General features: G+C 69.7%; 61 protein-coding genes and 2 pseudogenes (2 of these 63 cut by a window edge). 31 read left to right on the top strand and 32 right to left on the bottom strand.

The features are described from left to right. Together gndA and QMK34_RS08990 are read right to left on the bottom strand one after the other, a co-directional pair. Positions 1–637, bottom strand: partial view of an NADP-dependent phosphogluconate dehydrogenase gene (gene gndA / locus QMK34_RS08995; protein ID WP_326413233.1) — the 5' portion only. Its footprint begins 803 nt before the window's first position; the window shows 637 of its 1,440 coding nt (coding positions 1–637); its start codon is at positions 635–637; the stop codon falls past the left edge of the window. Between the two features lie 94 nt (positions 638–731). Beyond that, the gene (locus tag QMK34_RS08990; protein WP_326413232.1) at positions 732–1,661 is read right to left on the bottom strand and encodes an MBL fold metallo-hydrolase; all 930 of its coding nucleotides are present in this window, start codon (positions 1,659–1,661) and stop codon (positions 732–734) included. Between the two features lie 251 nt (positions 1,662–1,912). Here QMK34_RS08990 and QMK34_RS08985 point away from each other — a divergent pair, with 251 nt between their 5' ends. The 3 genes from QMK34_RS08985 (at position 1,913) to QMK34_RS08975 (ending at position 4,510) form a co-directional block, all read left to right on the top strand. Beyond that, complete coding sequence (locus QMK34_RS08985; protein ID WP_326413231.1) at positions 1,913–2,770, top strand: helix-turn-helix domain-containing protein; 858 nt, start codon at positions 1,913–1,915, stop codon at positions 2,768–2,770. A gap of 61 nt (positions 2,771–2,831) precedes the next feature. Next, entirely contained in the window at positions 2,832–3,665 is an 834-nt protein-coding gene (locus QMK34_RS08980) for an SAM-dependent methyltransferase (RefSeq protein ID WP_326413230.1), read from the top strand. Next, the gene (locus tag QMK34_RS08975) at positions 3,662–4,510 is read left to right on the top strand and encodes an SAM-dependent methyltransferase (RefSeq protein WP_326413229.1); all 849 of its coding nucleotides are present in this window, start codon (positions 3,662–3,664) and stop codon (positions 4,508–4,510) included. The genes QMK34_RS08980 and QMK34_RS08975 overlap by 4 nt, the downstream gene beginning before the upstream one ends. Before the next feature lie 55 nt (positions 4,511–4,565). On the opposite strand, the gene QMK34_RS08970 is transcribed toward QMK34_RS08975, so the two are convergent. Both QMK34_RS08970 and QMK34_RS08965 read right to left on the bottom strand, forming a co-directional pair. Then, positions 4,566–4,838 carry a hypothetical protein gene (locus QMK34_RS08970; RefSeq protein WP_326413228.1) on the bottom strand — a complete coding sequence of 91 codons (273 nt, stop codon included), beginning with the start codon at positions 4,836–4,838 and terminating at the stop codon, positions 4,566–4,568. 4 nt (positions 4,839–4,842) lie between these two features. Next, positions 4,843–5,112, bottom strand: coding sequence for a hypothetical protein (locus QMK34_RS08965; RefSeq protein ID WP_326413227.1), 270 nt, complete (start codon positions 5,110–5,112; stop codon positions 4,843–4,845). 328 nt (positions 5,113–5,440) lie between these two features. On the opposite strand from QMK34_RS08965, the gene QMK34_RS08960 reads away from it, so the two are divergent. Beyond that, the gene (locus tag QMK34_RS08960) at positions 5,441–5,698 is read left to right on the top strand and encodes a DUF397 domain-containing protein (RefSeq protein ID WP_326413226.1); all 258 of its coding nucleotides are present in this window, start codon (positions 5,441–5,443) and stop codon (positions 5,696–5,698) included. 80 nt (positions 5,699–5,778) lie between these two features. On the opposite strand, the gene QMK34_RS08955 is transcribed toward QMK34_RS08960, so the two are convergent. The 5 genes from QMK34_RS08955 to QMK34_RS08935 form a co-directional block, all read right to left on the bottom strand. Continuing rightward, the gene (locus QMK34_RS08955) at positions 5,779–6,321 is read right to left on the bottom strand and encodes a hypothetical protein (protein ID WP_326413225.1); all 543 of its coding nucleotides are present in this window, start codon (positions 6,319–6,321) and stop codon (positions 5,779–5,781) included. Beyond that, entirely contained in the window at positions 6,314–7,453 is a 1,140-nt protein-coding gene (locus QMK34_RS08950) for a hypothetical protein (protein ID WP_326413224.1), read from the bottom strand. The genes QMK34_RS08955 and QMK34_RS08950 overlap by 8 nt, the downstream gene beginning before the upstream one ends. A gap of 20 nt (positions 7,454–7,473) precedes the next feature. Beyond that, positions 7,474–7,914: a FixH family protein gene (locus QMK34_RS08945; RefSeq protein WP_326413223.1), complete on the bottom strand. Its 441-nt coding sequence runs from the start codon at positions 7,912–7,914 to the stop codon at positions 7,474–7,476. Beyond that, positions 7,911–9,317: a hypothetical protein gene (locus QMK34_RS08940; RefSeq protein ID WP_326413282.1), complete on the bottom strand. Its 1,407-nt coding sequence runs from the start codon at positions 9,315–9,317 to the stop codon at positions 7,911–7,913. Before QMK34_RS08940 ends, QMK34_RS08945 begins: the two co-directional genes overlap by 4 nt. A gap of 187 nt (positions 9,318–9,504) precedes the next feature. Beyond that, positions 9,505–10,341 (bottom strand): alpha/beta fold hydrolase, encoded by an 837-nt coding sequence (locus QMK34_RS08935; protein WP_326413222.1) that lies wholly within the window; start codon positions 10,339–10,341, stop codon positions 9,505–9,507. Between the two features lie 80 nt (positions 10,342–10,421). On the opposite strand from QMK34_RS08935, the gene QMK34_RS08930 reads away from it, so the two are divergent. Next, positions 10,422–10,988, top strand: a complete 567-nt coding sequence (locus QMK34_RS08930) for a CGNR zinc finger domain-containing protein (RefSeq protein ID WP_326413221.1) — start codon at positions 10,422–10,424, stop codon at positions 10,986–10,988. Here the strand turns inward: QMK34_RS08930 and QMK34_RS08925 are convergent. The 4 genes from QMK34_RS08925 to QMK34_RS08910 all read right to left on the bottom strand — a co-directional run bounded on the left by QMK34_RS08925 (position 10,964) and on the right by QMK34_RS08910 (position 14,611). Further along, positions 10,964–11,821 carry an oxygenase MpaB family protein gene (locus tag QMK34_RS08925; RefSeq protein ID WP_326413220.1) on the bottom strand — a complete coding sequence of 286 codons (858 nt, stop codon included), beginning with the start codon at positions 11,819–11,821 and terminating at the stop codon, positions 10,964–10,966. The two genes, QMK34_RS08930 and QMK34_RS08925, sit on opposite strands and share 25 nt — an antisense overlap. A 268-nt stretch (positions 11,822–12,089) precedes the next feature. Next, positions 12,090–12,572, bottom strand: a complete 483-nt coding sequence (locus tag QMK34_RS08920; protein ID WP_326413219.1) for a hypothetical protein — start codon at positions 12,570–12,572, stop codon at positions 12,090–12,092. Positions 12,573–12,680: 108 nt separating this feature from the next. Beyond that, positions 12,681–13,229, bottom strand: coding sequence for a TetR/AcrR family transcriptional regulator (locus QMK34_RS08915; protein WP_326413218.1), 549 nt, complete (start codon positions 13,227–13,229; stop codon positions 12,681–12,683). Next, complete coding sequence (locus tag QMK34_RS08910) at positions 13,226–14,611, bottom strand: amidase (RefSeq protein ID WP_326413217.1); 1,386 nt, start codon at positions 14,609–14,611, stop codon at positions 13,226–13,228. The genes QMK34_RS08915 and QMK34_RS08910 overlap by 4 nt, the downstream gene beginning before the upstream one ends. Before the next feature lie 86 nt (positions 14,612–14,697). Here QMK34_RS08910 and QMK34_RS08905 point away from each other — a divergent pair, with 86 nt between their 5' ends. Then, positions 14,698–15,699 (top strand): D-cysteine desulfhydrase family protein, encoded by a 1,002-nt coding sequence (locus QMK34_RS08905; RefSeq protein ID WP_326413216.1) that lies wholly within the window; start codon positions 14,698–14,700, stop codon positions 15,697–15,699. Between the two features lie 45 nt (positions 15,700–15,744). Here the strand turns inward: QMK34_RS08905 and QMK34_RS08900 are convergent. Then, positions 15,745–16,299, bottom strand: a pseudogene (locus QMK34_RS08900) (DUF998 domain-containing protein); the annotation flags it as partial. 94 nt (positions 16,300–16,393) lie between these two features. Further along, a complete protein-coding gene (locus QMK34_RS08895; protein WP_326413215.1) occupies positions 16,394–17,185 on the bottom strand; it encodes a hypothetical protein in 792 nt (263 codons plus the stop codon). A 105-nt stretch (positions 17,186–17,290) separates the two neighbouring features. Between QMK34_RS08895 and QMK34_RS08890 the strand changes: the two genes are divergently transcribed. Further along, positions 17,291–17,500 (top strand): sigma factor-like helix-turn-helix DNA-binding protein, encoded by a 210-nt coding sequence (locus QMK34_RS08890; protein WP_326413214.1) that lies wholly within the window; start codon positions 17,291–17,293, stop codon positions 17,498–17,500. After that, positions 17,500–18,033, top strand: a complete 534-nt coding sequence (locus QMK34_RS08885; protein WP_326413213.1) for a Clp protease N-terminal domain-containing protein — start codon at positions 17,500–17,502, stop codon at positions 18,031–18,033. The genes QMK34_RS08890 and QMK34_RS08885 overlap by 1 nt, the downstream gene beginning before the upstream one ends. Here QMK34_RS08885 and yczE read toward each other — a convergent pair. After that, positions 18,030–18,650, bottom strand: coding sequence for a membrane protein YczE (yczE, locus tag QMK34_RS08880; protein ID WP_326413212.1), 621 nt, complete (start codon positions 18,648–18,650; stop codon positions 18,030–18,032). The two genes, QMK34_RS08885 and yczE, sit on opposite strands and share 4 nt — an antisense overlap. 61 nt (positions 18,651–18,711) lie before the next feature. Here yczE and yczR point away from each other — a divergent pair, with 61 nt between their 5' ends. After that, positions 18,712–20,178 carry a MocR-like transcription factor YczR gene (gene yczR / locus QMK34_RS08875; protein WP_326413211.1) on the top strand — a complete coding sequence of 489 codons (1,467 nt, stop codon included), beginning with the start codon at positions 18,712–18,714 and terminating at the stop codon, positions 20,176–20,178. Between the two features lie 1,027 nt (positions 20,179–21,205). Here yczR and QMK34_RS47755 read toward each other — a convergent pair. Then, the gene (locus tag QMK34_RS47755; protein WP_442785119.1) at positions 21,206–21,829 is read right to left on the bottom strand and encodes a hypothetical protein; all 624 of its coding nucleotides are present in this window, start codon (positions 21,827–21,829) and stop codon (positions 21,206–21,208) included. Here QMK34_RS47755 and QMK34_RS47750 point away from each other — a divergent pair. Continuing rightward, a complete protein-coding gene (locus QMK34_RS47750) occupies positions 21,810–22,301 on the top strand; it encodes a pentapeptide repeat-containing protein (protein WP_442785118.1) in 492 nt (163 codons plus the stop codon). The two genes, QMK34_RS47755 and QMK34_RS47750, sit on opposite strands and share 20 nt — an antisense overlap. Before the next feature lie 633 nt (positions 22,302–22,934). Here QMK34_RS47750 and QMK34_RS08865 read toward each other — a convergent pair. Then, the gene (locus tag QMK34_RS08865; RefSeq protein ID WP_326413209.1) at positions 22,935–24,101 is read right to left on the bottom strand and encodes a pyridoxal phosphate-dependent aminotransferase; all 1,167 of its coding nucleotides are present in this window, start codon (positions 24,099–24,101) and stop codon (positions 22,935–22,937) included. Positions 24,102–24,130: 29 nt separating this feature from the next. On the opposite strand from QMK34_RS08865, the gene QMK34_RS08860 reads away from it, so the two are divergent. Beyond that, positions 24,131–25,429: a DUF445 domain-containing protein gene (locus QMK34_RS08860; protein ID WP_326413208.1), complete on the top strand. Its 1,299-nt coding sequence runs from the start codon at positions 24,131–24,133 to the stop codon at positions 25,427–25,429. Positions 25,430–25,765: 336 nt separating this feature from the next. On the opposite strand, the gene QMK34_RS08855 is transcribed toward QMK34_RS08860, so the two are convergent. Beyond that, entirely contained in the window at positions 25,766–26,236 is a 471-nt protein-coding gene (locus tag QMK34_RS08855; protein WP_326413207.1) for a CGNR zinc finger domain-containing protein, read from the bottom strand. 88 nt (positions 26,237–26,324) lie between these two features. Between QMK34_RS08855 and QMK34_RS08850 the strand changes: the two genes are divergently transcribed. Genes QMK34_RS08850 through QMK34_RS08840 form a run of 3 tightly spaced genes read left to right on the top strand, consistent with a single transcriptional unit; the run spans position 26,325 to position 27,762 of the window. Continuing rightward, positions 26,325–26,690 (top strand): VOC family protein, encoded by a 366-nt coding sequence (locus tag QMK34_RS08850; protein ID WP_326413206.1) that lies wholly within the window; start codon positions 26,325–26,327, stop codon positions 26,688–26,690. A 49-nt stretch (positions 26,691–26,739) separates the two neighbouring features. Next, positions 26,740–27,111, top strand: coding sequence for a zf-TFIIB domain-containing protein (locus QMK34_RS08845; RefSeq protein WP_442785117.1), 372 nt, complete (start codon positions 26,740–26,742; stop codon positions 27,109–27,111). Further along, positions 27,112–27,762: an AAA family ATPase gene (locus QMK34_RS08840; protein ID WP_326413205.1), complete on the top strand. Its 651-nt coding sequence runs from the start codon at positions 27,112–27,114 to the stop codon at positions 27,760–27,762. It abuts the gene before it with no gap. Here QMK34_RS08840 and QMK34_RS08835 read toward each other — a convergent pair. The 3 genes from QMK34_RS08835 to QMK34_RS08825 are packed head-to-tail and all read right to left on the bottom strand — an operon-like array spanning position 27,731 to position 29,975. Continuing rightward, positions 27,731–28,225: an SMI1/KNR4 family protein gene (locus QMK34_RS08835; protein ID WP_326413204.1), complete on the bottom strand. Its 495-nt coding sequence runs from the start codon at positions 28,223–28,225 to the stop codon at positions 27,731–27,733. The two genes, QMK34_RS08840 and QMK34_RS08835, sit on opposite strands and share 32 nt — an antisense overlap. Before the next feature lie 19 nt (positions 28,226–28,244). Continuing rightward, positions 28,245–28,835 carry an SMI1/KNR4 family protein gene (locus QMK34_RS08830; RefSeq protein WP_326413203.1) on the bottom strand — a complete coding sequence of 197 codons (591 nt, stop codon included), beginning with the start codon at positions 28,833–28,835 and terminating at the stop codon, positions 28,245–28,247. A 15-nt stretch (positions 28,836–28,850) separates the two neighbouring features. Next, on the bottom strand, positions 28,851–29,975 hold the full coding sequence (locus tag QMK34_RS08825) for a methyltransferase domain-containing protein (RefSeq protein ID WP_326413202.1): 1,125 nt from the start codon (positions 29,973–29,975) through the stop codon (positions 28,851–28,853). A gap of 198 nt (positions 29,976–30,173) precedes the next feature. Between QMK34_RS08825 and QMK34_RS08820 the strand changes: the two genes are divergently transcribed. From QMK34_RS08820 to QMK34_RS08795, 6 genes are all read left to right on the top strand, one after another. Continuing rightward, positions 30,174–30,590, top strand: coding sequence for a helix-turn-helix domain-containing protein (locus QMK34_RS08820; protein ID WP_326413280.1), 417 nt, complete (start codon positions 30,174–30,176; stop codon positions 30,588–30,590). Next, on the top strand, positions 30,587–31,261 hold the full coding sequence (locus QMK34_RS08815; protein ID WP_326413201.1) for a hypothetical protein: 675 nt from the start codon (positions 30,587–30,589) through the stop codon (positions 31,259–31,261). Before QMK34_RS08820 ends, QMK34_RS08815 begins: the two co-directional genes overlap by 4 nt. Before the next feature lie 83 nt (positions 31,262–31,344). Beyond that, positions 31,345–31,638 (top strand): DUF2516 family protein, encoded by a 294-nt coding sequence (locus QMK34_RS08810; RefSeq protein ID WP_326413200.1) that lies wholly within the window; start codon positions 31,345–31,347, stop codon positions 31,636–31,638. Between the two features lie 13 nt (positions 31,639–31,651). Beyond that, on the top strand, positions 31,652–32,197 hold the full coding sequence (locus tag QMK34_RS08805; RefSeq protein ID WP_326413199.1) for a YbaK/EbsC family protein: 546 nt from the start codon (positions 31,652–31,654) through the stop codon (positions 32,195–32,197). Beyond that, positions 32,194–33,201 carry an ornithine cyclodeaminase family protein gene (locus QMK34_RS08800; protein WP_326413198.1) on the top strand — a complete coding sequence of 336 codons (1,008 nt, stop codon included), beginning with the start codon at positions 32,194–32,196 and terminating at the stop codon, positions 33,199–33,201. Before QMK34_RS08805 ends, QMK34_RS08800 begins: the two co-directional genes overlap by 4 nt. Continuing rightward, positions 33,198–34,658: an aromatic amino acid lyase gene (locus QMK34_RS08795; protein ID WP_326413197.1), complete on the top strand. Its 1,461-nt coding sequence runs from the start codon at positions 33,198–33,200 to the stop codon at positions 34,656–34,658. Before QMK34_RS08800 ends, QMK34_RS08795 begins: the two co-directional genes overlap by 4 nt. A 189-nt stretch (positions 34,659–34,847) precedes the next feature. On the opposite strand, the gene QMK34_RS08790 is transcribed toward QMK34_RS08795, so the two are convergent. Together QMK34_RS08790 and QMK34_RS08785 are read right to left on the bottom strand one after the other, a co-directional pair. Next, positions 34,848–35,564 carry an ABC transporter permease gene (locus QMK34_RS08790; RefSeq protein WP_326413196.1) on the bottom strand — a complete coding sequence of 239 codons (717 nt, stop codon included), beginning with the start codon at positions 35,562–35,564 and terminating at the stop codon, positions 34,848–34,850. Beyond that, complete coding sequence (locus QMK34_RS08785) at positions 35,561–36,265, bottom strand: ABC transporter permease (RefSeq protein ID WP_326413195.1); 705 nt, start codon at positions 36,263–36,265, stop codon at positions 35,561–35,563. The genes QMK34_RS08790 and QMK34_RS08785 overlap by 4 nt, the downstream gene beginning before the upstream one ends. Before the next feature lie 135 nt (positions 36,266–36,400). Here QMK34_RS08785 and QMK34_RS08780 point away from each other — a divergent pair, with 135 nt between their 5' ends. From QMK34_RS08780 to QMK34_RS08770, 3 genes are all read left to right on the top strand, one after another. Then, positions 36,401–37,327: an ABC transporter substrate-binding protein gene (locus QMK34_RS08780; protein WP_326413194.1), complete on the top strand. Its 927-nt coding sequence runs from the start codon at positions 36,401–36,403 to the stop codon at positions 37,325–37,327. Positions 37,328–37,616: 289 nt separating this feature from the next. Further along, positions 37,617–38,051, top strand: coding sequence for an SRPBCC family protein (locus QMK34_RS08775; RefSeq protein ID WP_326413193.1), 435 nt, complete (start codon positions 37,617–37,619; stop codon positions 38,049–38,051). Between the two features lie 125 nt (positions 38,052–38,176). Further along, a complete protein-coding gene (locus QMK34_RS08770; RefSeq protein ID WP_326413279.1) occupies positions 38,177–39,178 on the top strand; it encodes an NADP-dependent oxidoreductase in 1,002 nt (333 codons plus the stop codon). Positions 39,179–39,872: 694 nt separating this feature from the next. Here the strand turns inward: QMK34_RS08770 and QMK34_RS08765 are convergent. After that, positions 39,873–40,472 (bottom strand): TetR/AcrR family transcriptional regulator, encoded by a 600-nt coding sequence (locus QMK34_RS08765; protein ID WP_326413192.1) that lies wholly within the window; start codon positions 40,470–40,472, stop codon positions 39,873–39,875. Positions 40,473–40,593: 121 nt separating this feature from the next. Here QMK34_RS08765 and QMK34_RS08760 point away from each other — a divergent pair, with 121 nt between their 5' ends. Next, complete coding sequence (locus QMK34_RS08760) at positions 40,594–41,640, top strand: NAD(P)-dependent alcohol dehydrogenase (protein ID WP_326413191.1); 1,047 nt, start codon at positions 40,594–40,596, stop codon at positions 41,638–41,640. Positions 41,641–41,642: 2 nt separating this feature from the next. Here the strand turns inward: QMK34_RS08760 and purU are convergent, their stop codons facing one another. From purU to QMK34_RS08735, 5 genes and pseudogenes are all read right to left on the bottom strand, one after another. Then, positions 41,643–42,518 carry a formyltetrahydrofolate deformylase gene (gene purU, locus QMK34_RS08755; RefSeq protein WP_326413190.1) on the bottom strand — a complete coding sequence of 292 codons (876 nt, stop codon included), beginning with the start codon at positions 42,516–42,518 and terminating at the stop codon, positions 41,643–41,645. Positions 42,519–42,541: 23 nt separating this feature from the next. Further along, positions 42,542–43,144, bottom strand: a pseudogene (locus QMK34_RS08750) (maleylpyruvate isomerase family mycothiol-dependent enzyme); the annotation flags it as partial. Then, positions 43,047–43,844, bottom strand: a complete 798-nt coding sequence (locus tag QMK34_RS08745; RefSeq protein WP_326413189.1) for a DedA family protein — start codon at positions 43,842–43,844, stop codon at positions 43,047–43,049. The pseudogene QMK34_RS08750 and the gene QMK34_RS08745, both read right to left, overlap by 98 nt. 234 nt (positions 43,845–44,078) lie before the next feature. Beyond that, positions 44,079–44,888 (bottom strand): class I SAM-dependent methyltransferase, encoded by an 810-nt coding sequence (locus QMK34_RS08740; protein WP_326413188.1) that lies wholly within the window; start codon positions 44,886–44,888, stop codon positions 44,079–44,081. Continuing rightward, positions 44,867–45,367: a DUF2505 domain-containing protein gene (locus QMK34_RS08735; RefSeq protein ID WP_326413187.1), complete on the bottom strand. Its 501-nt coding sequence runs from the start codon at positions 45,365–45,367 to the stop codon at positions 44,867–44,869. The genes QMK34_RS08740 and QMK34_RS08735 overlap by 22 nt, the downstream gene beginning before the upstream one ends. 25 nt (positions 45,368–45,392) lie before the next feature. Between QMK34_RS08735 and QMK34_RS08730 the strand changes: the two genes are divergently transcribed. The 7 genes from QMK34_RS08730 (at position 45,393) to QMK34_RS08700 (ending at position 52,754) form a co-directional block, all read left to right on the top strand. Beyond that, complete coding sequence (locus QMK34_RS08730) at positions 45,393–46,454, top strand: UDP-N-acetylmuramate dehydrogenase (RefSeq protein WP_326413186.1); 1,062 nt, start codon at positions 45,393–45,395, stop codon at positions 46,452–46,454. Between the two features lie 262 nt (positions 46,455–46,716). Next, positions 46,717–47,901, top strand: coding sequence for a L,D-transpeptidase (locus tag QMK34_RS08725; RefSeq protein ID WP_326413185.1), 1,185 nt, complete (start codon positions 46,717–46,719; stop codon positions 47,899–47,901). A gap of 19 nt (positions 47,902–47,920) precedes the next feature. Then, positions 47,921–48,742, top strand: coding sequence for an alpha/beta fold hydrolase (locus QMK34_RS08720; protein ID WP_326413184.1), 822 nt, complete (start codon positions 47,921–47,923; stop codon positions 48,740–48,742). A 73-nt stretch (positions 48,743–48,815) separates the two neighbouring features. Next, positions 48,816–50,069, top strand: a complete 1,254-nt coding sequence (gene mshA, locus QMK34_RS08715; RefSeq protein ID WP_326413278.1) for a D-inositol-3-phosphate glycosyltransferase — start codon at positions 48,816–48,818, stop codon at positions 50,067–50,069. Then, a complete protein-coding gene (locus tag QMK34_RS08710; RefSeq protein ID WP_326413183.1) occupies positions 50,066–50,581 on the top strand; it encodes a YbjN domain-containing protein in 516 nt (171 codons plus the stop codon). Before mshA ends, QMK34_RS08710 begins: the two co-directional genes overlap by 4 nt. Before the next feature lie 65 nt (positions 50,582–50,646). Continuing rightward, positions 50,647–51,576, top strand: a complete 930-nt coding sequence (locus tag QMK34_RS08705; RefSeq protein ID WP_326413182.1) for a DUF4349 domain-containing protein — start codon at positions 50,647–50,649, stop codon at positions 51,574–51,576. A gap of 428 nt (positions 51,577–52,004) precedes the next feature. Further along, positions 52,005–52,754: a phosphoglyceromutase gene (locus QMK34_RS08700; RefSeq protein WP_326413181.1), complete on the top strand. Its 750-nt coding sequence runs from the start codon at positions 52,005–52,007 to the stop codon at positions 52,752–52,754. Between the two features lie 149 nt (positions 52,755–52,903). On the opposite strand, the gene QMK34_RS08695 is transcribed toward QMK34_RS08700, so the two are convergent. Beyond that, positions 52,904–53,932, bottom strand: coding sequence for a hypothetical protein (locus QMK34_RS08695; RefSeq protein ID WP_326413180.1), 1,029 nt, complete (start codon positions 53,930–53,932; stop codon positions 52,904–52,906). After that, positions 53,929–54,279, bottom strand: partial view of a DNA-binding response regulator gene (locus QMK34_RS08690; protein ID WP_326413179.1) — the 3' portion only. 285 nt of this gene lie beyond the right edge of the window; 351 of the gene's 636 nt are visible here — the last part of the coding sequence; the start codon falls outside the window, past its right edge; it ends in the stop codon at positions 53,929–53,931. Before QMK34_RS08690 ends, QMK34_RS08695 begins: the two co-directional genes overlap by 4 nt.

The raw sequence follows: 54,279 nt of genomic DNA, 5'->3' as shown, positions 1-54,279 counted from the left end.
GGGAGTACCCGCCCGCGTGGCGCAGCAGGTCGAACGACTCCGCGATCAGCTGCATGTCGGCGTATTCGATGCCGTTGTGCACCATTTTCACGAAGTGCCCGGCGCCGTCTTCGCCGATGTGCGTGCAGCACGGCTCGCCGTCGACCTTCGCCGAGATGTCCTCGAACAGCGGCCCGAGTGTCTTGTAGGACTCGGCCGACCCGCCGGGCATGATGCTCGGCCCGAGCAGCGCGCCTTCCTCGCCGCCGGACACGCCGGTGCCGACGAAGTGCAGGCCCTTCTCGCGCAGCGCCGCTTCACGACGCCGGGTGTCCGCGAAGTGCGCGTTGCCCGCGTCGACGATCACGTCGCCCTTTTCCAGCAGCGGCGCGAACTCCTCGATCACCGCGTCGGTGGGGGCGCCCGCCTTGACCATGATCACGACCTGGCGGGGCCGCTCCAGCGCGTCGACGAACTCCTGCGCGGAGTAGGCAGGGATGAAGTCACCCTCGTCGCCGAACTGCTCCACCAGGTCCTTCGTCCGCTGGTCGGAGCGGTTGTGCAGGGCCACGGTGTGCCCGTGCCTGGCCAGGTTGCGCGCCAGGTTGCGGCCCATCACCGCAAGTCCGGTGACCCCGATGCTCGCCTTCTTGCTCATCAGCACCCTTCCGCAGACATCTTGATCGACACAGTAGTCCTCAAAGAATTCAGTTGGTGACGCTCTCTTACCGGCCTGGTCCTCGCCACCGGCGTCACGAGAAACAACGGATGGGACCCCCGTTGTAGTTCAACGAGTAGGTGAACGCCACGCTGAGGTCGAGTGGCGCGCCCCACTCCTTGCCCTCCAGTTCCGCGTAGGCACGGTAGATGTTCGCGGGCAGCCGCTCCTGCTCGCTGAGCGCCGCGAACCGGCCGAGGTCGGCGGCCCTGGCGGCTTCCAGGGGGTTCTGGCCCGCCTCGAACCCCCGCTCGGCCACCTCCTGGACGAACGCGAGGTAGTCGTCGACCACGTCGACCACCTCCGGTCCGCACACGGGGCCGTGACCGGCGAGGATGGTCTTCGGGTTCAGCTCGCGGATGATGTTCAGCGCGGCCCGCGAACCCGCCACCGAGCCCATCAGGGCGAACGGGCTGCCGCCGTTGAACACCAGGTCGCCCGCGAACAGGATCCGCTGCCGCGGCAGCCAGACCAGCACGTCGTTGGTGGTGTGCGCGGCGTGGCCGGGGTGGATCAGCTGGATCTCGACGTCGCCCGCGTACAGCGTCAGCCGGTTGTCGAAGACCAGCTCGGGCGGCCGCAGCTCGAGGTGACCCCAGTCGCTGCCGGTGAACAGCGCGTCGTAGTGCTCGATGCCGATGGCGAGCATCGTCTCGCGGGTCTTGCGGTGGCCGATGACGAGTGCGCCCTCGGCCAGGTAGTTGCCGTTGGTGTGGTCACCGTGGTGGTGGGTGTTGAGCACGGTGTCGGGGGTCGCGCCGGTGGTGGCGGTGACGGCGGCGAGCAGGGCGCGGGTCCGGCGTTCGGTCGAGCAGGTGTCGATCAGGATGGTCCGCCCGCCCGCCGAGATGAACCCGCTGTTGTTGATCCACCAGGAGCCGTCGGGCTGGACGTAGCCGTGCACCCCCTCGGCGAGTTGCTGGACCTTGGCCGCGGCGATGGAACGATCGGGTGCGGAAGACACGGTTCCACTATGCCGCACGAGGGAGCCTGGGCCACCCGGGTGAACCTGCCCGAAATGTCCGTAAAAGGCTGGTCCAGGCGAGTGACACCGGGGGTGACTGGCGTTTCGGGCCGTTTCCTGGAACGCTGCCCGATGTCATCATCGAAATCACGCAAGGTGAAAAGCATCAACCTGGGTGATTCGAGAGTTCGCGCGCAGGACGACAGCGGGGGTGCCGTGGTCCTGGTTAGTGTTCCGGGAGAGCAAGGCTGATGGCCAGCACCGTCACCTCGCGCCGCAAGCAGCTCGGGAACGAGCTCCGGCATGCCCGCAGCGCCGCGCGGATGACACAGCAGCAAGTCGCCGAGGTACTCGGCTGCACCCAGGGCAAGGTCAACAAGATCGAGTCCGGTGCCGTCGGGGTCAAGCTCGGGGATGTGCGCTCCATGCTGAACGCGTTCGGGATCAATGGTGACGAAGCCGACACGCTGATGAACCTGGCGCGCGCCGCCGCCGGGCAGCGCGGGCAGTGGTCGGGCTACCGGTCCGTGGTGCCGCACTGGTTCCGCACGTTCACCGACCTCGAACCGGCGGCCGCGGAGATCCTCACCTGGCACGGTGAGCGCATCCCCGGCCCGCTGCAGTCCGAGCACTACATGCTCAAGCAGTTCAGCGAGGCGGGCGCCACGGACGTCACCTCGCTGGTGCGCAACCGGCTCGACCGCAAGGCCGTGTTCGATCAGCAGCAACCGCCGTACTACCGCTTCATCATCAGCGAGGGCGCGTTGCGCCGGGCACCGGGCGGGATCGCCCCCGCGGTCATGCTGGACCAAGTCGAGCACCTGCTCGGGCTCGAGCGCCACCCCCGCGTCTACGTGCACGTGCTGCCGTTCGGCGCCCGGCTGGCCGCGGTGCCCAACGACTTCACCATCATGCGATTCCCGGACCGCACCAGGGATTTCGTCTACATCGAGCACTCCGCCGGCGGGCTGTACCTCGACGACGTGAAGGACTTCAACATCTTCGTGGACTCCTGGGACAGGCTGCGTGGCGCCGCGCTGGAACGGCAGGAGACCCGCCTGTTCCTCAAGGACCTCGCCGAGACCTACCGCGCGCAGATGAAGGCCTGAACCACTGGACGTCCTCTTATAGGGTGACCGACGCCACCGCGGTCGAGAGCGAAGGGACGGCATGGATCCGCAGCAGGTACCCGAAGGCGTCGACCTCGAACGTCCCAACGCCGCCCGCATCTACGACTGGGCGCTCGGCGGCAGCGCGAACTGGGCCATCGATCGCGAGTTCGGCGAGCAGGCGGTCAAGGCGTTCCCGCTGGTGCGCACGCTGGCCAAGGTGAACCGCGACTTCCTGGCGCGCGCCGTCCGCCACTGCGTCGCCAACGGCGTCACCCAGTTCCTCGATCTCGGCTCCGGCGTCCCGACCGTGGGCAACGTCCACGAGGTCGCGGGTGCGGTGGCCGCCGACAGCCGCTGCGTCTACGTGGACAACGAGCCGGTCGCGGTGGCGCATTCGCAGGTCCTGCTGGAGCAGGAGGGCGATCCCCGGCGGCACGCGGTGCTCGGCGCCGATCTCCGGGACGTCGACGAGGTGTGGGACGGCATGATCGACACCGGCGTCATCGACCCGGCCCGCCCGATCGGCCTGCTGACCGTGGCGGTGCTGCACTTCCAGCCGGTCGGCTCGCCGATCCTCGACCGCGTCCGCGAGTACCGCGAACTGCTCGCGCCCGGCTCGTTCTACCTCCTCTCGCACGTGACCGAATCCGGGGTCGATGGCGACGAGCTCGCGCAGATCCGGTCGCTGGTCAAGCAGTACGACCTGTCCAGCACCCCGGCCGGATTCCGTTCGCACGAGCAGATCCTGGAGTTCTTCGGCGACTTCGAGCTGGCCGAGCCGGGGCTCGTCCCGGTCCGCGAGTGGCGTCCGGAGGGCGACTCGACGGCCCCGATCTCCTGTGTACTGGGCGGCGTCGCCCGCAAGCCGCTGAAACCAGAAGGACCACGATGACGATTCAAGACCCCGGAGACCCTGAGGCCCCCGACGGCGTCGACCTGGAGCGCCCGAACGCGGCCCGGATCTACGACTGGTTCCTCGGCGGCACCGCGAACTGGGCGATCGACCGCGAGTTCGGCGCGCGGGCGGTGGAGACGTTCCCGATGATCAAGACCATCGCGCGGGTGGGCCGGGACTTCCTGGGCCGCGGGGTGGGTCACCTGGCCCACAACGGCATCACGCAGTTCCTCGACATCGGCTCCGGTGTGCCGACCGTGGGCAACGTCCACGAGATCGCCGGCGCGATCAACCCCGACATCCGCTGTGTCTACGTCGACAACGAGCCGGTCGCGGTCGCGCATTCGCAGGTCCTGCTGGAGCGCGAGGGCTTCGCCGACCGGCACGCCGTGCTGCAGGGCGACCTGCGCGACCCCGGCGACATCTGGAACCGCGCGCTCGACACCGGCGTGCTGGACCCGAAGCAGCCGATCGGGCTGATCATGGTGGGGGTGCTGTACTTCATCCGCCGCGACGAGCCCGCCAAGCAGCTGGTCGACCAGTATCTTTCGCTGCTGCCGTCCGGTTCCTACCTGCTGTCCTCGCATCTCACCGATGACGGCGCGCCGGACGACGACAACCGCGAAGTGATCCGCGAGCAGTATCAGCAGTCCAGCACGCCGTTCCACCTGCGGAGCCGGGCCGAGTTCACGGCGTTCTTCGACGGGCTGGAACTGGTGGAGCCCGGGGTCGTGTGGCTGCCCGAGTGGCGGCCGGAGGAGGCCGAGTCGCGGGCGACCAGGAAGGTCGCGCACGATCCGTCGTTCAGTGGCGCCCTCGGGGCACTGGGCCGCAAGCTCTGAAAGACGAACAAGCCCGTCGCCGAGGTGGCGACGGGCTTGTTCGCGGAAGTGGCTTTCAGTAGCGAGTGCCGCGAAGCAGCCCCGCCAGCTCGAGCTGGCTTTCGAGGGGCCGCGTGGCGCGGACCAGGTCCGGCTGGCGGAAGCGGCGCTGTTCGGGGACGACCTCGAGATCGGTGTTCCAGGTGCTGGACGTCTTGCGCAGCGGCGCCTGGATCAGGCTGAAGCCGAACCTGTTGCGCAGCTCGTGGCCGATGCCTTGGCGCTTGGCCGGTGCGCCCCCCGCGCGCTCGTCTTCGCGGCGGAAGAGGGTGGTGAGTCGAACGGCCATCGGATCATGCCCCCAGTTCGCGGCGCGGCTGCGCCTGGTCGGTTGCGCCGGTGAGGCCAAGACAGCGTTCGCAGGGCATGCCCGAGCCGAGCGGCAGCCATTCGATGTCGGTCAGCTGGAGCACCGCTCCACAGCGGGCGCGCAGCTTCTCCGGCCGGATCCCCCCGGCCTCGACGTCGAACAGATGCGCTGAGCGGCGGCTCTCCCCGGCGATGCCGGGAACGAGCCTGCCCACCGCGAGTACCTTCGCGGGCATGCTGTCTTGAATGATCACCCTGATCCTCCCCCAAGAGGCCGGCGATGTGGTGGTCGGCGACCGCGGGCCGGCCGTTACAGGCGGCCAGTGGCTCCTGCGGTCCGCCGGGCTCTGCTCCCCGGACCACTCGTGCCTGAGGCATTCGAGCCCCGACCGCTAAGATTAATCTTACTCCTGGAATAATCTTCATGTCGAGGGCGGGCTCAGTTGATCACCCGCTTGGCCGTACGGCATAGTCCGTTGAGGCAGGAGCAAGCCGGAGATATGAGTCTGTGACGTGGAATAGGACAGGTAAAAGCGTGCAGCTCGAGGCCGCGCCCCCCACCGATGCCCGGAGGTACGACCCATGACGGATTATCTGTCGGCAGCGGATTACGATCCGAACACGGCTGGGTCGCTGTTCGGCGACGCCGAGTGGGCGAAATCTTTCGCCAGCGAGCCCAACGGCGGCAACTGTGTCGAGGTCAACCTGGCCCGTCGCGGCCTGGTCGGCGTGCGCGACACCAAGCTGGAGTCGAGTCCCGTCTTCGTCTTCGATGCTGGTGAGTGGGCCGCCTTCCTGGTAGCCGTCAAGGCGGGGCAGTTCGATTTACCAGAGTCGTGAACGGCACTTTCCCTACGTTCGACGCCACGAAGGAGACCTTCCTCACATCTTGAGGTGAGAAAGGCCCCCTCCGAGACGGATCAGGCCGGGAGACCGCCACCGCGAAGCCGGGCGCGGGTCCTGCGCCAGGCGAAGAAGATCAGCACCGCCAGGCCGATCAGCGGGATCGTGCTGATCGCCCAGCTCAGTCCCATCGGCGGGCCGGGCTGTTCGAGCACCGCGAGGTTCCGCAGCTGACCGGTACCCGGACCGGCCGGGCCGGCGAGGTCGAACTTGAACGTCCAGTCGCCCGAGGTCTTGAGCGACTTGATGTCCAGCCCCCAGACCTCCCGCTTGCGCGGGTGGCGCGCCAGCGGCTGGGGACGGCCGAACTTCGCGTTCTCCGGGCCCATGGTGGTCAGCGTCCCGGTCTTACCGTCGAGTCCGCCGTCCGGGATGAAGGTGAAGTCGAGCGATTGCATGGCTCGCAGTGGCCATGTGCTGAACCCGACCGTGATCCCGTACGGGCCCGCCTGCACGTGTTCGGTGTGCACGATGTTGACCGGCTCGTAGGCGCTCGCGGGCAACGCCGTCGCCAGCAGCAGCCCGGCCGTCGCGAGAAACGCCAGCAGTGTCTTACGCATCAGTCCTGACCTTCCCGTCTGTCGCGGGGGCCAGCAGCCGCAGCATCCCCCCGAACCGCCACCCGGCGAACCCGCCGAGCAGTCCGAACACCCCGCCCGCGACCGCCGTGGCGGCGAGCGCGGCGGCGTCGACCCCGACGCCGTACATCAGCGAGGTCTGCAGCGGCATACTCGCGGCGACCAGCAGGCCGCCGACCCCGCCCGCCACGACCGACACCCGTCCGGGGTGCCAGCCACGGCGCCGCGACATGAGCAGCAGCGCCTCGAGCACCAGTGCGACCGGCAGCAACGCCATCGGCATCAGCGAAGGCATCTCCGGGACGCCGTTGACGTAGTCACGCACCGGAAGCCCGACCAGGTCGGCGTAGGCATGCGCGGCCCATGGCGAGAACCACCAGAACACCGCCTGGAGCACCGCCAGCACCGCGGCCACCCCGGCCGCGCCACCCGGACGCCGCAGGAACGCCGCGCCCGCCGTCGCCAGCAGCACCGAAAGCAGCGCCGTGGCGACCGTGATCGGTTCGACGGGACCGGCGTCGACCTGCTGGAGGCCGAGCACGGTGATCGAGCTGAACGCGATCAGGACGCCCAGCGAGAACACCACGCCGTAGCGGCCCCAGCGGTGCCGTCGCGCGGCGGCGAACACCATGGTCGTGCCGATGATGCTCAGCGTGATCGACAGCAGCAGCCCGATGTGCGGCGGCGAATCGATCACCGCGTCGAACCCGTAGAGGCCGTGCCACCACTGGTCCCACAGGCCGTAGAGCAGGAACGCCGCCGCGCCGATCCCGGACACCAGGTAGCCGGCCGGCGCGGCGAAGGTCCTGCCGAACACCGCGATCGCGCGGCCGCCGACGCTGCTGTCCACCGGACGCCCGGCGCGCTGCGCCGCCGTGGTCAGCAGCACCACCACGAGGCTGGCGAGCCCCACGATCGCGCTGCCGGAGTACAGGAACAGGTGTGGTAGCGTGAAAAACGTGTCCGGGCCGACGTCGCTGTGCCACTGCACGTCCCAGGTGAGCCCGACCAGCGAGATCACCGAACCCCCGAGCACCGTGCAAGCGGCGGGTAACCCCGCGCTCGCGTGTTTCGTCCGGGTGGCCACTCTGACCCCCGACGCGGTGAGATCCATTTCCCCCGACCCTCTCTCTTTTACTTGACCAGCAACGGAAGTACGACCTGCGCGGCACCGGCGGGCCCGCGCAGCGAAACGGTGAGCTCCCACTGCCCGGACATCGGCAGCACGGTGTCCGCCGCGAGGTAGCGGCCGGGCGCGTCGGACGTGGCCTTCACCGGCGTCAGCGCGTGACCCATCTGCGGCATCACGGGTTCGACCGTGACCTCGTCCAGCCGGACGGGCTTGCCGCCGGAGTCGGCGACGTCGACGGCGAGCGTGTTGGTGCCCAGTTTCGGTGCGTCCACGGACAACTGGACCGTGTACGCCCCGGCGACGGTCTTCGTCACGGTCGGTCCGCTCGTGCCGCCGGGCCACCGGAGCCAGGCCAGCGCGGCCGCGACGAGCAGCGCGGCGACGACGATCGGGACCAGCGGGCGCCGCCGCACCGGCGTGGCGTCTGTCTCTGTGACGGTCATCGGCCTGCCACCTCCGTAGCTGGGATGTCTAGCACCGCGGGGACTGTCATGACCGAGTAGTTCCGCTCGGCCTGCAGCCAGATCCGGTAGCGGCCGGGCGCCGCGAACGTGTAGGTGAAGGAGACGTCGGGGCCGAACGCGGCCACCGTCTCGTCGGGTTTGCCGACCATGCCCGGGACGACCGGGGTCATCGCGTGGACATGGGCCCAGGTCGGCGACACGGCGGCCTCGGCGCCGACCTTCGCGGGGTCGGTGCCGGGGCCCGCCACGATCAGATGGCCGAGCATGCCGAGCCAGGGCTGGAGATCCGCGGCGGGGAAGTGCGCGGTGATCGTCGTCGGCGACCCGGCCGCGGCGGTTTTCACCGTGAGGTCGACCTGGGAGCCGTCGATCCGCCGCGGTCCGGGCCCGGGTGGCACCGCGGCAGCGGGCGCCTCCTTGCCAGCGCCGACTTGCAAGGTCGACCTGAGCAGTTGCACGCCGCCGCCGCGCCGGGCGAGCTCGGCGGAAACCGCGTAGGTGCCGGATTCCGGCGGGGTCAGCTGGACGCGGTAAGCACCGGGGCCGACGCGCACCGGATGCAGGTGCCACAGCCGTCCGGACGGGGAAACCACGACCAGGTGGACCAGCGCGTTGTCGTGCACGAGCAGGTCGTCGGCCGGGCGGCCGGTGGCACCGTCGGCCAGCGCGAGCCGGATTTCCCCCGCCTGCCCCGCCCGCGCGTCGGCGTCGTGCACGGCCAGGTTCAGCGGTGGCCGCGAGTAGTCGGTGATCGGCAGCTGGGCATTGGCGTACGGGTCGGTGACGTTGTCGATCGTCGGGTCCAGCTGGCTCCCGGCCGCGGGTGGCGGTGGCGTGCCCGACGACAGCAGCGCGCCGGTGACGGCCACGGCCAGCGCCGCGACCATGCCGCCCGCGGGCAGCAGCGCGAGTGACCCGCGCCGCGACCGCAGCGCGACCGCCAGCGCGAGCATCAGGAAGACCCCGGCCGCGACGAACCCGCCGTAGGTCGCTTTTTCCCACGGGGGAACAACTCTGGCGGGGACGAGGAACGGGATCGTGCCCACGTGGGCGCCGTCGTCGAGCGCGAGTTCCCACGGTCCTGGCCGGTCGACGCGCAGCGTGCCGCTGTACAGCCCTGGCCGCGCGCCGAGCGGGACCGTCGTTTCGGACACCACCGAACCGGCGGCGGACGCGCGCACCGTGAGCGGGCCGGCCGCGCTTCCGGCGTGTGTCACGACGTCCACCCGCAGCGGTCCCGGTGTGGTGTCGACGCGGCGGACGATGACCGTCAGATCCCGCGCGCCCAGCGTCTGCGCGACCTGGATGTCGGTGCCCGACGGCGCGCCGTCGGCGTGCGCCGGGGCGCCGCCGAGCAACACCGTCCCCAGTGCGCTCAGCATGATCAGCGACGCCGCGCGACGCCCTCTCTTCGAAGTTCCCACTGAAGTTCCCACTGAAGTCCCCATTGCCGGGGAACGCTAGCCATGGCGGCGGCGGAAATCGTCACAGTGAGGGGTGATCCCGGGTCCCCCGAACAGGGGATCTTCACCCTTACGCCCTTCGTGTTCGCGCGGCTGGGCCTCAGGGTCATTCCCCGAGGAACGTCCGCAGCTGTTCCAGGACGAGCTCGGGCTGTTCCTCGGGCAGGAAGTGGCCGCACTCCGGGATCGCCTGCCCGGTAACGTTTTTCGCGTACTCGCGCCAGATATCGAGCGTCGGCAGCTTGCCCAGCAGGCCGTTGGCGCCCCACAGGGCCAGCACCGGCATCTCTAGTCGTTTGCCCGCCGCGAAATCCGCGTCGTCGTCGGCCGCGTCGTCGGGGAAGGACGCCCGGTAGTCGTCGAACCCGGCCCGCAGCGCGCCCGGCGCGGAGAACGCGCGGACGTATTCGGCGACGGATTCGGGGCTCAAGCCCTGACGCTGGTAGGTCCACCGCTCGTAGAAGTAGCCGAGGTACGCGGCGATGTTCTGCCCGGCGAGCAGCTCGGGCAGGTCGGGCTGGAGGTGGAACAGCCAGTGCCAGTACGCCTGGCCGACCTCGGTGTCGAGCCGTTTCCACATCTCCCTGGTCGGCGCGATGTCCAGCACGGCGAGCCGCTCGACCTGCGCCGGCCGGTCGAGCGCCCAGCGGTGGCCGACCCGGCCGCCGCGGTCGTGCCCGATCACCGAGACCCGGTCGAAGCCGAGCTGATCGGCCAGTGCGGCGACGTCCGCGGCCATCGTGCGCTTGGCGTAACCGCCCCTCGGTTTGTCGGTGAGCCCGTAGCCGCGCAGGTCGGGCGCCAGCACGGTGTGGGTCGCGGCGAGTCCGCCGAGCACCCGGTGCCAGCAGTGGGAGGTCTGCGGCCAGCCGTGCAGCAGGACCACGGGCGGGCCCTCCCCGGCGCGGCGGTAGTGCATCCGGAGACCGTTCACTTCGGTCATGACGCTCGTACCTTCTAACCGGTTCATAGGGTTAGAAGGTACCGTCGTTCCTCACCGGTGGCAAGGGTTAGAATGGCCCCATGGACGGCGATTGGGTGTTCGACGCCGGGCGGCCCTGCCTGGATCTGGTCAACACCGTGCGCTCGCGGCACGCTCAGCCCGTCGAGCTGCTCACCGGGCCCGGCAAGCTTGCCGAGTGGCTCGGCCTCGCCGGGTTCACCCTGGATCAGACGTCACTGACCGGCGGAAACCTCATCGCGGCGAAGGCGCTGCGTGAGGCCGTCGACAGGCTCGTCGTGGCCTGCGCCGACGGCTTGGCCCCGCGGACGGCCGACGTCCAGCTGCTCAACGAAGCCGCCGTCGCGGCCCCGGCCCCCGTTCCGGAGCTGTGGATCGATGACGACGGCGGCCCCCATCGCCGGCCGCGGCCGGTGTCGGATCCCGTCGCCGCGGCCTTCGCGACACTGGCCGTCGACGCCATCGACCTGGTGACCGGTGAGGTGGCTGTCCGGATCTGCGCCGCGGACGACTGCGGTCTCCGGTTCTGCGACGCCTCGCCGCGGCGCACCCGCCAGTGGTGCTCGATGGCCCGCTGCGGGAACCGCGCGAAGGCGCGTGCGCACTACGCGCGGATCAAGAGCCGCTGAGCCTTCGGGTGTGCGCGCAACCAGACGTTGACCCTGCCGACCGAGCGGACATAGGTGGACCGGAACGGCACTGGCACCAGCCCGGCGCCGAAGCGCACGACCCGGCGGAACCGGTCGAACCGGCGCTGCTGCCGGACCGTCCACTGTAGACCCAGCCGGTCTCGGAAAGCGGGCGGCAGCGTGCCGCGGATGACGAACAGCTGCGCGGTGTGCTGCCACCGCCGCAGCGGCCGCCACCAGCGATCCGGCAACAGGTCGATCGGCTTCTTGACCGTGCGGATGGTGTCGAACAGGGTCTCGATGGTCTCGTTCATGTCGAAGCCGTCGATCATGGCGTCGTAGTACCGCTCGAACGCGGCCCAGTCCGGCGGCAGATCGCGTTCCCGCAGGCCGAGCATGAGCCCGACCTCGCACATCTGCGCGTAGTACTCGCCGAGTTCCGCGTTGCTCAGCGGGTGTCCGAAAAACCGTTGTGTGTCAACGGGAACCATCACGAGCGTCGCGTGGACCCAGGCGTAGGCATGCGGGTTCAACGCACTGTAGCGATGTCCGTCGGCGTCGACACCCTTGAACGCCTTGTGCATTTCCCGCAACCGGTCGGCCTCGAACTGGGCACCTTCCGGACCGCCGTAGATGTAGATCGACAGCGACGCGGCCGTCCGCATCAGGCGCGTCCACGGGTCCTCGGCGTAGTTCGAGTGGTCTCGCACCCCGGCGGCGACCACCGGATGCGCGACCTGCAGGAGCAGCACCTGCCCGGCGAGCAGTCCGGCGCGGAAGTCACCGAAGTACTTCCACGCCGCGGTTCCCTTGACGATCGGCGGTGCGACCACCCCTCCGACCCTAGCTGAAGGAGACCTTCGGGTCGCCCGGACGCAGCTCGGGCTCTTCGCGGTACAATTCGCTCTATTAGGACAAAAAGACCAAGTACCTGCTGTCGTCCGCTGAGCCCCGCACCATCCGAGCGGAGGACACGATCATGAGCCTGTTCGACATCATCAAGGACCGGTATCGACCTGCCCGTCGCCGACACCGCGTAGAGCGCCGTCACCGAGGCCACGGACAAGCTCAAGGGCAACTGAGCCCGCCTACGCAAGCCAACTAGTGGCTTGCGTAGGCGGGAAAGCGCCGCAGAGTGGCTTCCACCAGCTTGGCGTCGTCCGTCCGGACGGCGATTTCCACCTGCTTCGTCCCACGCTGGATCAGGAACGCCGAGTCGCCTTCGGTCTGCTCGAGTTCCGGGAGTTCCACCCGCCTACGGCTGAGGCAGACGGTCGTCGCCGGGGCGAACCGGATGGGCCGCTTCATGTCGAGCGTGTGGTACCAGGTGACGCCCGCCTCGGTCAGCTCCAACCGGCCCCGCGTCCACAGGGTGGAGACGGACAGGGGCCGGAGCGAGCACGGCAGCGAGACGGTCTTGCCCTTCGCGAAGTCCTTCCGCCGCCGGTTCGCCTGCCATCGTTTCCACGAAAACCGGACTCCGTGGGCGATCGCTCCGCAGGCTTTCGGGAGTAGGCCCTCGAACAGCCACATCATCAGGAAAAATCCCGGAATCCCGATCAGCACGAGAAGCACAATCGTCATCGCCGTCCCCCTTCACCACAGGTTCCCTGTAGTGAAGTTAGGCCGGTGGAGCCGTCAAGTCTGCGTCATCTGACGCACAGGCGGGAGGTCAAGACGCTACCTCCCACCTCAGCTCGCGCCGCGGATGAGCATCATCAACGACTCCGCGGCGGACACGCCCGCGCCACCGGTCGCGAGGCGGCGGAGCTGCAGCCCGGCGATCAGCGCGACGACCGGCCCGGCCAGCCGCTCCGGCGACGGGACGCCGAGCGCGTTCAGGATCGTCACGGCCAGCTCGTCGTACGCCGCGAAGCACCGCTCGGACGCCTCGCGCAGGCCCGGGTCCCGGGCAGCCTGCAGGTAGAGCTCGTGCGGGGCGAGTTCGTCGGTGCCGAACGGCAGCTGCTCGATGACGTGCTCGACCACGACCGCGGCCTGCTCGATGCTCAGCCCCTGCTCGCGGTAGGCGTCGGCGAAACCGGCCAGCTTCGCCGTTTCCTCCTCGACGAACAGCAGCATCGCCTCGCGCAGCAACGCCGTCTGGCTGGAAAAGTGGTATGTCAGGGTGCCCAGCGAGACCCCGGCCGCGGTGCCGATCCGGCGGTTGGTCAGGCCGCCGACCCCGTGCTCGCCGACGACCTTGAGTGCCGCGCGAAGGATGGTTTCGCGAGTGGTCACCAAGCGTTCGCCGGGCGCCGTTCCTGCCACCGCTGCGCCTCTTCCAGTTGGGCGGCGAGGGAAAGCAGCCGCTCTTCGGCGTGGGACGGGCCGAGCAGCTGGGCGCCCAGTGGCAGCCCGTCCGCGGTCGGCCCGGCCGGGACGTTGACCCCGGGCCAGCCGAGCACGTTCCACGGCCAAGCGTAGGGGCACGCCGCGATCATCGCCTGGTCGGTCTGCCAGCCGCTCAGCGCGTCGAAGGTGCCGACGGGCGGCGGCGGGGTGGCGGTCGTCGGCGTGAGCAGCACGTCCACCCGGCCGAACACCGAACCGATCTGGCGCTGCAGCAACGGTTCCGCCGCGCGGGCCAGCCGCAGCGCCGGACCGGCGAGCAGCGCACCCTGTCGTGCGTTGGCCCTGGTCCGCGGGTCGAGCTGGGTCAGGTCCGGGACACGACGGGTCCAGTCGCGCACGCCGGTGAGCGAGCGCGGCAGGAACGTCAGGCCGATCAGCCGGTAGTCCGGCTCCAGCTCGACGATCTCGTGCCCGAGCCCGGCGAGCTGCTCGGCCAGCCGGACCACAGCTGCCTTGACGACCGGGTCGAGCCGGGTCTTCGTTGCGGTGAAAGGAATCCTGGTGGACAGGCCGATTCTGAGCCGTCCCGGTTCGCGGGCGGCGGACTGCTGGAACCGGGTGCCCGAGTCGCTCACGACGTCGAGCAGCAGTGAGGCGTCGGCCACGGTCCTGGCCAGCGGGCCGAGCACGGTCAGCCCGTGGAACAGCTCGCCGCCGGTGTCGACGCGGCCGCGCTGGGGCTTGATGCCGACCAGGTTGTTCCACGCCGCCGGGATGCGCACCGAGCCCGCGCCGTCCGAACCGAGCGCGGCCGGGACCACCCCCGCCGCGACGGCCGCGGCCGAACCGCCGGACGAGCCACCGGGGGTGTGCGCGGGATTCCACGGGTTGCGGGTGGCACCGAACGCGGGCCCTTCGGTGAACGGCCACTGCCCGAGCTCGGGGGTGTTCGTCTTGCCGATGATCACCGCGCCCGCCGCCTTGAGCAGGCGCACCGCCGGGGAGTCCGCGGTGGCGGCCGGGAAGTCGCCGGGGCAGCCGAACGAGGTCGGCAGGCCGGTGATGTCGATGTCGTCCTTGATCGCGATCGGGACGCCCAGCAGCGGAGCGCGCTCACCCGCTTCGAGCCTGCGGTCGGCTTCGGCTGCTTCGCGCAGCGCCTCCTCCTCGCGCAGGTAGCGGAAGGCGTTGAGCGTCGGCTGGCTCGCCTTGGCTCGCCGCAGCGCGGCGGCGGTCAGCTCGGCGGACGACGCCGAGCCGCTCGCGAGCAGCCGGACCTGCCCGGCCAGGCCTGCTTGGTCGACCTCGGCGTGCGGGATGGCTGTCATGACTGGTCCCCCTCTCGTTCGTTCGAACGAACAGTACCACTGGCAGGTACGGTGGCGAGGCAGTCACGGACATCGATGGAGGCAACATGACGCTCGACCTGGGCCGCTTTCCCCGCGTCGACCTGGGCGGTTTCCCGACCCCGCTGCAGCCCGCACCCCGGCTGGGCGAGGCCATCGGAGTACCGAACCTGCTGCTCAAGCGGGACGACGTGCACCCGCTCGGGCAGGGTGGCAACAAGCTGCGCAAGCTCGAGTTCCTGCTCGGCGCCGCGCTCGCCGACGGCGCCGACACGGTGGTGACGTTCGGCGCGCTCCAGACCAACCACGGCAGGCAGACCGCGGCAGCCTGCGCGAAACTCGGCCTCCGTTGCGAGCTCGTCCTCACCGCCAAGGTCCCCCGCGACGGCGACGCGTACGAACGGTCCGGAAACGTCCTGCTCGACCACATCTTCGGCGCGAACGTCCACTTCTGCGCCGACGGCGAGGAGACCGGCCGCACCTACGACCGGCTGCTCGCCGAGGCCGCCGCCGAGGGCCGCAAGGTCGCCACCTTCCCGGTCGGCGGCTCGAACGCGGTCGGCGCGCTCGGGTACGTCGCGGCCACGGCTGAGCTCGCCGGGCAGCTGGCCGAGCGCGGGATCACCCGGGCGCGGATCGTCGCCCCGCACGCCAGCGGCGGCACGGTGGCCGGACTCGCGCTGGGCACCGGCCTGCTGGACGAATCGCTCGCGCTGGACGTCGCCTGCGTCAGCCATCCGGCTGAGGAGGCACTCGAAAGCATGTCCCAGTTGGTGGCGGAGACGGCGAAGCTGATGGACGTCGGCGTCCCGTCGCTCGACCACGTGCACGTCGACGACCGCACGATGGGCGAGGCGTACGGCATTCCGCGTGAGGACACCTGGGCGGCCCTACGGCTTTTCGGGCGTACGGAAGGAGTGGTGCTGGACCCGGTCTACAGCGGCAAGGCAGGCGCCGCCCTGGTCGACTGGGCCGCTCATGGCCGGTTCGCCGAGGACGAACCTGTCGTTTTCCTGCATACGGGCGGTTCTCCCGGTCTCTACGGTTACGCGCCCGAGTTCCCCGGTTGAGGTCCGCGCGGCGATCTTCATCAGCCCGCACAGCAGGAGGACGTCCACCACGAGCGACAACCGCTGCGTGACGCCGACCGCCACCACGTCCGAGAGCCCGTGGATCGCCGGGTTCGCCGGGAATTTCGTGAGCACGTAACTGCAAGCGAACAGCACCAGCCCGGCGAGGCCGACCAGGGTGAGCCTGCCGATCAGGGCTCGCGCGGCCGCGTACTCCGGCAGGCCGCGGAGCCGGTCCCGCATCGACACCCCGATGCCGACCAGGCTCAGAAACGCGACCACGCAGGAATACTGGTGGATCTCGCCGCTGACCGGCGCCGGGTTCTCGGGGTAGCTCGCCGGGAACAGCGCCGCCGCCGAAAGCCCGAGCGACCAGCTGCCGAACAGGATTTTGGTGGTGCGGCTCAACGGCACGCTCGCGGCGTGCAGCGCGCCCAGCAGCGCCAGCGAGCCGATGGCGAGGGAAAGCAGGCTGGCGCCGAGCAGGCCGGTGCCGCGATCGGTGAAGGCGTAGCTCGAAAGGGTGTCGTACACCGGGTCGTGCGAGCTGATCAGATGCAGCACGGTGATCGTGAACATCGCCCAGCCGATCGCCAGCATGGACGCGATCAGCCACGGGCGGGCGCGGGCGGCCTGGTCGTGCGGTTGTGCTCTCCCCATGCGTACAGGGTGCCGGGCGAACGCGCCCGCGTGATCAGGGAAGACCCTGAGACGACCCGGAATCGCGGGTGAAGTCGACGTGCACCAGCGCCTGGTCGTCGTGGCGCTTGGCGCGGGGCCAGCGTGCGCCGTCGGGGTCCTGTTTCTCGGCCGTGCGGACGGATTCGAGCACCGCGTCGGCACCCAGCTTCCGGGTGAGGGCCAGGACTTCCGGCCACTCGAACAGGTGGTAGTCGTCGACGCCGATCGACACGCCGTCGCTGGCCAGCAGCAAGGCGTCGACCTCCGCCCGCGGCCAGCTCCGGCGGACGGCCTGGCTCGCGGCCGCCGGATCCGCCTCGGCGACCCAGAATCCGTCCGGCGCGTTGCGGCGCGCCAGGACGTCGGCCCCGGTTCGGAGCTTTCCCTTGTCCCGCAAGGAAACCAGCCGATCGTCGGCGAGCACGTCCGCGCCGGAGCCGCCGAACGCGACGAGCGGGCTGTCCGCGAGAACGAGCCCGTCGATGCGGTCCTCGGTCCACCGCGCGATGGTGACCGTGCTGGACGGCGCGTGCCCCGGGGTCAGGCCGTGGCCGCGGGCGACCTCGGCGATGCCCTCGGCGACCACCTCGCCGAGGTCGGCTTCCGGCCGCGTCAGCAGCGCCGCGGCGAGGCTCCGGATGAGCAGGCCCGCGTACCAGCCGCCGGGCGGGAGGTCGGGATGCGGCGAGGTCGCGCCGTCGAGCAGGAGGACGGCGTTGCCGAGGACGGCGACATGGTCCTCGGTGGGGCGGGCCAAGCCGTCCGCGCCCACGCCGTCCCGCTCGGCCACCTCGATCACCGGCATGTCCCGACCCTAACCCGCGGGTGCCGGTGCCCGCAGGCGGCGGGGAACCGGCCGTGTTCGTCAACTTTGGTTGACAAGGCGAGCGTGTCAACGTAGGTTGACGTCATGACTGAAGCAACGGATTTGGCCGCGAAGGCGGGTGATCACGACCCCCGGGTGGGATTGCATGCCGTCGCCGCCCTGCGCCGCCTCATGGAGCAACTCGAAGCCGTGCAAGTGCGCAGTGCGCGTGTGCACGGCTGGTCCTGGCAGGAGATCGCCGAGGAGCTGGGCGTCAGCAAGCAGGCGGTTCACAAGAAGTACGGGAGGCACTGATGTTCGAGCGATTCACGCGGGACGCGCGGGCCATCGTGGTCGACGCGCAGGCCAGGGCGGCCGAGATCGGCTCGGCCCGTATCGACCCGCTGCACCTGCTGGCCGGGTTCGGCCGGAAGCAGGGCGGAGGTCTGCTGGCGGGGCTGGGGGTGTCGCCGTCGGACGTCACCGCCGAGATCGAGCGGGTGCGCAGGCGCGGCGGGATGAGCGATTCCGACGTCGAGGCGCTCGCCGGGTTCGGCATCGACGTCGGGCAGATCGTCGAGCGGGTCGAGCAGGCTCACGGTCCCTGGGCGCTCGCCGGTGGAGGCGGGTCCGGCAAGCGTGGGCACATCCCGTTCACCGCGGAGGCGAAGAAGACGCTGGAGACGAGCCTGGGCGAGGCACTGGACATCGGCGACAAATTCATCGGCGAAGAGCACCTCCTGCTGGCGCTCGCCGCGCTGCCAGGCCCGGCCGCGGACGTGCTGGCCCAGCTCGACATCGACCACCCGGCCGTCCGCCGAGCCGTCCAGACCCGCAAGGCCGGTTAGGGCTCGCGGTAGGTCACCAGGGGTAGCAAGGCCTGGGTGAGCGGTCCGATCGTGAGGGCGTAGAGCACCGTGCCCACGCCGACCGAGCCGCCGAGCAGCCAGCCGGCGGCCAGCACGGTCACCTCGATCCCGGTCCGGACCAGCCGCACCGACCAGCCGGTGCGGCCCGACAACCCGGTCATCAGCCCGTCGCGCGGGCCAGGGCCCAGCCGGGCGCCGACGTAGGTGGCGGTGGCCACGGCGTTCAGCGCGACGCCGCCCACCAGCAGCACGATCTGCCAGGCGAGCACGTGCTGCTCGGGCAGCACCGCCCGCACGAGGTCGACGACGACCGAGATGATCACGATGTTGGCCAGGGTGCCGATCCCGGGTCGTTGCCGCAGGGGGATCCACAGCAGGAGCACGACGACCGAGATGGCGCCGCTGATCGTGCCGAAGCTCAGGCCGGTGAGCTTGGTGACGCCGTCGTTCAGCACGTCCCACGGGTCGAGCCCGAGTGTTGCCCTGGTCAGCATCGCCATGCTGGTGCCGTAGAGGGCGAGTCCGCCGACGAGCTGGGCGGAGCGCCTGGCCGGGGCGCGGGAGAGGCCGACTGGTCGAAGATCTACGGAAGCCACGGGTCCACTATCGGGTGTGATTGGCTATCTTCACCATAGCCAATCTGCAAGAATTGGCCTTATGGAACCGCGCATACCCCAGGGCGGTCGCGTCTCCGGGACCAGATTGGCCCTTTTGCTGGGCTCGTGGCGGCACGGTGGTTCGCGACAGGGTGGTTCGCGACACGGCGCCGCCGACCTGGCCGCTGCCGTCGAGCTGCTGGTGCTCGACGGTCAGCTCCCGCTCGGCACCCGGTTGCCCGCCGAGCGAGAGCTCGTGGACGCGCTGGGGGTCAGCCGGACCCTGATCGGCGCCGCACTGGACCGGTTGCGCGCGGACGGGCTGGTCGCGAGCAAGCGGGGGGCGGGTTCCTGGATCGCGTCGCCGGGAACCCGTGGCCGGGAGCCGTACCTCCCCGACGGCGGCGAGCTCATCGACTTCGTGCACGCCGCGCCCGCGGCCGTCCCTGGGCTGCTTACCGCCGTCGACGCCGCGCGCCGCAAACTGGCCGGCCATCTCGGCGAGCACGGCTACGAGGTGCGTGGTCTGCTCGAACTGCGGGAACGCATCGCCCGGCGCTACGCCGAGCGGGGCTTGCCCACCAGTCCGAACCAGATCATGATCACCAACGGCGCTCATCACGCGTTCATGCTGTGCCTGCGGCTGCTCGCGGGCCCTGGCGATCGCGTGCTCGTCGAGCAGCCGACATATCCCAACGCGCTGGAGGCCATCCGCGCGGCGCACGGGATCCCGATCCCGGTGGCCCTCGATCCGGCGGCGGACCGGGGCTGGGACCTGGTCGGCATCGAGGCGGCGCTGCGCCAGGCGTCACCCCGGCTGGCCTACCTGGTGGTCGATTTCCAGAACCCCACCGGCCTACGGCTCGACGCTGCGGGCCGTGAACGCCTCAGCGCGGCGTTCACCCGGGCGCGAACCCCGGTAGTGGTCGACGAGACGCTGGTCGAGGTGGATCTCGAAGGTGACCCGCTGGACGGCCCGCCACCGCTGGCCGCGTCCGCGGGGGAGCTCGGGATCACGCTCGGGTCGGCCTCGAAATCGCTCTGGGGCGGCTTGCGGCTCGGCTGGATCCGCGCGTCGGAGGACCTGCTTGGCAGGCTGATCGGCGCCCGTTACGCGTTCGACCTGGGCTCGCCGCTGTTCGAGCAGCTCGTGCTGGCCGAACTACTGGACGACGACGGCTCGATCCTCGCCCGCCGCCGCGAGGAGTTCCTCGCCTGCCGCGACGCCCTGACCGGAGCCCTGACCTGGTACTGCCCGGACTGGACGTTCACCATCCCGGCAGGCGGTCTCTCCCTCTGGTGCAAGCTCCCGGAACCGATGAGCACGCGCCTGGCCGTCGCGGCGGCGAACCACGGCGTCCAGCTGGCTCCCGGCGCCCGTTTCGGAGTCAACGGAGGAATGGAAACCCGCCTCCGCCTCCCCTTCGCCCTACCCCCCGACAAGCTCGTCGAAGCAGTCCGCCGCCTCAGCGCCGCAGCCGCCTCACTCCACGGCCCCCCACCCCCCACAAACTCCCCCATCACCTAACCCCAAGACCCCTCCGACCCCCAAGCGGCACACCTGGCAAAGGGAACATTTGTGGCACCCAGGTCCCTCATGGTGGCCTTCAGAGACAATCAAAAGCCGCAGAGACTCCCACACCGCTCACCAATCCCCAAGACTCCACCGCGCCGGTCACCGGGATTCCAAGACTTCGGTACGCCGGTCACCGGACTCCAAGACTTCACGGTGTGCGGAACCGCCAAGACTTAGCCGCGCCGGTCGCGGTTCATCCAGACTCGCCCCCGACACGCACCACCAAAACCCAACCCCCGCTATCCGGGACCACAGCGTCTCCGCGAGCCCTGCGAGGGGAGACTTCACCGCCGCGCGCACTCTTTCAGGCCCGCCAGGGCCTCCCAACTCGCGACGGCAGGTCGCCCCCCTTAAAGACAAACCCGCACTTACGTACATGGTCGGGGCGGCCTGGCGGCGCGAGTTTGTGAGCGCGCTGGCCAAAAAACACAGGCTTCTAGCCGCACCTCAGGACGCGACCAAAAACCCGCACCGCCGCTGAGCATCAGTAACGACCCAGCGGCGCACGCAAGCGCGCTGGCCAAGACAAAAAACAGCCGGTGCGCTGGATGGGGGTCCGTCGCTCCAGGGAGGGCGATGGGTATGTGCATCCAGCGCACCGGCTGTCGTGGTCGCGGCTGCTTTCCCGGCACAGCCCCTCGACGTGCCGGGAAAGCGCCTGCGACCTCAGGCGTACTTCGGGAAGTGGAGATGGTTCCTGTTCGGCGCGGTGATCAGGAACCGCCGGAGTACGCCTTTTTTGCGGGTCCCGGCGTCACGGGGGCAGCGCGACGCCGGGACCGGAACCCGACCCGGCCAGGCGCGGTTGGCCGATCGGGAAGGCTGTGGGTGGAACGCATGGAAGGCCCCTGAGAAATGAGCGAAGGAACTAGTGAGCGCGTTCGGACCACTGTCGAACCAGGGGAGTCGTGCTCGGAAGACGCTGGAAACCGAAGTTGATCTTGGTTTGGACGTAGCTCTCCCCGGCTGCCCGGTCGGGTCAGTCGGGGGAGGTGGTGGGCAGGGCTGCTTCCCTGCCCACGCCGTCGACCTCGTGGTCGCGGCTGACGCCGATCAGCTTGAGCTGCGTCGTGTTCGACGTCGAGCCCAGCACGGCGAACGGCTGGCGGGCGCCGCCGGAGCCGTCGTGTCCCGCGTTGGCGGTCGTCGTGGGTCCGGCGGGCGCTGATGGTGCGCTCGGCAGGCCGCCGCCACCACCGGAACCGCCGCCGTTGTTGTCGCTGTTGTTCGCGTGCGTGGCCGAGTTCTGCGGCCTGTCCTGCTTGACCGGCTGCCGCACCGGACGCGTGACGGCGGCGGGCGCTCGCACGGTCTGGATCTCGGCGACCACGGACGCGGGTGCCGCCGGTGCGGCGGGCGGGGGTGCGTCGGCGATCACCGGGGCGAGCGCGGTGACGGCAACGGGGGTGCGGCCCTCAAGGCCGGGCACGGTGACGGTGACCGTGCCGCCGCCCGAGATCCCGCCGCCGGACGAGCCGTCGAAGACCGGGTCGAGCACGTCGCCGAGGAGCGGCAGGATGGTCGGCTGGGGCACGTAGTCTTCGGGCGCGGGGACAGGCGCGGGAAGAATCGTCTGGCCGACGGTGTTCACCACGCCGGTCACGGTTTCGACGACGCCGCCGACGACGTTGAGCACGCCGCCGAGAAGTCCGCCGAGCAGGCCACCACCGCTCTGGTTCACCGGAGCGGTCTGGTGGTGCCGCTTCGGCGCCACCGGGGGCTGCGGCTCTTCGGTGCTCGTCGTGGCGAGCTGCTCGGGCTCGGCCGCGGGGGTTTCGGCAGCGGTCTCGGGGGCCGGAGGCTTGGTGGCCTCGACGGACCCGGAACTGTCCGGTGCCTGCGTTTCGGGAGTCACGGGCTTCGGTGTCGTAGGGACTGAGCTGTCCGGGACTGAGCTGTCCGGGACTGAGCTGTCCGGGACTGAGCTGTCCGGGACTGAGCTGTCCGGGACTGAGCTGTCCGGGACTGAGCTGTCCGGGACTGAGCTGTCCGGGACTGAGCTGTCCGGGACCGAGCTGTCCGGGACCGAGCTGTCCGGGACCGAGCCGTCGGCCGCGGGCTTTTCAGGCTTGTGATGCTTCGCAGGTGAGGCATTGCCGTGCGGTGCCGGGGCGGTGACGACCGTGTCGGTGCCGGGCAGCTCGTCGGCCGAAGCGCTCGTGCCGGTCAGCACGGCTCCGAGGACCCAGCCCGCCAGCGCGAGACCGCCCACGAGCGCGATCTTCGGCAGCTGAAGGCCGCAGCGGTGGACGTCCGCCTCGCCAGTCAACGCCACCACCACCGTCCGCGCCTCGGCTCATGCGATCAACGCTCGAGTCTGATCTTGCTGGGGTCTCTTCCGGCCAGGTCGCAGTTCCCCGGGGGCTGCCCTATTTCTAGCATCGACGGCGAGTGTTTCACCTCTGTCGCGTTCGATCCACCCCGTTAGGCGGAACGGCCCTACCGGCACCGGTGGCGAGAAGCCCGAAGTTGATCACTCTCAGTACCCCGGGGACTTCGCTCGGCGGCCATCAGAGTTCCCCCGCGTGAGGCCGCATCGCCGGTTGACCTGATGTTTTGAAGATCATAAACGCGTTGAGTGACGTCCGAGTCGCTTTGGGTGCCCGGTCTCACCGCCCGTGATGACCTCAGTGCAGGCGGTCCCCGCTCCGGGATAACGACTTGGCCTTCGGGGCCCGCCGGCGGCCATCGGACCATCCGGGGGACGCTCAGCCGAGTTTGCGCAACCGGGTGACGGCCTCGTCGATGACGTCGTTCCGCTTGCAGAAGGCGAACCGCAGGAGATGTTTCCACTCATCCGGGTGATCGGTAAATACCTTGATGGGGACTGCCGCGACCCCCACCCGTTCCGGTAGCTCCCAGGCGAGCTCCGCCGCGTCGGTGAAGCCGAGTGGCCGGACGTCGGCGCAGACGAAGTACGTCCCGGCTGTCGGGCGCACGGCGAACCCGGCCTCGGCGAGACCTTCGGCGAGCCGGTCGCGCTTGCTCTGGAGACTGGTGCGCAGGTTCTCGGCCCAGCCCATTTCCTCGTTCAGCGCGTAGGCCACCGCGGGCTGAAGCGGGCCGCCGGACACGAAGGTGATGAACTGCTTCGCCGCCTTCACCGCCGAGACGAGCTCCGGCGTGGAGCACACCCAGCCGATCTTCCAGCCGGTGCAGTTGAACGTCTTGCCCGCGCTGGAGATGCTGACCGTCCGCTCGCGCATACCGGGCAGGGTGGCCAGCGGGATGTGCCGGGCGTCGTCGAAGACCAGGTGCTCGTAGACCTCGTCGGTGATGGCGATGAGGTCGTGCTCGACGCAAAGCGCCGCGACGGCGGCCAGCTCGGCCTGGGTGAACACCGTGCCGGTGGGGTTGTGCGGCGAGTTGAGCAGGATCGCCCTCGTCCGCGGGGTGACCGCAGCGCGCAGGCCGTCGAGGTCCAGCGCGAAGCGGCCGTCGGCGCCCTCGACCAGGCCGACCACGCTGCGCGAGGCGCCCGCCATCGCGACCGCCGCGGCGTAGGAGTCGTAGTACGGCTCGATGACGATGACCTCGTCACCCGCTTCGGTCAGCGCGATCAGTGTCGCCGCGATGGCCTCGGTGGCACCCGCGGTGACCAGGATCTCCGTGTCCGGGTCGTACTCGGTGCCGTAGCGCAGCCGGTGCTTCGCGATCGCCGCGCGCAGCTCGGGACGGCCGGGGCCGGGCGGGTACTGGTTCGCTCCGCCGAACAGGGCGTTCTTGGCCGCTTCGAGCATCCCGGCGGGCCCGTCGGTGTCGGGAAAACCCTGGCCGAGGTTGACGGCGTCGTGCCGCACGGCCAGCGCGGTCATCTCGGCGAAGATGGTCGAAGTGAACGGCTGGAGGCGAGGGACTAAGGCAGGTACGCGCACGATCAGCCATCCTCGCGGACAATGGGCTGGTGGAGCAACTGACGTCAGCCAAGGTGACCCCCGCCGACCCGCCGGGCGGCGCTGCCGCCGAGGAGGAGAAGCGCCTCGGTCTGCGCAAGATGAAACTGGTCGCGCTGTCCTTCCTGATCGGCGCGACGATCGTGTTCCTGCTGACCAGCTGGGGTGTCGCCCACGGCTGGGGGGCCTGGGCGGGCTACGTGCGAGCCGCGGCCGAAGCGGGCATGGTCGGCGCGCTGGCCGACTGGTTCGCGGTGACCGCGCTGTTCCGGCATCCGCTCGGGATCAAGATCCCGCACACCGCGATCATCCCGAACAAGAAGGACGCGCTGGGCGACAGCCTCGGTGACTTCGTCGGCTCGAACTTCCTGTCCGAGAGCGTCGTGCGCGACAAGGTGCGCCGTGTGGAGCTCTCCAAGCGGCTCGGCGGCTGGCTTTCGCAGCCCGAAAACGCCGAGCGTGTGACGTCCGAGCTGGCCACTGTCGTGCGCGGAGCGATGAAGGTGCTTCGCGACGATGACGTCCAGGCGATCCTCGAGCAGGCCGTCGTCAAGCGGATCGTGGACAAGCCGTGGGGCCCGCCGCTGGGCAAGATCCTGGCCGGGGTGTTCACCGACGGCGCGCACCACAAGCTGGTCGACCTGATGTGCGACCGCGGCTACGAGTGGGTCCGAGACAACCACGCCACGATGCTCCGCGTGGTTTCCGACCGCGCGCCGAGCTGGTCGCCGAAGTTCGTCGACGAGATGCTCGCGGACAAGGTGTACGGCGAGGTGCTGGCGTTCACCTGGGCGGTCAAGACCGACATCAACCACCCGATGCGCCTCGCGCTGGACAAGTTCCTCGGCGAGTTCGCACAGGACCTGCAGACCGACGCCGACACGATGGCGCGCGCCGAGCAGGTCAAGTCGCAGATCCTGGACCACGCCGAGGTGCAGAAGCTGATCGGTTCGGCGTGGTCGACCGCGAAGGACATGCTCATCAGCGCCGCCGAGGACCCGTCGAGCGAGCTGCGCCGCCGCGTGCGCGAGGGTCTGCTCTCGCTCGGGCAGCGGCTGGTCTCCGACGACGAGCTGCGGTCCAAGGTGGACGGCTGGGTGGAGGGCGCCGCGGGGTACGTGGTCGCCAACTACTCGAAGGAGATCACCGGCATCATCACCGACACCGTCCAGCGATGGGACGCCGAGGAGACCTCGCGCAAGATCGAGCTCCAAGTGGGCAGGGACCTGCAGTTCATCCGGATCAACGGCACGGTGGTCGGCGCGCTCGCCGGACTCGTCATCTACGCCGTCGCGGAGCTGCTTTTCTGAGCTTTCCCGCTATACCACACGCGAAGGACCTCCTGAGGAGTTGTCCACAGGAAGTTGAGTTATCAACGGGGTTGTCCACAGGTTTTCACGGTAATGGCCTAACACCTGTCCACAACCCCTGGGCACTGTCCACTGCCCCTGTGGACTATGTAGTGCTCGCTCGCGGCACGGCCAAAAGGTGTTCACCCGGTGTCACGCCGGTTACGAACAGGTGTCCCCCCGATTGGGTGACCTCACTCGGGTGTCACCCCGCTCAAGGTCCCTGAAGGCCACCATGACGGCGTTTAACGCCGTCATGGTGGCCTTCAGGGACCACTAGCCGGGCGGGGCGGTGGGTCAGGCGTCGACGGGGGTGGTGGTGCGCTCGCGCCAGACGCGGGCCTTCTCGCGGTTGCCGCAGACGCGCATCGAGCACCAGGTTCGCGAGCGGTTGCGGGACAGGTCGTGGAACGCGTAAAGGCAGTCGTCGGCCGGGCAGATCTTGATCCGCTCCCAGTCGCCGGACACCACGAGCCGGGTCGCGGCGGCGAGGGCCGCGCCGGTCACGTCCTCGGCGACCAGCGCCGGGCCGTCGTCCGTCAGCGAGATGGTGGCCGCGGCGCGCAACGGCGTTCGCGGGAGTCGTGGATCGCCGATCGCGGCTCGCAGCGCGTCCCGGGTTTCGCGGGCTTCGGCGGCCGCACCCGGCCGCAGGCCTCGCTCGGCGGCCCAGCGCCGCCAAGTGTCCGGCTCGTTCAGAACGTCGGTGGCCTTCTCGACATTGACCGTGTTGAGGAACTCGACCACCAGCAAAGCGTCTGGGTGCACCCGGCCAGTGTACGACCTTGACCCGGCGCGACCGGCGCGCGTAACTTGCGTAGTGGTTTCACCGGTTATCCAACCTGGGAGGTTTTCGATGGGTGCGGTTCCGACCTTCGGCGGTGTGGCGCTGGACTGTCCCGATCCGGTCGCGCTGGCCGCGTTCTACCGCGAACTGCTCGGCTGGGCGGAGCCCGAGCGGTCGGCGGACGGGCACTGGGTCACCCTGGTCAACCCGGCTGGCGGGGCGCGGCTGGAGTTCCAGCGCGTCGAGGACTACCGCGCGCCGGAGTGGCCCTCGGCCGAGCGGCCGCAGCAGGCGCACCTGGATCTCGACGTCGCCGACATGGACGCCGCGCACGAACGCGCGCTCGGCATCGGCGCGAAACTGCTCGACGACTCGCGTTCGGGGTTCCGGGTCTACGCCGATCCGGCCGGTCACCCGTTCTGCCTGGTCGGCTGACGACCGCGGCTGATGACACCGGCGCCGGAAAATGCGTAGTCTGTAATATGTGATTTGTCCGAAGTGTCAGAACGTCATGACGACCGTCGAAAAGAACGGCGTCCGCATCGACCAGTGCGAGGGCTGCCGCGGCATCTTCCTCGACCGCGGTGAGCTGGAACAGATCGCGGGCGCCGAAAGCTCGTACTACGGCGGGCAGCCGCCGCAGTACCGGCCCGAAGCGCCGCGCTACGGCAAGCCCGACTCGCCCCGCCCGTACCGCGGCGGCCACGCGGACTCACCGAAGCCGTACCGCGGCCACGCCGATTCGCCCAAGCCGTATCGGGGCGGGCACGGCTACTCGGACTCCCCTCGGCCGTACGGCCAGGGCAGCCACAGCGGTCACCGCAAGCGCGGTTTCCTCGAGAACCTGTTCGACTGAGTGGTCCTCGATCCGCAGATCTGCCCGTCCTGCGGCGACCGTGCCGAGCGCCCGTCCGTCGCGGACGGACTTCTCGCGTGCGGCCGCTGCGGGCATCGGTGGCCGTTCAAGCGCCTGCCGCTCTTCGCGCTGACCGGTCCCAGCGGCGCGGGTAAGTCCACGGTCGGCCCGCTGCTGGCCCAGCGGCTCGGCGAGCGTGTCGTCGTGCTGGAGCAGGACGTGCTGTGGACCGGCGCGCTGCGCGACGACGTGCCGGGCCACCCGGCGTTTCGCTCGGCGTGGCTGCGGCTGGCGGCGATGATCGGGCAGGGCGGCCGCCCGGTCGTGCTGTGCGGCACGGTCGCGCCGCCGGAGTTCGAGTCGCTGCCCGAACGGGTGTTCTTCGCGGACATCCACTACCTGGCGCTGGTCGGTGAGCCGTCCGCGCTGCGCGAACGCCTGCGGGCGCGGCCCGCGTGGCGCGAGTGGGACGAGCCGCGCATCGACGAGATGCTGGAGTTCAACGCCTGGCTGCGCGCCGACGCGGCGAAGCTGTCCCCGCCCGTCGCGTTGTTCGACACCACCCACGTCACCGTCGAAGCCGCCGCCGATCACGCCGAGGCGTGGGCCCGATCCCTGCTCAAGCCCCCGTCCTGGCCAGCGAGCGGGTGAGCCACTCGTCGTACCAGGCGTCGAAGGTCTGCTGCCGTGGCCGCCAGGCGTCGTCCTCGACGTCCCAGACCGTCCCGGCCAGTGGGCCCGTGGTCACCAGCGCCGCGTGCCGCTCGTGCCCCCGCTCGCCGATGATGACGCAGCCCGGCGACCGCGGATCCGCCTGACCGCCGCTCCCGGTGAACGGGAACTCGCCCGCCGGATCGCGACGCCCGCCCGCCGACGCGAGCGCGCCCGGGTCGAGGAGCCCATAGCCGGGGCCCGCGCCGTACCCGACGTGCGCGAGAAACTCCCGGTACGCCCGCGGCAACTCGACTCCCAGGCTCTTCTCGACGTCGTCGAGCACTTCCGGGGACACCGGATGGCTGAGGTAGTCATGGTCTTCGGCGCCGAAGACCCGCAGGTTCTCGTCGGCGTCGGTCAGCAGCTTCAGCTTCGCTGCCAGCTCGGCGGTGGTCGGCATGGGGACAGTCTGCCGCCGGTCAGGATTTCCTGGCCAACTCGGCCAGCGATCGGTCGAGCCATGAGCTGTACCAGGAGTCGAAACTCCAGGTCCGGCCCACTTCCCAGGCGGGCCGCCACGCGTTCCACCGCTCCGACACCTCCCAGACCGAACCCGTCAGCTCGCCGGTGGTCACCAGCGCGGTGGACGCCCGTTTCGGCTGTACGCCGATGAGCACGCAGCCCGGGGCGTCGTAGCCGAACGGCGGGTCCTTCCGGAGGTGGTGGAACGTCTGGTCCCCGGCCTTCAGCCGCCATTCGGCGCGGGCGCCGTCCATCGTGTCGAGCCGGTACGGGAACGGCAGGGCGGGGGCGCGGCTCCAGCTGTTGCGGATCACCTCTTCGGGGGTCCAGAGCCCGTCGAACGGCCCCGCGCGATAGCCCACGAACTCGAGGAACTCGTGATACTCGTCGGGCAGTTTGACGCCAAGCGCGGCTTCGAACGCGTCGAGCCGCGCCGCGGTGACCCGGACGCTCTTGTACCGGTGCACCCGGGAGCCGGGGAGCTGGAACTGTCCGTCGGCGGCACGCAGTCGCTGGAGTTTTTCGGCCAGGGCCACGGTCGTCGGCATGCTTCCAGTGTGCCGTCAGCCGCCCAGCGGCCACTGGCGACCGTCCGGCGAGTCCAGCCAAAACACCTGATCCGGTCCCCCGATCGTGAGCCCGAATCGTTCACGCCCCGGCTTGCCGAGCGAGGTCCACTCCAGGTACGCGCGCTCGGCGACGTCCCACAGCCGTCGCGGCCCGCCCTGAGCCACTTCGCCGGTCTGGTGCCTCGTCCAAGAGCCGTCAGGGTGCGTGAGCATGAGCGCACCCTCGTGCCTCAGCGGCGCCACACCGGGCAAGGCGAGGCCCGCGAAGAACTCGAAGGTGCTTCGTGGCTCTACCACCACGTTGAGGGGAAGACTCGTAGACCGCCACTCGGCTTCGCCCGCTTCGGGCGCGACGGGCGGCGTCGCCCGGTGAGCGCGTAGCGGCATGAAGCGCCCGTCGTGCGGGAGGACGCGACCCTGCCCGCTCGCGCCTTCGCCCGCCACGATGCGTATCAGCCCCGCACCGAGCGGGCGGTTCAACGTCGTCACGATCAGCCCGCCGGGCAGCGTCTGCTCCAGCCACGCCGTCGGCACGACCGACACCGAGCACGTGCAGAGCACCCGGTCGTACAGGACACCGGCCGGGAACCCCTCCGCGCCGTCACCCACCGCGCAGGACGGGGCGTAACCGCTCGCGGAGAGACGGCGTTTCGCCGACTCCGCCAGCACCGGATCGATGTCCACTGTGGACACCAAGCCGCTGCCGAGCCGGTGGCAGAGCAGGGCGGCGTTGTAGCCGGTCCCGGTGCCGATCTCGAGCACGCGGTGCCCGTCGGCCACGCGCAGCTGTTCGAGCATGGTCGCCATGATCGACGGCATGCTCGAGGACGACGTCGGCGTCCCTGGCACCGGCCCCTCGCGCCGCGCGAGCTCCCACCGGCCGGGGTCGTCGTCGAGCTGGGTGACCAGCACGGCGGTCGAACAGGCCTGCTCCAGCCAGCCTTCGTCGCCCTGCTCGACCGCCGTCCAGCGATCACCGGTCACCGCGAGGAAGAAACGGGGGAGGAAAAGGTGGCGCGGAACCGCTCTGAACGCGTCGATCCAGTGCGGGTCATGGAGCACGTCCCCGTCGATCAGCTCGTGGACGAGCCTCGCCCGCAGCCGCGCCGCTTTGGTCATTCGTCCAGGTTAACCGGCGTGAGCGGCAGCACACCCGATCGTTGCAAGCACTCTGCTTGCAATAGCTAGCACTGGCGCGTAGCGTCGTTGGTGTCGCGAGGAGGTGACCGAATGGCCGAAACCGGTGGGACCCCGAAGGGGATTACCCCGAAGGGGATTACCTCGAAGGGGATCACACAGCCTTCGACGGGCAGCCCGATGGAGAAGGTCGCGGACATCGCTTCCGACATCGGCGAGTACATCCGCCAGCAGCGCAGCACGGCGAAGATCTCCTTGCGGCAGCTGTCGAAACTCGCCGGCGTGTCCAATCCGTACCTCAGTCAGATCGAGCGCGGGGTCCGCAAACCCAGCGCGGAGATCCTGCAGCAGATCGCCAAGGGCCTGCGTATCTCGGCCGAGGCGCTCTACGTGCAGGCGGGAATTCTCGATCTGCCGACGGGCGGGCCGGTGGGCGACTCGATCAGGGCCGACGCGGTGCTCACCGAGCGTCAGAAACAGGTCCTGCTCGACGTCTACGAATCGTTCCGCCGCGAGAACCAGGCGGCGAAGCCGGAAACAGCGGCCGCCGCCGCCGAACCACCCGCAGCCACCCCATCCGAGGAGCAAACATCATGACCACGCCCAAGACCGAGGACGTTCGCAAGGCCGTCAGCACCGCCATCGACCAGGTCCGCACCCCGCTGCTCGCCGCCCTCGGCGCCGGCAACCTGGCCAGCCAGGCCGTCGTCGACGCCGTCGCCAAGGCGAAGGAGAAGGTGACCGAGAGCAGCGAGACCGCTCGCAAGAACCTCGAGGAACTCCCCACCGACGTCGACAGCCTCCGCGAGAAGCTGGACCCGGCCGAGCTGCGCAAGGTCATCGACGAGTACACCGAGGCCGCGCTCAAGCTGTACAACAAGCTGGCCGAGTCCGGCGAGCAGGCCTGGGACAAGATCGTCGCGCAGCCGCAGGTCAAGAAGGCCATCGAGCAGCTCGAGGACGCACTGTCCACCGCGCAGGACCGCGTCGAGGTCGTCACCGAGGAGACCCGCGAGCGGGTCGACGGGGTGCTCGCCAAGGTCACCAAGCGCACCCGCTCCACCGGTGAGAAGGCCGCCCGCAAGGTCCAGGCCGTCGCCGGCGAAGCCGCCGAGAAGGTCGAGGAGCTCGGCGACGAGCTCGCCCACGAGACCCGCTCGGTGAGCCGCAAGGCAGCGAACAAGACCGCGCCGCGCGCCGCCAGCACCACCCGGCGCACGACCGTGCCCGCCGTCAAGAAGCCGGCCGAGTCGAAGACCGAGAAGTAAACGTCGCGTGAACCCGGGCCCCGGTACCAGTTCGCTGGTGCCGGGGCCCGTGCCGTTCATCCGGTTTGCCGTAAGCTGACCAGGTGCTTGTGGCCGCTTGGATTTTCTTCGCCATCCACTGGGTTAGTGCGGTGGCCGGTGTGTTCGCGTTCGTGCACGCCGTTTCGCAGAAGGCCGAGGCCTATTCGGCCGCCGACCGCCGGACCAAGCCGATCTGGATGCTGATCACCGGGGTCGCCACGCTCGCCATGGCGCTGATCCCGTTCGGCTTCGGCACGATCATCATCTGGGTGCCCGCCGCGACCGCGGTGATGGTCTACCTGGTGGACGTCCGGCCCAAGCTCATCGAGGTCCAGCGCGGCGGCAGCAGCTGGTAGCTACGCTGGCGGCGTGACCACCTGGACCATCGCCGGAAGCCTGGACGTCGTCCCGGCCCCCACCCGCACCGACCTGCTCGCCGATCCCGTCGTGAAGGCGCTCGCCGCGCTCGCCGACCCGGACGCCGTTGGCGTCGCGGAGATCGATCCCGACCTGGCCGACACCGCCGCGTTCTGTGAGGCATACGGCTCCCCGCTCACGGCGTCCGCGAACTGCGTGATCGTCGCGGGCAAGCGCGCGGGCGAGGTCCGCTTCGCCGCCGCGCTCGTGCTCGCGACCACTCGCGCCGACGTCAACGGGCTCATCAAGCGCCGTCTCGACGTCCGCAAGGCGTCGTTCGCGCCGATGGACGAGGCCGTCGAAATCACCGGAATGGCCTACGGCGGCATCACCCCGGTGGGGCTGCCCGCCGACTGGCCGATCCTGATCGACCAGGCCGTCGCCGACGCTCCCGAGCTGGTCATCGGCAGCGGCGTCCGCGGCAGCAAGCTGCTGATCTCCGGCGCCGCCCTCGCCTCGCTGCCTGGCGCCGAGGTCATCGAAGGTCTCGGAAAGTGACCTCCGTCTGGCTGCGCTACCTGACCGGCGCCGACATCGACACGCTCGGCGTCACCCACGCCGACATCGTCGGCGCGGTCGAGGACGTGCTCGTCGACCACGGTCATGGGCGGGTGGTGTTCGAGCCGCGCACGCACCTGGTGCCGGACAACGGCGGCAAGGGGCACTTCAACATCCTGCGCGGGCACCTGTCGGCCAAGCAGGTCAGCGGGGTCAAGGTCGTCGGTGACTTCGTCGGCAACTTCGAGCGCGGGCTGCCCAGCGAGATGGCGCTCATCCTGCTGTTCGACCCAGAGACCGGGATGCCGCGCGCGATCGTCGACGGCACCATGATCACCGAGGCGCGCACCGGCGCGATGACCGCTGTCGGCGCGAAGTACCTGGCGCGCAAGGATTCCCGGGTGCTCGGCCACATCGGCGCGCGGGGCACGGCGTGGTGGAACGTCGTCCTGCTCGACTCGCTGTTCGACTTCGCCGAGATCCGCGTGACCAGCAAACGGCCGGAGTCGCGTGAGGGGTTCGGGCAGCGGTTGTCCGAAGAGCTCGGCAAGCCCGTGCGGGTCTGTGAAAGCGCCGAGGAGACTCTCGACGGCGCCGACATCATGGTCGAGGCGTCCCGGCTGATCGAGCCAGAACCCTTGGTGCGCAAGGATTTCCTGCGTCCCGGGACGTTCTTGGTGCCGTACGGGACGATCAGCGCGCTGGAGCTGAACCTGCTCGACGCCGTCGACAAGGTCGTGGTGGACAACTGGCGCGAGTCGCAGTCGGGCAACCCGCGGTTCGGCGCGCTGCGGCCGCAGCTCAACGCCGGGCTGCTGACCGAACAGCGCGTGCACGCCGAGATCGGCGACGTCGTCGCGGGCAAGAAACCCGGGCGCGAGAACGACGAAGAGCGAATCCTGTTCTGGCATCGCGGACTGTCCACAACGGACCTAGCGGTCGCGCACATGATCCTGGCGCGCGCCGAGGCCGCCGGCGCGGGCACGATGCTGCCGTACCGATGATCATCACCGGCCCCGGGTTCTCCCTGGATTCGCTCGCCGACGGCGAGGTACTGGAGCTCGGCGACGAGCTCCTCGCGACGCTGGTGGCGAACCGTGCCCGGATGCTCGCCGCGCTCGACGCGCCGGAGCCGGTCTACGGCGTCAACACCGGCATGGGCCGCCTTTCCGGCGTCCGGCTGGACGCCCGTCAGCAGGCAGAACACCAGCGGAACCTGCTGGTCGGCAGGGCTGTCGGCGGGCCACCGTGGCTGTCGGCCGACGAGGTCCGGACGCTGCTACTGGTCCGGCTGCGCGATCTGATGCGGCCTGAGGTCGCCGCCGGTCCCGAGCTGGCGCGGTTCCTCGTCGACCGCCTCAACGACGGGTTCGTCCCGGCGGTGCCGCGCACCGGACTGGGCAGCGCGGGGGAGATCATCCCGCTGTCCCACGCGTTTCAGACCTTCCTCGGCATCGGCACTGTGCTGGAGAACGGCGTCGAGACCCCGGCCGCGGAGGCGCTCGCGCGGCGTGGCGCCGAGCCGTATGTGCTGGGGCCCAAGGAAGGCGCGTCGCTGATCCAGGGATCGCCGCTCGCGCAGATGTACGCGATCAGAGGCTGGCGGCTCACGCGCCGGCTGCTCGACCTGCAGACGCTGGCGGCGGGGATCGCGATCGACGTCCTCGGCGCGCCGACGACGGTCGATGCGGTGGGGCACGCGGACGACCACCTGACCACTCTGCTGGCCGAGATCAATGCTCTGACCTGCGGTTCGGTCGCACGACCCGGCGTGCTGCAGGCACCGGTCTCCGTCCGGGTCGGCCCGCGGGCGCTCGCGCACGCGGACCGGGTCAACGGCGAGCTGCTGGCCGAGCTCCACCGCTGGGACCGGACCCCGACGGACTCGCCCGCGTTCGACGGCACCGCCTTCGTGCCGACGACGGGGTTCCACGCGATCGAACTCGGCCTCCGGATGGACGCGGTGACGGCGGCGCTGGTGCACCTCGGCGAGATCAGCGTCCAGCGGACCCACCGCCTACTGGACGAGCGGTTCAGCGGCCTCCCGGCCCAGCTCGCCGTGGACCCGGGGCCGCAAGCCGGTCTGGTGCCCTTGCACAAGCGCGCGGTCGGGGAGTTGCACGCCTTGCGACGCCTGGCGACCCCGGCGACCCTCGGCTCGATCGACACCTCGGGCGGCCAGGAGGACGTACAAGCCTTCGCGTCCGCAGCGGGAGTGCAGGTGCACGCCGCCGCCGCGCACCTGTTCGCCATCACGGCGTGCGAGTTCATCACCGGTTCCCAGGCCCGGCACCTCGCACCCGGCGACGGCGCCCCCGGCCTGCGCGCGACCTACGCCTGGATCGCCGAGACCGTCCCGCCCGTCCTGGTCGACCGCCCGCTCGGCCCCGAGGTCGAAGCCCTGGTCGCCCGCTTCCGCTCCCGACCGCAACTGCCCCTGAAGGCCACCTTCACCGCGTAAAACGCCGTGATGGTGGCCTTCAGGGACTCGAGCGAAGGGCCACCAGGTGCATCCTCCGTCCACAAGGGACGAAGCTGCCACACTATAGTCCGTTTGATCCCGACTTGCCCGATTACAGAAGCCTCTGAAGGCCACCATGAGGGACTTAGACGCCCTCATGGTGGCCTTCAGGGACTTCTCGGCGTCAGGTCAGGCGTCGGCGCGAGCGGCCGTTTCGAGCGCGACGCCGCGGGGAGTGGCCCAGCGCGTGAGGAGCGAGAAGGCGCCTTCGCACAGCAAGGCGAGCACGATCACCACGACGGCGCCGCCGAGGATTTCGCCGTTGCCCGCGACGCCCTGGGCGAAGCCGTCGACGATGTAGCGGCCGAGGCCACCGCCGTCGTTGACCACCGCGCCGATGCCGACCGTCGCGACCAGCTGGAGGAACGCCACGCGCGCGCCGGCCAGGATCACCGGCAGTGCCAGCGGCAGCTCGATGCGCAGCATGATCTGCCACTCGCGGTAGCCCGTGCCACGGGCGGCGTCCACTGTGTCCTGTTTCGTCGACACCACGCCCGCGTAGGTGTTCGAGAACAGTGGCGGCAGTCCGAGCGCGACCAGCGCCGCCAGCAACGGCCAGAAGTCCGTGTTCAGGCCCCAGCGGCTGGCCAGGAACCAGAACAGGATGATCAGCCCGAAGCTCGGGATCGCGCGCCCGATGTTCACCGTGCTCGTGGCGAGCAGCGGCGCCCGCCGGTAGTGCGCGAGCCAGAGCGCGAGCGGGATGGTCAGCACCGCGGCGACGGCCAGTGACAGCAGGGAGAACGTCAGGTGCTCGACCGTCCGGTACGGGATCCCGGCGTGGTCGGTCCAGCTCCAGCGGTTCGGCTCGGCGAACCAGTCGCCCGCCTGGTCGAAGATGCTCATCGGACCGCCGCCTTCCGCGCCCAGGGCGCGAGTACGCGTTCACTGAGCCACAGCACCAGGTCCACGGCCACCGCGAGCACCACCGAAAGCACGATCCCCGCGATGATCGGGGACGGGTAGGGGATCGGCGCCTGGATGCCGATGAGGATGAAGTAGCCGAGCCCGCCCTTGCCCAGCAGCGAGGTCACGGTCACCAGCCCGATCGTGGTCACCGCGGCGACCCGCAGCCCGGCGATCACCACCGGCAGCGCGAGCGGCAGCTCGACCTGCCACAGCAGCTTCGACCGGGTGAAGCCCATGCCGATCGCCGCTTCGCGGACGTCGCGCGGCACCTGGTCCACACCGGTCACGATGTTGCGGACGAGGATCAGCAGGGTGTACGTCGCCAGCGGGATCACCGCGGACAGGAACGAGCCCACCCCGAAGAACGGCACCAGCAGCGCGAACGCGGCCAGGCTCGGGATGACGTAGAGCGCGCCCGTGGTGCCGATCGTCACCGCGTAGAACCTGCGGTGCCGCAGCGAGACGATGGCGAGCCCGATCGACACGACCAGGCCGATGGCGAGTGCCGTGGCGGTGAGTGCGAGATGCTCGCCGAGCCGCTGCGCGATGGCGTCGGAGTTGCGCTCGACCCAGCGCCATTCGAAGAGTGGCCTGTCGCCACCCTGGGTGACGAACGGTGTGGCGAAGGACGCTTGCACCGAACGACCGTACCCCTTTGACGGCTTTCAGTTCCGTCAGTTGGAACCAAGAGGGGTCTTCGTCCCAATACGTGGATTCTGTCGTTACCCGGAGATACTGTTCATTCCTCTGTTCGAGCTAAGAGGAGTGTGCACGTGCGCTGGACACGGAATGTTCGAGTGGTCGCGGTGCTCGCCGCCGCCGCGCTCGGTTTGACCGCCTGCGGAGGTGGCAGCAGCGATCAGCCGGCCGCGCAGAGCAAGGGCGGCGCGCCGATCGTCGTCGCCTCCTTCAACTTCACCGACAGCCAGATCCTCGCCGAGGTGTACGCCCACGCGCTGGAGGCCAAGGGCTACCCGGTGACCCGCAAGCTGAACCTGGGTTCCCGCGAGCTGATCTACCCCGCGCTCAAGTCGGGCGAGCTCCAGTTCGTCCCCGAGTACCAGGGCGCGGCCATCACCACCGGCTTCGGCAAGGACGCGGGCAAGGACGCGGGCAAGGACGCCGCCGCCGAGCACGAGCAGCTGGCGAAGCTGTTCGAGCCGTCCGGCGTCGGCCTGCTGAACTACGCGCCCGCGGAGGACAAGAACACCTACATCGTCAAGGCCGACCTGGCGAAGGAGAAGGGCCTGACCTCGATCAGCGACCTCAAGAAGCTGGACAAGGTCATCGTCGCCGGTCCGCCGGAGTGCGAGAAGCGGCTTCCCTGCTTCCTCGGCTTCAAGGACGTCTACAAGCTGAACGCGACGTTCCAGGCCGTCCAGGCGGCGGGTCCGCGCGTCGAGCAGCTCAAGTCCGGCGCCGTCACGGTGATCCCGGTCGACTCGGTGAGCCCGCTCGTCGGCGACCCCGGTTACGTCGCACTGAAGGACGACCTGGCCATCGTGCCCACGGAGAACGTCGTGCCCGCGGTCAACAAGAAGGTCCTCGACGAGCGCGGCGCGGACTTCGCCGCCGCGATCAACGCGGTCAGCGCGAAGCTCACCACCGAGGTCATGCGCGACCTGAACAAGCGCGTCGACGCCGACGGTGAGCCCGCCGCCGACGTGGCGAAGGACTGGCTGTCGAAGCAGGGCCTCTAGGGCGTGTCTGGCAAGTCAAGTTCGCGGTCTTCGCGCCCAGGCGGCCCCTGGCGGCACGGGGCGCACGACCCGAGTACGACCCGGTACGAGGGTCGGCGCCCCGCACCGCCAGGAACCACCTGAATCACGAAGCCCATCGAACAGAATTACCAAACACGCCCTAGTCCCGTCCCGAGTGACATGAACGGACCGTCTATGGCGAAAAACGCCATGAACGGTCCGTTCATGGCGTTGGTGACCAGGTGTGCAAGGGTGACCAGGACGGACACCCGGCGACACGAGGAGTGAGATGGCGAAGGTCACCGCCACGGCGGAACGGACGATCGAGGCGCCTGCCGAGAAGGTGCGCGCGCTCGTCGCGGACTACGCCGAAACCCGGCCCAAGCTGCTCACCGAGCACTACCGCGACTACGAGGTCACCGCCGGGGGCGTCGGCGCGGGCACCAAGGCGGGCTGGAAGCTGCAGGCCACGTCCAAGCGGGTGCGCGACGTCGCCGCGACGGTCACCGAGCCCCGGCCGGGCACCGTCGTCGAGACCGATGCGAACTCCAGCATGGTGACGACCTGGACGGTCACCGAAGCCGGGGAGCGCAGTGTCGTGCGCATCGAGACCAGCTGGGACGGCGCGGGCGGCGTCGGCGGCTTCTTCGAAAAGACCTTCGCGCCGGGTGGGCTCAAGAAGATCTACGACGGTGTCCTTGGCAAGCTCGCGGAGATCGTGTAGCACTCGCCACATCCGCGATCAATCGGAATGCGCGCCCCGGTTAGCTGGTTGGATCGGGAGGATGCGGGGCGATCGCCCCGCTTGAGTACCGCCACACAGACTGGAGTTCAACGGTGAACGCACCGATTCAGGCGACTGAGATCCGGCTCGCCTCACGCCCGGACGGCTTCCCCACGATGGCCGACTTCGCCGTCGTGGACACCGAGGTCCCGGCCCCGGCCGAGGGCCAGATCCTGGTGCGCAACCTGGTGATGAGCGTCGACCCGGCCATGCGCGGCCGCATGCGCGACACCAAGTCCTACGCGCCGCCCTTCGCGGTCGGTGAGGTCATGTCCGGCGGTGCCGTCGGCGAGGTCGTCGAGTCCACTGTGGACGCCTTCAAGCCCGGCGACCACGTGCTGCACCAGCTCGGCTGGCGCACCCACGCCGTCGTCGACGCGAAGCACGCCGTCAAGGTGGACGCGAACGCCGCCCCGCTGACCACGTACCTCGGCGTGCTCGGCATGCCCGGCCTCACCGCCTACTCCGGTCTCCTCGAGACCGCGGAGTTCAAGGAGGGCGACACGGTCTTCGTGTCCGGCGCGGCCGGCGCGGTGGGCTCGGTCGTCGGCCAGCTCGCGAAGCTCAAGGGCGCCAAGCGCGTCATCGGCAGCGCGGGCTCCGCGGAGAAGGTCCGCCACCTCGTGGAGGACCTCGGCTTCGACGCCGCGTTCAACTACAAGGACGGCCCGGTCGCCGAGCAGCTGCGCGCCGCCGCGCCCGAGGGTATCGACGTCTACTTCGACAACGTCGGCGGCGAGCACCTCGAAGCGGCCATCGACTCCATCAACCTGCACGGCCGGATGGCGATCTGCGGGATGATCTCGCAGTACAACGCCACCGAGCCGACCCCGGCCCCGCGCAACCTCGTGCAGATCATCGCGAAGCGGTTCACCATGCGCGGCGTGCTCGTGCTCGACCACTTCGGCCTGCAGAAGCAGTTCGTGGCCGAGGTCGCCCCGCTGGTCGCCTCCGGTCAACTCAAGTACGAAGAGACGATAGTCGAGGGCATCCGCAACGCCCCCGAGGCATTCCTCGGCCTCCTCAACGGCGCCAACACCGGCAAAATGCTGGTCCGCATCACCTGATTTGATCATCTTGCGCCCCAACCACAGCCCCAACGCTTGAGACCCAGCAGCAGCGTCTCCGCGAGCTCCGCGAGCGGAGACTTCACCGCCGCGCGCCCTCTTTCACGGCCGCCAGGCCGTCCAGAATCGCGACGGCACCCCGGCCCCGTATTCGAGAACCGCACTTACGCTGGAACCAGGGCCGGGGTGGCGGCGCGATTATGTGAGCGCGCTGGCCAATAAACACAGGCTTCTAGGAGACCGCTGAATAAGTCGATCTGAAGATCAATTGAAGTCGCCTGACCAGCGCTTTCATATTTGATCAATCATCCGAACGCTGTTATTCAGCAGTCTCCTAGCCGCACCTTTGGACGCGACCAAAGTCGGTGACGTACCCCCAAAACGTCGGTCACGTCCTGAGACACGGTTAGAAGCCTGTGTTTTTGGCCAGCGCGCTCACAAACTCGCGCCGCCAGGCCGCCCCGACTCCCAGCGTAAGTGCGACTTTGCGTGAAAGGGGGGCGACCTACCGTCGCGAGTTGGGAGGGCCTGGCGGCCCTGAAAGAGGGCGCGCGGCGGTGAAGTCTCCGCTCGCGGAGCTCGCGGAGACGCTGTGGCTGGGCCTCAAGCGTTGGGGCTGGGGTTGGGAGCTGGGTGTAAGGGGTGAGTTGGGTGGGGGTGGTTCAGGCAGCGTTGCCCTGTGGATAAGGTAACCCTAAGGTCCGCTTGGGGCGAGGTGTCCGCGAATGACGATCCTGGCCGACTCGACGGACTTCCGCACCACCAGTTCGGTGCTGTACCCGTGCTGGGCGAACACGCCGTCCAGCTGGAACGTCGCATAGCCGTGTGCCTGCGCGAGGAGCTGTTCCATCAGTTCCAGCGCGGTCTGCGGGTCGGGCGCGACGGCGAACGCGAGCACCAGGAAGTGGTCCATCAGCTTCCGGCTGTGTTCGTGCAGCTCGACGTACTTCGGGTTGTCGAGCCCCGCGGCGAAGACCACGTGCAGCCCGGCGCGACGGTCCATCACATACGCCGTATAGGCACCGGCGGCCGCGGCCAGCTTGCCCGCCGGGTCGTCCTGGGCCGCGGTCGAGGCCTCGACGTGCTCCGCGAGCTGCAGCGCGACCCGGCAGGCGACCGCGGCCAGCAGGCTCTCGCGGTCGGGGAAGTGCCGGTACGGCGCGGCCGGGCTGACCGCCGCCCGCCTGGCCACCTCGGCGACCGAGAACCCCTTGAGGCCCTGCTCGGCGATGAGGTCCAGCGAGGTGGACACCAGCACGGTCCGCAGCTCGCCGTGGTGGTACTTGCTGGGCATAAGTCAAATCACACCCGCTCGGTTTGCGTCAATGTAAGACCCCTCTTACTGTAGCTGGTGCATGCGGAAACAGCGATGTATGAGCGTCCCGGCAGGGGTCGGGACGTCAATGGAGGATTTCATGACCAAGACCCACGCGATCGCCGCACCCAGTCCGGGAGCTCCGCTGGAGCGGACCACTATCGACCGTCGTGAGCTCCGCGGCGACGACGTCCGGATCGACATCGCGTTCGCCGGGATCTGCCACAGCGACCTCCACCAGGCCAAAGAGGACTGGGGCAGCGCCATCTTCCCGATGGTCCCCGGTCACGAGATCGCTGGCGTGGTTTCCGCGGTCGGCGACGGGGTGACGAAGTACCAGGTCGGCGACCGGGTCGGCGTCGGCTGCATGGTCGACTCCTGCGGCGAGTGCGAATACTGCGAGGCCGGTACCGAGCAGTTCTGTGTCAAGGGCAACGTCCAGACCTACAACGGCGTCGGCTTCGACGGCGAGAACACCTACGGTGGCTATAGCCAGCAGGTCGTCGTCAAGGACGCGTTCGTCTGCAAGATCCCGGAAGGGATCGGCCTCGACGTCGCCGCGCCGCTGCTGTGCGCGGGCATCACCACCTACTCGCCGCTGCACCACTGGGGCGCCGGTCCCGGCAAGAAGGTCGCGGTGGTCGGCCTCGGTGGCCTCGGCCACCTGGCCGTCAAGATCGCGGCCGCGATGGGCGCGGAAGTGACCGTGCTGAGCCAGAGCCTCAAGAAGCAGGAAGACGGCCTGCGTCTCGGTGCGAAGCACTACTACGCGACGAGCGACGAAAACACTTTCAAGGAGCTTCGCGCCACGTTCGACGTGATCCTCAACACCGTGTCGGCCAAGCTCCCGATCGACTCGTACCTGTCGATGCTGCGCGTCGGCGGCGCGATGGTGAACGTCGGCGCGCCCGGGGAACCGCTGGCCTACAACGCGTTCTCGCTCATCGGCGGCAACAAGGTGCTGGCGGGCTCCTCGATCGGCGGGATCGCGGAGACCCAGGAGATGCTGGCCTTCTGCGCCGAGCACAAGATCGGCGCCGAGATCGAGGTCATTCCCGCGGACAAGGTGAACGAGGCGTACGACCGCGTCGAGAACAGCGACGTGCGCTACCGGTTCGTCATCGACACCGCGACCATCGGCCAGTAGTCCTAGAAGACGACCGTGCGGTTCCCGTGCACGAGGACGCGGCTTTCGAGATGCCAGCGCAGGCCCTTGGCCAGCGTCACCTTCTCGATGTCGCGTCCTTTGCGGACCATGTCCTCGACGGAGTCGCCGTGGTCGACGCGGATGACGTCCTGCTCGATGATCGGGCCCGCGTCGAGGTCCGCGGTCACGTAGTGGCAGGTCGCGCCGACGAGCTTCACCCCGCGGGCGTGCGCCTGGTGGTACGGCCTCGCGCCGACGAACGAGGGCAGGAAGCTGTGGTGGATGTTGATCGCCCGGCCCGCCCAGTCTCGGCAGAGGTCCGCGGGTAGCACCTGCATGAACCTGGCCAGCACCACCGCGTGCGGGCCGTGCTCCTCGACCAGTTTCCGTACCTGCGCAAACGCTTGCGCCTTGCCATCGGCGTCGCCCGCCGGGAACGGCACGTGGTGGAACGGGATGCCGTGCGCGCGGGTGATGTCGCCCAGCGACGCGTGGTTCCCGATCACCGCCGACACGTCGACGTCCAGCTCCCCGGCGGCCACCCGCCCGAGGAGGTCGTACAGGCAGTGCCCGGCCTTCGACACCAGGATCACCACCCGGTCGCGTTCGCCGCTGTCGCCGACCCGCCAGTTCGACTCGGCCGACAACGACTTCGCGACTTCGCCGAATCGCTCGCGGAGCTCGTCGGTGCCGAAGGGCAGCGAGTCCGCGCGGACGACCTGGCGGGTGAAGAACCAGCCGGTGTCCGGATCTGTGTGGTAGGCCGCTTCGACGATCCAGCCGCCGTGCTCGGCGAGGAACCCGGAGATCCGGGCGATGATGCCGGTGCGGTCGGGGCAGCCGAAGGTGATCGTGTAGCGACGTTCAGGCGTGGGCACCCGGTTATTCTCTCCGGTGCTGGTCACGGCGCGGAGAGGGGCTCCAGGAGCGCGCGGTCGCCGGTGACCTCGGCGTCGTTCGGACGGCCCCAGAGCGCGCGATAGACGTCGTTCGCCGAGCCGGTCAGTGTCACCTGCGGGACGCCTTCGTGTGCCTGGATGCCCTCGCTTGAGCAGCGAAGCGTCCAGTCGTGGCCGGTGTCGATGGTCCGGACCTGGATCGTGGCGGGCGCCGCGGTCCAGGTGGTCCTGGCCGGGACCAGCGTGCCGAGGTACTCGTCCGCGCCGTCTGCGGCGAACTCCGGCGAGAAGACCGTCTCGTCGTGGCCCAGCGCGGATTCGGCGTCGAGCCGGTGGATCGCGGTCTCGTGCGCCATCCGGCGGGCCCACGTGCCGAGGGTCGCGCCGGCCGCGAACGGGAACCACGCTGGTGTCTCCGGTGGCCGGTTCAGCGTCTCACGCAGGGCCATCCGCTGGCCGTCCAACCACCCGAGCAGATCCGCCCAGTCCGCGGGACCGGGCTGCGGGTCACGCGCCGGATCGGCAATCTTGGTCACCGCGAACGACAGCACCATCGCCAGGTGTGCCACCAGCTCCTTCACCGTCCATTTCGGACAGTTCGGTACCGGTGCGGCCGGGCCCGCTCGCAGCACCGACGCTTTCAGCCGGTCGGCGTGGCTGTCGATCGCCTCGACGAACAGTGCGTGTTCCACCGCTCGACCGTAGCGTCCGCGCCCGCAGACGTCTGCCGAACTCGATGAAACCGACGAGCCCCAGCCCCAGCGCGAGAGACAGCAGTAGCCCCTTCTCCGGCTCGTCGGCGAAGGTCGCTCCACCCGTGAAGCCGATCAGGACGCTGTAGACGGCCCACAGCGTGGCGCCCGCGGCGTCGAGTGGAGCGAACCGGCGGAACGGATACCCAAGGCTGCCGTTGGCGAGCGCGCTGGCCACCCGTCCACCCGGCAGATAACGCGCGGCGATGATCAGCAGTCCGGCGTGCCGCTGCACTTGCGTGTGTGCCCACGCGTGCTGCTTACGACCGCTCGGTCCCCGCCGCAACCAGGCAAGGGCCCGGCCACCGGCCGCGTGCCCGACCGCGTAGCCCAGGCAGTCGCCCGCCCACGCGCCCGTCGCCGCGACCAGCGCGAGCAGGCCGAGCCGCGCCGGGTCGGCGCCGAACAGGACGGCCACCAGGATCACGGTGGTCTCGCTGGGCATGAACGGAAGCAGCGCGTCCAGCCCGGAGACGGCGAAGACGATCACCCACAGCCAGGGTGAGTCCAGCGAGCCGCGAAGCAGCTCGGTGACGTGTGCCAGCAGTTCCACCCGCCTATCGTGATCACCCCAGGTCGCCACCAGGTGACGCATCGGCGTTGCCCCGGTGAACACCTCACGCCCGGCACGGCCTCCGACGCGCAACTCGGGCCCGCGAATGTGGAACTCGGCGTACCCAGTGTGGGACTCGCCGGGCGGTTCGCGCGCCCGTCTGCGAGTCCCACACTCAGGCGCGCGAGTCCCACACTCAGGTGGCTGAGTTCCACACTCGCACGCGAACGGTAGTCAGTTCGGGGCGACGCTGGACCAGGGGACCGTGAGTTCGCCGAGGCGCCAGCGGGCGGGGCGGTTGAGCACCGGCCAGGCGCGGCCGGTCAGCAGGTGCACGGCGTGCACCCAGCGGGCTCGCGGGCCGAATGCCTGGTGCGGGGCCGCCGTCGCCCAGCAGGTGTCCAAAAGGGACAGTAGTTCGTGGACGCGTTCGCCGGGAATGTTGCGGTGGATGAGGATCTTGGGTAGGCGTTCGGCCACAGTGGACGGTCGTTCGAGGGTTGACAGCTTGCACGACAGCGTCAGTGAGCGGGGTCCGTCCGCGTCGACGTCGACCCAGGTGCACAGCCTGCCGATCTCGTCGCAGGTGCCTTCCACGAGCAGGCCGCCCGGCGCCATCCGGTCGAGCATGAGCTCCCAGGCTCCGGCGACCTCGCTCTCGTCGTACTGCCGCAGCACGTTGAACGCGCGGACCAGCACCGGCCGGGTCCCGGCGAGCTCGAATCCGCCCCGGCGGAAGTCCAGCCACGGCGGGTCGGCCGCGGCGCGCGCCACGGCCACGCGGTCGGCGTCGAGTTCCAGGCCCAGCACGCGGACGTCGGGCCGGACGGCGCGAAGCCGTCGCGCCAGCTCCACCGTCGTCACCGGCGAAGCGCCGTAGCCGAGGTCGACGACGAGAGGGTCGTCAGCACGGCGTAGCAGCGAAGACGGCTCGGGCGCGCTCGCCAGCCAGCGGTCGACGCGGCGCAGGCGGTTCGGGTTCGTGGTGCCCCGGGTCGGGGCGCCGACGAGCGCGCCCGGTCTCAGGCGTGCTCGGCCAGCCACTTCGCGGTGAATTCGGCTTCGCGCTCCAGCAGTTTCGTCACCTGTTCGGCGATCACGCTCTCCAGTTTCGCGCCGAACAGCGGGATCCGCACCTTCACCTCGCCGCTGGTGCGCAGCACGGTCTGGCCGCCCTCTTCGCTCAGCTTCGTCTTCGAGGTGATCTCGCCGGGGACGCCGTTGACCACGGCCGTCGCGACACCGATGTACTCCGTGCCGGACGCCTTCCAGATCTGCTCGCGCTCCACGATCAGGTCACCCTTGTGGAGGGTGCGCACCGCCTGCGGCAGCCTGTCCGCGCTGATGCCCTGCTGCAGCTTGTACTGCACGCCGTCGTCGGCGGGAACGTGTTCGAGCAGCTTGGCGGCGTGCCCGCCGAGCTGCTCCAGACGAGCACGCAACGCCGTCTCGCCGGACACGGCCGCCAGTACGGTGGCGACGTCGGCGGAGAACTCAGCGCGGTGCTCGATACGGGATGCCATGGCCCGGACAGTACCGTTCGCAGGCGTGAGCACAGCCGAAACTCCCACCCAGCTCCGCATCGCCGCGCACACCACGCTGCGGCTCGGCGGCCCGGCCCGCCGGTTCGTCACCGCCACGACCAGCGACGACCTGGTGTCCGCGGTCCGTGCGGCCGACGACGCGGGCGAGCCGGTGCTCCTGCTCGGCGGCGGGTCGAACCTCGTCGTCGCCGACGCGGGCTTCGACGGCACCCTGGTCAAGATCGCGAACACCGGCTGGACGGGCACCGGCGGGCAGGTCGACGTCGCCGCCGGGCAGCACTGGGACGAGTTCGTCGCGGGCCTGGTCGAAGCGGGCGTCGGCGGGCTCGAATGCCTGTCCGGCATCCCCGGCTCGGTCGGCGCGACGCCGATCCAGAACGTCGGCGCGTACGGCTGTGAGGTGGCCGAGTCGCTCGTGTCGGTCGAGCTCTACGACCGGGCCGCTCGTGAGGTCCGCACCCTCACCGCCGCCGAACTCGGCTTCGCCTACCGCACGAGCGTGCTCAAAGGCACTGAGACGGGTGTCGTGCTCTCGGTGCGTTTCGCGCTGACCGAGGACGGCCTGTCCACTCCCATCCGCTACGCCGAACTCGCCCGTGTTCTCGACGTCGAAATCGGCGCGAGGGTCCCCGCCGCCGACGCGCGCGCGGCGGTGCTCGGGCTGCGGCGGGGTAAGGGCATGGTGCTCGACGCCGCCGACCACGACACCTGGAGCGCGGGTTCCTTCTTCACCAACCCGATCGTCCCCTCGGCGGAGTTCGAGGCGGCGCTGGCCGTGCTCACCGAGGTCGTCGGCCCGGACGTCCGCGTGCCGCGGTACCCGGCCGACGGCGGCGTCAAGCTGTCCGCTGCCTGGCTGATCGAGCGCGCCGGGTTCGCGAAGGGGCACGCGGGCCCTGGCGGGCGCGTGTCGCTGTCGACCAAGCACACGCTCGCGCTCACCAACCGCGGCGAAGCGTCGACAGAAGACCTGCTCACGCTGGCTCGCGAGGTCCGCGACGGCGTTCGTGCGCGCTTCGGCGTCACCTTGCTGCCCGAGCCGCTCCTGATCAACTGCGCGCTGTGAGCTTCCGAGTGTCATGAAAGGGTCTTTCAGGACAGAAATTGCCCTGAAAGACCCTTTCATGACACTCGCCCACCTCCTGTGACCTAGCCCACTGGCAAGGGGTTGCCCGGGACAAAACCGGCATCGAGAGCAACCGGGGAGGGTCCGGGGCGTCTTACGGGAGTGGGGACCCGGACGAAGATCCGGGTCGGAGGTAACGTCAAGGCGTTCGCCGGTACTGCGTGGGGTAGACGCCGGCGAGGGGGCTACGGGAGGTTTTACGGTGATCGAACGGCGCATGGTTTTCAAGGCCGCGCTGGCCGCAGGGGCAGTCATGGTCGTCGCCGCTTGTTCGAGCGACGGGCCGGCGCCTCCCAAGGGGGGCTCCGGCGACAACGGCGGCCAGGGCACGCCAGAACAGCCGCCGCTCGCCAAGATCACCGCCGAACCCGCGGTCGACGCCAAGGACGCCGCCGTTTCGGCGCCGGTCGTGGTCAAGGTCGCGGAGGGCAAGCTGACCGAGGTCAAGGTCACCGGTGAGGGCGACAAGGAGGTCAAGGGGGACCTGGCCGCCGACGGCCTCACCTGGACCAGCTCCGAGGTGCTCGGCTATGGCAAGACGTACACCTACGCGGCCAAGGCCACCGGCGCCGACAACAAGGTCGCCGAGCTCAAGGGCACCTTCACCACGATCAACCCGGCCAAGCAGGTCCGGGCGACGCTGAACCCGGCCGACAACGCCCAGGTCGGCGTCGCGATGCCGATCAGCGTCAAGTTCGCGTCCGCGGTCAAGGACCGCGCCACCGTCGAGAAGGCGCTGAAGGTCAAGACCGACAAGGACGTCGAGGGCGCCTGGGGCTGGCTCTCCGACACCCAGGTCGACTGGCGGCCCAAGGAGTACTGGCCAGCCAACATCACGGTCAGCGTCGAAGCGAAGCTGTACGGCGTCGACCTCGGCGGCGGCGTGTACGGCAAGGCCGACGTCACCACGAAGTTCAAGATCGGCCGTAACCAGGTCGTCAAGATCAACACCCCGGACCACACGATGAAGGTCTACCGCGGTGGCGCCGAGGCCAAGAGCTACCCGTGCAGCAACGGCCTCGACTCGGTGACCGACCGCAACACCCCGAACGGCACCTTCATCGTGATGAGCAAGGAAGCCACCGCCCGGTTCGACAACGCGCGCTACGGCTACACCAACGTCAACAAGAAGTGGGCCTGCCGGATCTCCAACAACGGCGAGTTCATCCACGAGAACCAGGACAACGCCGCCGCGATCGGCAAGACGAACAACTCGCACGGCTGCGTCAACCTGCTCGAGTCCGACGCGAAGAGCTACTACGACTCGGCGCTGGTCGGCGACCCCGTCGAGATCACCGGTTCCAACCTGCCCGGCCCGATCAAGTCGGACGTCAAGGACTGGCTCTACGACTGGAAGACCTGGAAGACCCTGTCCGCCGCCAAATAGGGCCTGTTAAATAGGGCCGGTGAATACTGAAATCGTCGGCGTCGGCGGCGTCCGGATCGGCCTGCGGGTCGAGGGCGCCGAGAACTCGCGCCCGATCGTGTTCGTGCACGGCTGGGCGCAGTCCTCGCAGGTCTGGGCGGCGCAGTTCGCCGACCCCGCGCTGACCGAGCGGTTCCGCCTGGTCGCGATGGACCTGCGCGGGCACGGCGCGTCGGACGTCCCGGCCGAGGGGTACGACGACCCCGTCGCCTGGGCGGACGACCTCGCCGCGGTGCTCGACTTCGCCGGTCCGGACGCGATCGTCGTCGGCTGGTCCTACGGCGGCCTGGTGATCACCGATCTACTACGTTCGCACGGTTCCGCACGCCTCGGCGGGATCGTGCTCGTCGGCGCGATCACCGAGATCGGCCGCCACCACCCCGGCGGGCGGGTGGGCTCCGCGATGCGCGCGGCGATGCCCGCCGTGCTGTCCGACGATCCGCAGGTCGCGATACCCGCGCTGATCGAGTTCAGTGCCGCGATGGCCACCGGCCCGGTGCCCGGCGCGCTCGCCCAGGCCCTGCTCGGCGCGAGCCTCACCGTGCCGCCCGCGGTCCGATCCGCCCTGTTCAGGCGGGACTTCGGCAGCGCGGAGGTGCTCGAAGCCATCGACATACCGACCCTGGTCCTGCACGGTGCCGAGGACCGGGTGGTCGAGCCGAGTGCCGGAGAATACGCGGCCGGGAAGATTCCGGGGGCGGTTCTGCGTTGGTTCCCAGCAGTGGGGCATCTGCCGTTCGTCGAGGCCGCGCGGGAGTTCAACGCCGCGCTCCGGCAGTTCGCCGAGGACCAGCGCAAGTAGGACCGTAGGAGTAGTGACCAGCTTGACCAGCTCCCTGTTCGGGATCAGCCCTGTGCCACGCCGGGTGGCCGTCATGTCCGTGCACACCTCCCCGTTGGAGCAGCCGGGCACCGGCGACGCGGGCGGCATGAACGTCTACGTCAGCCAGACGGCGATGGAGATGGCGCGAAGGGGGGTTGAGGTCGAGGTCTTCACCAGGGCCACCTCGTCCGACCAGCCGCCGATCGCCGAGCTCGCGCCCGGCGTGCTCGTCCGGCACATCCCGGCAGGCCCGTTCGAGCCGCTGGGGCGCGACGAGCTGCCCGCCCAGCTGTGCGCGTTCACCTCCGGGGTGCTGCGGGCCGAGGCGTTCCACGAGCCCGGCTACTACGACCTCATCCATTCGCACTACTGGCTGTCCGGCCAGGTCGGCTGGCTGGCCCGCGACCGCTGGGGAGTGCCGCTGGTGCACACCGCGCACACGCTGGCCAAGGTCAAGAACGCCGCGCTCGCCGATGGCGACACCCCGGAGCCGCGGACGCGGGTGATCGGCGAGGAGCAGGTGGTCGCCGAGGCCGACTGCCTGGTCGCGAACACCGCCGTCGAGGCCCGCGAGCTCATCGAGCTCTACGACGCCGAGCCGCACGCCGTGCACGCCGTCCCGCCGGGCGTCGACCTCGCCCGGTTCACCCCTGGCTCGCAGCCGCGCGCCCGCGAAGCGCTCGGCCTGCCCGCGAACGCGCTCGTGTTGGCCTTCGCCGGGCGGATCCAGCCGCTGAAAGCCCCGGACGTGCTTCTGCACGCCGCCGCCGCGATCCTGCGCAAACGCCCGGAACTGCGGGAGCGCCTGGTCGTGATGATCGTCGGCGGGCCGTCGGGCAGCGGTCTTGACCAGCCGCAGGCGCTGCGGGAGCTGGCCGTCTCACTCGGCGTCCATGGCCAGACCCGCTTCCTGCCGCCGCAGCCGGGGCAGGCGCTGGTCGACGTCTACCGCGCCGCCGACGTGGTCGCGGTGCCCAGTTACAACGAGTCGTTCGGCCTGGTCGCCCTGGAGGCGCAGGCCTGCGGGACGCCGGTGGTCGCGGCCGAGGTCGGCGGGCTGCCGGTGGCCGTCCCGCACGGGGTGTCCGGGCTGCTGGTGCCCAACCACGAGGCGGACGAGTGGGCGGACGCGCTGTGCAGCATCGCGCTGCGCCCGGAGCGCCGTGCGGAGCTCTCGGCCAACGCCGTGCTGCACGCCCAGCGGTTCTCCTGGCGCCGGACCACCGACCTGCTGCTCGACACGTACGCTCAGGCGACGAGCGCGTTCCGGCGTGCTCTCGAACTGCGCTCGGAGGTAGCGGTGTGACGGTCGACGAGACCATCAAGTCCACTTTGGACAACGCGGAACTCAAGTACGAAAGGAAAGGCGAGGGCAAGTACTTCGTCACCCTGCCGGGAACCAAGAAGCTGCAGACGAACTGCTGGCTCGTCGTCGGCGACCACGCCTTCGTGGTGGAGGCGTTCGTCTGCCGCCGCCCGGACGAAGCCCACGAGGACGTCTACCGTTTTCTCTTGCGCCGCAACGCGAAGCTGTACGGTGTCCACTACACAGTGGACACCGTCGGTGATATCTACCTCGTCGGCCGGTTCGGCCTCGGGACGGTTTCCGAGACCGAGCTGGACAAGATCCTCGGGCAGGTCCTGGAAGCCGCGGACGGGGATTTCAACACCCTGCTGGAGATCGGGTTCGCGAGCTCCATCAAGCGCGAGTGGGACTGGCGCGTCTCCCGCGGCGAGTCGCTGGCGAACCTGGAGGCGTTCAAGCACCTCGTCGCCCCCGAGCACGCGCACGAGCCCGGAGCCTTGACCGACTCGTGACCCGCCTGTTGCAACCCGGGTGAGTTCCCGTCCGTCTTCCCGCCATGACTGGGAGGAGACGGACGATGACAAGAGTGAGAAGACCGCTGGCGCTGGCCGGGGTGGCCGCGGTGCTGGTGCTGGCGGGGTGTTCCGGCAACCAGGGCGCGCCGTCGGCGAGCTCGGAGGGCTACGCGGGCCAGGCCGTGCCCGCGCAGCAGCCGAACGCGGGCAAGACCGCGCAGGGGCCCGCTCAGGGACAGGGGCAGACCGGGAAGCCCGCGGACGCCAACGCCGGTGTCCCGGCCGCGCAGCCGGGCGTGACCGACCGCAAGCTGGCCCGCAGCGCGCGGCTGGACCTGACGGCACCGGACGTGAGCGGCGCGGTCTCGCGGGCGCACGACATCGCCGTCGGCGTCGGTGGCTACACCGGGCAGGAGCACGTCGTGCCCGCCACGGCGACCATCAGCCTGACCGTGCCCGCCGAGCGGCTGGACTCCGCGCTGGATCAGCTGGCCAAGCTCGGCACCCCCACCACTCGTGAGCTGACCACACAGGACGTCACCGAGCAGGTCGTCGACGTCGACTCCCGGCTCGCCACCCAGCGCGCCAGCGTCGAGCGGATGCGGGCGTTGCTGGCGAAGGCGAACTCGGTGTCCGAGGTCGCGTCGGTCGAGAGCGAGCTGACCACGCGGGAAGCCGATCTCGAGTCGTTGCAGAGCCGCCGGAACGCGCTCGCCGGCTCGGTCTCGATGGCGACCATCGCGATGACGGTGACCGCGCCCCCCGCCACTCCGGCGCCGCCCGAGGTTTCCGGCGGCGGCTTCTTCGGTGGGCTGGGCAACGGCTGGGCCGCTTTCCTGGCCTTCGGCGGCGGCCTGCTGACCGTGCTCGGCGCGGTGTTGCCGTTCGCGGCGCTCTTCGGCGTGCCCGCCTACGCGGTGTGGTGGGCGTTGCGGCGGCGCAGGCAGCTCGCGCCCGCGGTGCCGGAAGGCCCGGAAGCGGTGGTGGAGTGAACCAGCCGTTATAGGCGGGACGGCTCGAGGGAGGGGGGAGTCGCGATCTCGAGCCGCCCCGCTGAAGTTCCCGCCGATATGGACCCGGTGACGAGGGGGATGTCAACGGGGCCGGCGGGTCCGCGGCTCGGCAGGGGGGAGACGAGCCGCGGCAGTGTCCGCTGCAGCCGGGGAGTGCGTGGAATCCAGCTGCGCGGGACTAAGCCAACCTGTCAGATACCCACCTGTAATCACAAGACTACTCGTTACCCCATTCGAGTGAAATTTTGCAACGAGTATGACAGAGCGGAGTCCGGGGCCTGGATATTTGGCCTTATTGGCGACCTGTCTCCAATTCGAGTGAAGGTGTTACTCGTAAGTAACACACTCTGGGTAGAGCAGCTGGAGCCTGTTTCAGGGGCCGCGGGCCGTTCTGGCAGGCTTGGGGCATGGCCGAACTTGGGACGTTGGTGCTGCTGCGTCACGGGCAGAGCACGTGGAACGCGGAAAACCTGTTCACCGGCTGGGTGGACGTGCCACTTTCCGCTCAGGGCGAGGGCGAAGCGCGCAAGGGCGGGCAGTTGCTGTCCGACGCCGGGCTGCTGCCGGACGTCGTGCACACGTCGTTGCTGCGCCGCGCGATCTCGACCGCGAATCTGGCGCTGGACGCCGCCGACCGGCACTGGATCCCGGTCAAGCGCGACTGGCGGCTCAACGAGCGGCACTATGGCGCGCTACAGGGCAAGGACAAGAAGCAGACCCTCGCGGAGTTCGGCGAGGAGCAGTTCATGCTCTGGCGCCGCTCCTACGACACCCCGCCGCCCGCGATCGACCCGGCCGACAAGTTCAGCCAGGCCGCGGACGCGCGCTACGCCGACCTCGGCGACGCCGCGCCGCTGACCGAGTGCCTCTCCGACGTCGTCGAGCGGCTCCTGCCGTACTGGGAGTCCGAGATCGTGCCGGACCTGCGCGCGGGCAAGACCGTCCTGGTCGCCGCGCACGGCAACTCGCTGCGCGCGCTCGTCAAGCACCTCGACGGGATCTCCGACGCCGACATCGCCGGGCTCAACATCCCGACCGGCATCCCGCTGCGGTACGACCTCACGGCCGAGCTCAAGCCGGTCACCCCCGGTGGCACGTACCTCGACCCGGCCGCGGCCAAGGAAGCCGCCGCGGCGGTCGCCAACCAGGGCCGCTGACCTCTTCCCGGCTTTTCGAAGGGGACTTCCCGTGCGGGGAGTCCCCTTCGTCATGCTCAGAACGCGTCTGAGAACTGTCGCAGCAGCCGCCGCTCGAAGCCTCGGGCACGACCGTTTCATGCGTGCCCCTGAAGGCCACCATGACAGCGTTAAACGCCGTGAAGGCTCCCATCAGGGCACACGGCAAGCCTGGGGTGGCGACTCAAGGGGACTTTCCCTCGACAGGTGGGCGGGATCACCACCTGCTCGAAGGACACGGCCTTCCAGCCGGAGTCCTGGCGGACCAGGTCCATGCGGAGCGTGTAGTTCTTCTTCGTGTTTTGTCCCTGTGCGGCGACCGACGCGGTGACCGTGATCAGCACCTTCACCTTGCCCCCGGTGACGTCGACCTCCGTGGTGGCCGCGATCGTGCCCGGATCGACCTTGGACGAGGTCCCTGTGTCCCGCATCTGGCCGAGGTAGGTGGCCTTCAGCTGCTGGTATTGACTCAGTAGCGGCTCGGCGACGACGGTTTCGTAGCGGGCGTAGGTGCCTTCGGCGTCCTTCGGATCGAGGGTGAGCAGGGTCGAGATCACCCTCCGCGCACCCGCCACGGCCGCGTCCCTGGTCGCCGCGAGCGCCTGCGGACCGGACGGTCCTGGCGGCTGCGCGGGTTCGGCCGAGGCGTGCGGGTTCGCCTCGATCTGGCTGAGCCGCCAGCGCTGCCCCTCGGGCGCCGCGGTGACGAGCACGGTGGCGAGGCCGTTGGTCGTGGTGCCGCCGGGCTTGGCGCTCGCCTGCGAGAGCGCCACCAGCACCCGCGCGCCCTGCCGGGTGAGCGAAACCGCCGCCGAGTCGATCACGCGGGTGCTGATCTTGAGCTGCTCAGTACTGTTCTTGACCACGCCGAAAAGGGCTTCGACCTGCTTGCGCGCGTCTTCGTTCAGGTAGTACGTCTCGGCCTTTTCGAGCGCGCCGAGGTTCGCGGTGTCGTAGCTGAACACCGCTTCGAGCGCCTGTTTCACCCCGGCCAGCACGGCGGCGGTGCCGGGCCGTCGACCACCGCGAGGTTCGACGGCGGCGCGTCCTGCGGGACCTTCGCCACGCCGTTCGCCACCGTCGTGCAGCCCGCCAGCAGCCCGCCAGCAGCCCGCCAGCAGCGCGACACTCGCGACGGCCAGCGTCAGCTTCCGCCTCACAGCAGTCCGGCCTCTCGTGCTCGTGCGCCCGCTTGGAACCGCGAAGACGCGCCCAGTGCGGACATCAGTTCGGCGACTCGCCGCCGGTAGGTCCGCAACCCGACGCCCAGTGTCCTGGCAGCGGCCTCGTCCGTGCACCCCGAGGACAGCAAATCGAGGATCTGCGGCGCCTGCAGCCGGAGCTCCGCGAACCGCGCGTCGAAACCGGCGAGGTCGGTGGCCGAGCGCCAGGCCGCCTCGAACAGCGAGCAGATGCCTTGGACCAGCTCCGGCTTGCTGACCACGGTGTAGGTCCGGGCCGCCGTGCCGGTGCCGGGATCGCCGGCGAGGATGGCGACCCGCCGGTC

Origin of the sequence: Amycolatopsis sp. H20-H5, assembly GCF_035828755.1 — a bacterium.
Classification (GTDB): domain Bacteria; phylum Actinomycetota; class Actinomycetes; order Mycobacteriales; family Pseudonocardiaceae; genus Amycolatopsis.
This window is presented reverse-complemented; position numbering and strand designations above follow the sequence as displayed.

What these genes read in the sequence shown, in the direction of transcription:
- QMK34_RS08985 (WP_326413231.1), top strand. Translation starts at nt 1,913, where the DNA reads ATGGCCAGCACCGTCACCTCGCGCCGCAAGCAGCTCGGGAACGAGCTC.
- QMK34_RS08980 (WP_326413230.1), top strand. Translation starts at nt 2,832, where the DNA reads ATGGATCCGCAGCAGGTACCCGAAGGCGTCGACCTCGAACGTCCCAAC.
- QMK34_RS08975 (WP_326413229.1), top strand. Translation starts at nt 3,662, where the DNA reads ATGACGATTCAAGACCCCGGAGACCCTGAGGCCCCCGACGGCGTCGAC.
- QMK34_RS08970 (WP_326413228.1), bottom strand. Translation starts at nt 4,838, where the DNA reads ATGGCCGTTCGACTCACCACCCTCTTCCGCCGCGAAGACGAGCGCGCG.
- QMK34_RS08960 (WP_326413226.1), top strand. Translation starts at nt 5,441, where the DNA reads ATGACGGATTATCTGTCGGCAGCGGATTACGATCCGAACACGGCTGGG.
- QMK34_RS08955 (WP_326413225.1), bottom strand. Translation starts at nt 6,321, where the DNA reads ATGCGTAAGACACTGCTGGCGTTTCTCGCGACGGCCGGGCTGCTGCTG.
- QMK34_RS08950 (WP_326413224.1), bottom strand. Translation starts at nt 7,453, where the DNA reads ATGGATCTCACCGCGTCGGGGGTCAGAGTGGCCACCCGGACGAAACAC.
- QMK34_RS08945 (WP_326413223.1), bottom strand. Translation starts at nt 7,914, where the DNA reads ATGACCGTCACAGAGACAGACGCCACGCCGGTGCGGCGGCGCCCGCTG.
- QMK34_RS08940 (WP_326413282.1), bottom strand. Translation starts at nt 9,317, where the DNA reads ATGCTGAGCGCACTGGGGACGGTGTTGCTCGGCGGCGCCCCGGCGCAC.
- QMK34_RS08935 (WP_326413222.1), bottom strand. Translation starts at nt 10,341, where the DNA reads ATGACCGAAGTGAACGGTCTCCGGATGCACTACCGCCGCGCCGGGGAG.
- QMK34_RS08930 (WP_326413221.1), top strand. Translation starts at nt 10,422, where the DNA reads ATGGACGGCGATTGGGTGTTCGACGCCGGGCGGCCCTGCCTGGATCTG.
- QMK34_RS08920 (WP_326413219.1), bottom strand. Translation starts at nt 12,572, where the DNA reads ATGACGATTGTGCTTCTCGTGCTGATCGGGATTCCGGGATTTTTCCTG.
- QMK34_RS08910 (WP_326413217.1), bottom strand. Translation starts at nt 14,611, where the DNA reads ATGACAGCCATCCCGCACGCCGAGGTCGACCAAGCAGGCCTGGCCGGG.
- QMK34_RS08905 (WP_326413216.1), top strand. Translation starts at nt 14,698, where the DNA reads ATGACGCTCGACCTGGGCCGCTTTCCCCGCGTCGACCTGGGCGGTTTC.
- QMK34_RS08895 (WP_326413215.1), bottom strand. Translation starts at nt 17,185, where the DNA reads ATGCCGGTGATCGAGGTGGCCGAGCGGGACGGCGTGGGCGCGGACGGC.
- QMK34_RS08890 (WP_326413214.1), top strand. Translation starts at nt 17,291, where the DNA reads ATGACTGAAGCAACGGATTTGGCCGCGAAGGCGGGTGATCACGACCCC.
- QMK34_RS08885 (WP_326413213.1), top strand. Translation starts at nt 17,500, where the DNA reads ATGTTCGAGCGATTCACGCGGGACGCGCGGGCCATCGTGGTCGACGCG.
- yczR (WP_326413211.1), top strand. Translation starts at nt 18,712, where the DNA reads ATGGAACCGCGCATACCCCAGGGCGGTCGCGTCTCCGGGACCAGATTG.
- QMK34_RS08850 (WP_326413206.1), top strand. Translation starts at nt 26,325, where the DNA reads ATGGGTGCGGTTCCGACCTTCGGCGGTGTGGCGCTGGACTGTCCCGAT.
- QMK34_RS08835 (WP_326413204.1), bottom strand. Translation starts at nt 28,225, where the DNA reads ATGCCGACCACCGCCGAGCTGGCAGCGAAGCTGAAGCTGCTGACCGAC.
- QMK34_RS08830 (WP_326413203.1), bottom strand. Translation starts at nt 28,835, where the DNA reads ATGCCGACGACCGTGGCCCTGGCCGAAAAACTCCAGCGACTGCGTGCC.
- QMK34_RS08825 (WP_326413202.1), bottom strand. Translation starts at nt 29,975, where the DNA reads ATGACCAAAGCGGCGCGGCTGCGGGCGAGGCTCGTCCACGAGCTGATC.
- QMK34_RS08820 (WP_326413280.1), top strand. Translation starts at nt 30,174, where the DNA reads ATGGAGAAGGTCGCGGACATCGCTTCCGACATCGGCGAGTACATCCGC.
- QMK34_RS08815 (WP_326413201.1), top strand. Translation starts at nt 30,587, where the DNA reads ATGACCACGCCCAAGACCGAGGACGTTCGCAAGGCCGTCAGCACCGCC.
- QMK34_RS08795 (WP_326413197.1), top strand. Translation starts at nt 33,198, where the DNA reads ATGATCATCACCGGCCCCGGGTTCTCCCTGGATTCGCTCGCCGACGGC.
- QMK34_RS08790 (WP_326413196.1), bottom strand. Translation starts at nt 35,564, where the DNA reads ATGAGCATCTTCGACCAGGCGGGCGACTGGTTCGCCGAGCCGAACCGC.
- QMK34_RS08775 (WP_326413193.1), top strand. Translation starts at nt 37,617, where the DNA reads ATGGCGAAGGTCACCGCCACGGCGGAACGGACGATCGAGGCGCCTGCC.
- QMK34_RS08765 (WP_326413192.1), bottom strand. Translation starts at nt 40,472, where the DNA reads ATGCCCAGCAAGTACCACCACGGCGAGCTGCGGACCGTGCTGGTGTCC.
- QMK34_RS08760 (WP_326413191.1), top strand. Translation starts at nt 40,594, where the DNA reads ATGACCAAGACCCACGCGATCGCCGCACCCAGTCCGGGAGCTCCGCTG.
- QMK34_RS08735 (WP_326413187.1), bottom strand. Translation starts at nt 45,367, where the DNA reads ATGGCATCCCGTATCGAGCACCGCGCTGAGTTCTCCGCCGACGTCGCC.
- mshA (WP_326413278.1), top strand. Translation starts at nt 48,816, where the DNA reads ATGTCCGTGCACACCTCCCCGTTGGAGCAGCCGGGCACCGGCGACGCG.
- QMK34_RS08705 (WP_326413182.1), top strand. Translation starts at nt 50,647, where the DNA reads ATGACAAGAGTGAGAAGACCGCTGGCGCTGGCCGGGGTGGCCGCGGTG.
- QMK34_RS08700 (WP_326413181.1), top strand. Translation starts at nt 52,005, where the DNA reads ATGGCCGAACTTGGGACGTTGGTGCTGCTGCGTCACGGGCAGAGCACG.